General features: G+C 40.3%; 39 protein-coding genes and 1 pseudogene (1 of these 40 cut by a window edge). 18 read left to right on the top strand and 22 right to left on the bottom strand.

Features of this window, described 5'->3' with window-relative positions; all coding sequences use genetic code 11:
- Positions 1-137: 137 nt before the first annotated feature.
- The 5 genes from GARC_RS02730 to GARC_RS02710 all read right to left on the bottom strand — a co-directional run bounded on the left by GARC_RS02730 (position 138) and on the right by GARC_RS02710 (position 4,940).
- Positions 138-1,031 carry a prepilin peptidase gene (locus tag GARC_RS02730; RefSeq protein ID WP_007616424.1) on the bottom strand — a complete coding sequence of 298 codons (894 nt, stop codon included), beginning with the start codon at positions 1,029-1,031 and terminating at the stop codon, positions 138-140.
- A 180-nt stretch (positions 1,032-1,211) separates the two neighbouring features.
- Positions 1,212-2,420 (bottom strand): type II secretion system F family protein, encoded by a 1,209-nt coding sequence (locus GARC_RS02725; RefSeq protein ID WP_039988476.1) that lies wholly within the window; start codon positions 2,418-2,420, stop codon positions 1,212-1,214.
- A 96-nt stretch (positions 2,421-2,516) separates the two neighbouring features.
- Positions 2,517-2,960: a pilin gene (locus GARC_RS02720; RefSeq protein WP_007616422.1), complete on the bottom strand. Its 444-nt coding sequence runs from the start codon at positions 2,958-2,960 to the stop codon at positions 2,517-2,519.
- A 214-nt stretch (positions 2,961-3,174) separates the two neighbouring features.
- A complete protein-coding gene (gene nadC, locus GARC_RS02715; RefSeq protein ID WP_007616418.1) occupies positions 3,175-4,035 on the bottom strand; it encodes a carboxylating nicotinate-nucleotide diphosphorylase in 861 nt (286 codons plus the stop codon).
- A 401-nt stretch (positions 4,036-4,436) separates the two neighbouring features.
- Positions 4,437-4,940: a retropepsin-like aspartic protease family protein gene (locus GARC_RS02710; RefSeq protein ID WP_007616416.1), complete on the bottom strand. Its 504-nt coding sequence runs from the start codon at positions 4,938-4,940 to the stop codon at positions 4,437-4,439.
- Positions 4,941-5,028: 88 nt separating this feature from the next.
- Between GARC_RS02710 and ampD the strand changes: the two genes are divergently transcribed.
- The 9 genes and pseudogenes from ampD to GARC_RS02665 all read left to right on the top strand — a co-directional run bounded on the left by ampD (position 5,029) and on the right by GARC_RS02665 (position 17,359).
- The gene (gene ampD, locus GARC_RS02705) at positions 5,029-5,583 is read left to right on the top strand and encodes a 1,6-anhydro-N-acetylmuramyl-L-alanine amidase AmpD (protein WP_007616414.1); all 555 of its coding nucleotides are present in this window, start codon (positions 5,029-5,031) and stop codon (positions 5,581-5,583) included.
- Positions 5,580-6,405: pseudogene (ampE, locus tag GARC_RS27670) on the top strand (beta-lactamase regulator AmpE). Before ampD ends, ampE begins: the two are co-directional and overlap by 4 nt.
- A 601-nt stretch (positions 6,406-7,006) precedes the next feature.
- A complete protein-coding gene (gene pdhR, locus GARC_RS02695; protein ID WP_007616412.1) occupies positions 7,007-7,759 on the top strand; it encodes a pyruvate dehydrogenase complex transcriptional repressor PdhR in 753 nt (250 codons plus the stop codon).
- 156 nt (positions 7,760-7,915) lie between these two features.
- Positions 7,916-10,600, top strand: a complete 2,685-nt coding sequence (gene aceE / locus GARC_RS02690) for a pyruvate dehydrogenase (acetyl-transferring), homodimeric type (protein ID WP_007616410.1) — start codon at positions 7,916-7,918, stop codon at positions 10,598-10,600.
- Positions 10,601-10,626: 26 nt separating this feature from the next.
- A complete protein-coding gene (gene aceF, locus GARC_RS02685) occupies positions 10,627-12,297 on the top strand; it encodes a dihydrolipoyllysine-residue acetyltransferase (RefSeq protein ID WP_007616407.1) in 1,671 nt (556 codons plus the stop codon).
- Positions 12,298-12,417: 120 nt separating this feature from the next.
- Entirely contained in the window at positions 12,418-13,839 is a 1,422-nt protein-coding gene (lpdA, locus tag GARC_RS02680; protein ID WP_007616404.1) for a dihydrolipoyl dehydrogenase, read from the top strand.
- A 235-nt stretch (positions 13,840-14,074) separates the two neighbouring features.
- Positions 14,075-16,141 (top strand): M13 family metallopeptidase, encoded by a 2,067-nt coding sequence (locus GARC_RS02675; RefSeq protein WP_007616403.1) that lies wholly within the window; start codon positions 14,075-14,077, stop codon positions 16,139-16,141.
- Positions 16,142-16,283: 142 nt separating this feature from the next.
- On the top strand, positions 16,284-16,553 hold the full coding sequence (locus GARC_RS02670; RefSeq protein WP_039988471.1) for a DUF1289 domain-containing protein: 270 nt from the start codon (positions 16,284-16,286) through the stop codon (positions 16,551-16,553).
- A 23-nt stretch (positions 16,554-16,576) separates the two neighbouring features.
- Positions 16,577-17,359: an SDR family NAD(P)-dependent oxidoreductase gene (locus tag GARC_RS02665; RefSeq protein WP_007616401.1), complete on the top strand. Its 783-nt coding sequence runs from the start codon at positions 16,577-16,579 to the stop codon at positions 17,357-17,359.
- Between the two features lie 22 nt (positions 17,360-17,381).
- Here GARC_RS02665 and GARC_RS02660 read toward each other — a convergent pair whose 3' ends face one another.
- From GARC_RS02660 to GARC_RS02650, 3 genes are all read right to left on the bottom strand, one after another.
- Positions 17,382-18,287, bottom strand: a complete 906-nt coding sequence (locus GARC_RS02660) for an alpha/beta fold hydrolase (protein ID WP_039988530.1) — start codon at positions 18,285-18,287, stop codon at positions 17,382-17,384.
- A gap of 105 nt (positions 18,288-18,392) precedes the next feature.
- Positions 18,393-19,154 carry an esterase/lipase family protein gene (locus tag GARC_RS02655; protein ID WP_007616399.1) on the bottom strand — a complete coding sequence of 254 codons (762 nt, stop codon included), beginning with the start codon at positions 19,152-19,154 and terminating at the stop codon, positions 18,393-18,395.
- Positions 19,155-19,178: 24 nt separating this feature from the next.
- The gene (locus GARC_RS02650) at positions 19,179-20,627 is read right to left on the bottom strand and encodes a WS/DGAT/MGAT family O-acyltransferase (protein WP_007616398.1); all 1,449 of its coding nucleotides are present in this window, start codon (positions 20,625-20,627) and stop codon (positions 19,179-19,181) included.
- Between the two features lie 170 nt (positions 20,628-20,797).
- On the opposite strand from GARC_RS02650, the gene GARC_RS02645 reads away from it, so the two are divergent.
- The 3 genes from GARC_RS02645 to GARC_RS02635 all read left to right on the top strand — a co-directional run bounded on the left by GARC_RS02645 (position 20,798) and on the right by GARC_RS02635 (position 23,366).
- The gene (locus tag GARC_RS02645; protein ID WP_007616397.1) at positions 20,798-21,643 is read left to right on the top strand and encodes an HDOD domain-containing protein; all 846 of its coding nucleotides are present in this window, start codon (positions 20,798-20,800) and stop codon (positions 21,641-21,643) included.
- 169 nt (positions 21,644-21,812) lie between these two features.
- Positions 21,813-22,535, top strand: coding sequence for a DUF481 domain-containing protein (locus GARC_RS02640; RefSeq protein ID WP_007616395.1), 723 nt, complete (start codon positions 21,813-21,815; stop codon positions 22,533-22,535).
- A 102-nt stretch (positions 22,536-22,637) separates the two neighbouring features.
- Positions 22,638-23,366: a DUF481 domain-containing protein gene (locus GARC_RS02635; protein WP_007616394.1), complete on the top strand. Its 729-nt coding sequence runs from the start codon at positions 22,638-22,640 to the stop codon at positions 23,364-23,366.
- Between the two features lie 50 nt (positions 23,367-23,416).
- On the opposite strand, the gene GARC_RS02630 is transcribed toward GARC_RS02635, so the two are convergent.
- Positions 23,417-24,445 carry a GlxA family transcriptional regulator gene (locus tag GARC_RS02630; protein WP_052151451.1) on the bottom strand — a complete coding sequence of 343 codons (1,029 nt, stop codon included), beginning with the start codon at positions 24,443-24,445 and terminating at the stop codon, positions 23,417-23,419.
- A 41-nt stretch (positions 24,446-24,486) separates the two neighbouring features.
- Between GARC_RS02630 and GARC_RS02625 the strand changes: the two genes are divergently transcribed.
- From GARC_RS02625 to GARC_RS02620, 3 genes are read left to right on the top strand one after another with little or no spacing between them, the layout of a single operon-like run.
- The gene (locus tag GARC_RS02625) at positions 24,487-25,113 is read left to right on the top strand and encodes a DJ-1/PfpI family protein (protein WP_007616388.1); all 627 of its coding nucleotides are present in this window, start codon (positions 24,487-24,489) and stop codon (positions 25,111-25,113) included.
- Position 25,114: 1 nt separating this feature from the next.
- The gene (locus GARC_RS26190; RefSeq protein WP_081587480.1) at positions 25,115-25,336 is read left to right on the top strand and encodes a DUF1272 domain-containing protein; all 222 of its coding nucleotides are present in this window, start codon (positions 25,115-25,117) and stop codon (positions 25,334-25,336) included.
- Complete coding sequence (locus GARC_RS02620; RefSeq protein ID WP_007616386.1) at positions 25,337-25,648, top strand: cupin domain-containing protein; 312 nt, start codon at positions 25,337-25,339, stop codon at positions 25,646-25,648. It begins immediately after the preceding gene.
- A gap of 19 nt (positions 25,649-25,667) precedes the next feature.
- Here GARC_RS02620 and GARC_RS02615 read toward each other — a convergent pair whose 3' ends face one another.
- The 8 genes from GARC_RS02615 to GARC_RS02580 all read right to left on the bottom strand — a co-directional run bounded on the left by GARC_RS02615 (position 25,668) and on the right by GARC_RS02580 (position 36,208).
- Positions 25,668-26,915, bottom strand: coding sequence for a hypothetical protein (locus GARC_RS02615; protein ID WP_007616383.1), 1,248 nt, complete (start codon positions 26,913-26,915; stop codon positions 25,668-25,670).
- Positions 26,908-27,552, bottom strand: a complete 645-nt coding sequence (locus GARC_RS02610; protein ID WP_007616382.1) for a cupredoxin domain-containing protein — start codon at positions 27,550-27,552, stop codon at positions 26,908-26,910. Before GARC_RS02610 ends, GARC_RS02615 begins: the two co-directional genes overlap by 8 nt.
- 227 nt (positions 27,553-27,779) lie before the next feature.
- Entirely contained in the window at positions 27,780-31,355 is a 3,576-nt protein-coding gene (locus GARC_RS25800) for a FimV/HubP family polar landmark protein (RefSeq protein ID WP_007616381.1), read from the bottom strand.
- Between the two features lie 412 nt (positions 31,356-31,767).
- Positions 31,768-32,784, bottom strand: coding sequence for an aspartate-semialdehyde dehydrogenase (locus GARC_RS02600; RefSeq protein ID WP_007616380.1), 1,017 nt, complete (start codon positions 32,782-32,784; stop codon positions 31,768-31,770).
- Positions 32,785-32,843: 59 nt separating this feature from the next.
- Positions 32,844-33,968: a 4-phosphoerythronate dehydrogenase gene (locus GARC_RS02595; RefSeq protein ID WP_007616379.1), complete on the bottom strand. Its 1,125-nt coding sequence runs from the start codon at positions 33,966-33,968 to the stop codon at positions 32,844-32,846.
- A 74-nt stretch (positions 33,969-34,042) separates the two neighbouring features.
- A complete protein-coding gene (locus GARC_RS02590; protein WP_007616378.1) occupies positions 34,043-34,504 on the bottom strand; it encodes a DUF3291 domain-containing protein in 462 nt (153 codons plus the stop codon).
- A gap of 54 nt (positions 34,505-34,558) precedes the next feature.
- On the bottom strand, positions 34,559-35,449 hold the full coding sequence (locus GARC_RS02585) for an alpha/beta fold hydrolase (RefSeq protein WP_007616377.1): 891 nt from the start codon (positions 35,447-35,449) through the stop codon (positions 34,559-34,561).
- 3 nt (positions 35,450-35,452) lie between these two features.
- A complete protein-coding gene (locus tag GARC_RS02580) occupies positions 35,453-36,208 on the bottom strand; it encodes a class II aldolase/adducin family protein (RefSeq protein WP_007616376.1) in 756 nt (251 codons plus the stop codon).
- A gap of 89 nt (positions 36,209-36,297) precedes the next feature.
- Between GARC_RS02580 and GARC_RS02575 the strand changes: the two genes are divergently transcribed.
- Positions 36,298-36,987 carry a Crp/Fnr family transcriptional regulator gene (locus GARC_RS02575; RefSeq protein ID WP_007616375.1) on the top strand — a complete coding sequence of 230 codons (690 nt, stop codon included), beginning with the start codon at positions 36,298-36,300 and terminating at the stop codon, positions 36,985-36,987.
- A gap of 25 nt (positions 36,988-37,012) precedes the next feature.
- Here the strand turns inward: GARC_RS02575 and GARC_RS02570 are convergent, their stop codons facing one another.
- From GARC_RS02570 to GARC_RS02550, 5 genes are all read right to left on the bottom strand, one after another.
- Positions 37,013-37,567 carry a DUF6436 domain-containing protein gene (locus tag GARC_RS02570; protein ID WP_007616374.1) on the bottom strand — a complete coding sequence of 185 codons (555 nt, stop codon included), beginning with the start codon at positions 37,565-37,567 and terminating at the stop codon, positions 37,013-37,015.
- Positions 37,551-38,606 carry a methyl-accepting chemotaxis protein gene (locus GARC_RS02565; protein WP_039988467.1) on the bottom strand — a complete coding sequence of 352 codons (1,056 nt, stop codon included), beginning with the start codon at positions 38,604-38,606 and terminating at the stop codon, positions 37,551-37,553. The genes GARC_RS02570 and GARC_RS02565 overlap by 17 nt, the downstream gene beginning before the upstream one ends.
- Positions 38,603-38,911 carry a hypothetical protein gene (locus tag GARC_RS02560; RefSeq protein ID WP_039988465.1) on the bottom strand — a complete coding sequence of 103 codons (309 nt, stop codon included), beginning with the start codon at positions 38,909-38,911 and terminating at the stop codon, positions 38,603-38,605. Before GARC_RS02560 ends, GARC_RS02565 begins: the two co-directional genes overlap by 4 nt.
- A 208-nt stretch (positions 38,912-39,119) precedes the next feature.
- Positions 39,120-39,305, bottom strand: a complete 186-nt coding sequence (locus GARC_RS02555) for a DUF2970 domain-containing protein (RefSeq protein WP_007616372.1) — start codon at positions 39,303-39,305, stop codon at positions 39,120-39,122.
- 260 nt (positions 39,306-39,565) lie between these two features.
- The gene (locus GARC_RS02550; RefSeq protein WP_007616370.1) at positions 39,566-40,537 is read right to left on the bottom strand and encodes a helix-turn-helix domain-containing protein; all 972 of its coding nucleotides are present in this window, start codon (positions 40,535-40,537) and stop codon (positions 39,566-39,568) included.
- Between the two features lie 299 nt (positions 40,538-40,836).
- Between GARC_RS02550 and GARC_RS02545 the strand changes: the two genes are divergently transcribed.
- Positions 40,837-41,478, top strand: a complete 642-nt coding sequence (locus tag GARC_RS02545; RefSeq protein ID WP_226989048.1) for a response regulator transcription factor — start codon at positions 40,837-40,839, stop codon at positions 41,476-41,478.
- Positions 41,479-41,611: 133 nt separating this feature from the next.
- Positions 41,612-42,854, top strand: partial view of an ATP-binding response regulator gene (locus GARC_RS02540; RefSeq protein ID WP_007616366.1) — the 5' portion only. It continues 422 nt past the right edge of the window; only the first 1,243 of its 1,665 coding nucleotides appear in the window; it begins with the start codon at positions 41,612-41,614; its stop codon lies off the right edge, out of view.

Here is a 42,854-nt window from a genome sequence, read left to right as displayed (position 1 = left end):
GGAGAAAAGCAAAGGCGAATGGCGGCTTGGCCGAAAAAAACAAAGCCATAAATTCTTGCAATTAATTGTTCTTAACATTTTTTTCCTCTGTGCAGCCCAGCGCTCTGAGTTCTCTGTGGTAGCAAGCTTTTAAATGCTTAGGGCAACATCCACTGCCAATATTGGGTAACAATCCAATCACCATACAATAAGGTTAAAAAACCAGCTGCAGCTAGATAAGGACCAAAGGGGATGGGTTGGCTTTTGTCTTTGCCTTGTACTGTGAGTAAAGTCACGCCTACAATCGCACCAACAAATGAAGACAGCAATACTACCACGGGCAAATGTTGCCAACCTACCCAAGCACCTATGGCTGCAAGTAGTTTAAAGTCGCCATATCCCATGCCTTCCTTGCCAGTCAGTAATTTAAATGCCCAATACAAGCTCCATAAACTCAAATAACCAACCGCAGCGCCAATCAAGGCATCTTGGCTAGACACAAAAGGACCTTCGATACTCAGCAACAAGCCTAACCATAACAAGGATAAGGTTAATTGATCGGGTAATAACATGGTATCTAAGTCGATAAAAGTCATAGCAATCAACAACCAAGTGGCGACCACTGCAGCAAAGCCTGCTAAACCAAAACCAAAATGCCATGCCACTAAAGTCGATAACAGGCCCGTACCCAATTCAACCAAAGGATAACGAATAGCAATGGGGTTTTTACATTGGCTACATTTACCTCTTAACGCCAGCCAACTCAAGACAGGGATATTTTCCCATGCTCTAATTTTATGTTGGCATTTAGGGCAAGTAGAATCAGGTTTAACTAAGTTAAATGGAGGTTCACAAGGACTAGTTGCATTAGGAGCATCTGCATTTTGTGAAGCCGTATACTCAGCTATTTCAGCTTTCCACGAGCGTTCCATCATAACCGGTAAACGATAGATAACCACATTCAGAAAACTGCCTACCATCAAACTGACGATAAACACAAAACCCATAAAAAAAGCCGGTGAGTCAGCCATTAACTGAAAAGATGCTTGCATAAAGTCGCTTATAAAAGATTACTAAAAAATGTCTAATGACAGTAGCTTGCCAGAAAGCCTCGAATGAGTCACGAGCTTCGAGCTTCGAGCTTCGAGCTTATAAAAATTAAAAACAAAAATACTGCTAGGCTCAATCACTCTTTTTCGATTTTTGCTCGTCGCTAATAGCTCGATGCTGCACTACACCACATTACCCATATCAAATATCGGCAAGTACATGGCAACAATCAAACCACCAATAACTACGCCTAATACAGCCATGATCATCGGCTCTAACAAACTTGTTAGGCCATCTACCATATCGTCAACTTCTGCCTCGTAGATAGTGGCGACTTTACTGAGCATCTCATCAACCGCGCCAGCTTCTTCACCTATGGCAATCATCTGCACTACCATTTCAGGAAACACACCAGTACTTCGCATACCCACATTCATGGGAATACCACCTGAAACTTCTTTTTTAACAAATAAGATAGCATCACGAAATACTGAATTACCTGCAGCTCCCGCGGCAGAGTCTAAGGCGCCCATAAGAGGCACCCCAGCTGCAAAAGTAGTAGCCAAGGTACGAGTAAACCTAGCCACTGAAGCCTTTTTAAGAATTTCACCAATCACAGGAATCTTTAAGGTTTTTTTATCAACAGAATCTCTGAGTTTTAAAGACTTTTTATGGGCTCTGGCAAATAAAGTCCCAGCAGCAAATACTACTCCGGCAATAATTAATCCATAATCCTGCATACCTCGAGATATACCCAAAACAAACTGAGTAAAGGCAGGCAGTTCTGCACCAAAACTAGAAAATATTTCTTCAAACTGCGGCACCACAAAAATTAATAGAATTGTAGTCACAATAAAAGCTACTACTATTACCGCTATGGGATAAAACATGGCCTTTTTGATTTTGGATTTAAGGGCTTCGGATTTTTCTTTGTAGATAGCAATACGATCATAGATAGTTTCTAAGGCTCCCGACTGTTCGCCGGTTTCGACTAAATCACAATATAAATCGTCAAAATAATCAGGATGTTTACGCAACGTTTCTGAAAGTGGGTTACCTGCGCTAACACTGGCGCCTATTTCACCTAACAAGGTGCGCATTTTTTTATTGGCGTGACCAGAAGCAATCATTTCTATCGTTTGAATTAAGGTAACACCAGCACTGAGCATAGTGGCGATTTGCCTAGATAATATAGCAATATCAAGAGGCTTAATTTTATCGCCACTCCCAAATAAAGGTTTGGCAAGCTTTTTAACCTTTTTAGCAGAAATACCCTGTCTACGAAGTTGATTTTTAGCTTCGACAATAGACATGGCGGAAATTTCGCCCTTTACTATCTGGCCTCGCCTATTTGAGCCGTTGTAGACAAATATTGTGGGTGCAGTAGCCATAATTTACCTTACTTGATTAATTACAAAATCAAAAAAGCCCAGACTTAGCTGGGCTTTTGATCTTACTTTATTACATTTACTATTTAATAATACTAATTAACACATTTCAGTCGGGACACAAACGGCAGCCCAAGTAATACCACCATTTGCAGCAACAGTAGGAGTCAATTCATAAGAGGCTGCATTTGCACCATTGATAGTAGAGTCCAGAGGCTTAACAACTGTGATGACACCAGCAGCTACGCTTATGCCTGGGATACCATTCGCCGCAGCAACATCAGCAGGAATACTAGTTGGATCAGCTACTGTAGTTGCATTACAATCTGCAAGCGCAGTACCCATCTGTAAACAGATTTCTACGGCGGTTTTGGCAGGTGCAGAAGCGTTAGTTATTTCAGTGAATCTCGCTTTCTCAGTATATGTTTGATAAGCTGGCAAAGCAATCGCAGCCAAAATACCTATAATAGCCACAACAATCATCAATTCGATTAAAGTGAAGCCGCCTTGTTTTTTTACATTGTTCATTTGAGTCATGTTCATGGTTTTATCTCCAACACATATTGTGTAAATTTAAGTTTAAAATTTTGCTACTTGGTTGCCAGTTTAAGGCGTTGTTTTTGAATTCCTGTTCAGTATAGAACGAGTTAGCTATCTGACAAGTATTCAGATGCATACCTAAGTCTTAACCATCAAAATTGTCATTCAATATACACCTATCATTCTTTTCCCAAGCTCTCTATCACAAGCAATGCGATCAATGCTTCGAAGCACTAGTTTCTATTACTCTTAAAGACAAGTCTATCGCTTGAACATGCTTAGTAAGCGCGCCTGAGGAAATAAAGTCTACCCCTAAAGCAGATAAAGTCTTTAATCTTTCGATAGTAATATTACCCGACACTTCTAGTTTGCACTGTGCTTTGTTGACAATGACCGCCTGTTTAAGCATAGCCAAACTAAAATTGTCTAGCATTACAATATCGGCTTTAGCCGCAATTGCTTGATGTAATTCTGCAATATTTTCAACTTCAACTTCCACTGCTAATTCGGCGTGCTGCTCTCTTGCTTTAGTAACCGCTGCCTGTATCGAACCACAGGCAAGAATATGGTTTTCTTTTATAAGGTAAGCATCAAATAGGCCCATACGATGATTTGTACCACCACCACAGGTCACTGCATATTTTTGTGCGCGGCGCATTCCGGGCAATGTTTTACGGGTATCTAATAACTGAGTGTTGGTACCTGCTAACTCTTTCACACATTTGGCGACTATTGTGGCTGTGCCTGAAAGCGTTTGTAAGAAGTTTAACGCGGTGCGCTCTCCCGTTAAGATGTGCCTAGCGTTACCCGAGATCCTCACTATTGGCTGGTCGACTTGTAGTTGCTCACCGTCTTGGACATACCAGTGCAACTGAATGTCTTTGTTGAGCTGGGCAAAGGTTTCTGTGACCCAAGCCGCTCCCGCTAACACACAGTCTTCACGAGTAATAATATCGGCGACTATCTGTTGCGTGGTGGGGATCAAGTTTGCAGTAATGTCGCCAATGTCTGCATCTAGTCCGTTTAAATCTTCTGATAATGCGATTGCAACCGCTGCTTTAATATCAATATCTTGCATAATTTCTCTTGTCATTATGGGGAATAATACGATTCCATTTTAAAGCTTTCTACCACAGAGGCACAGAGCGCTGCGCTGCACAGAGGAAAAGAATGTTAAGATAAGCTAATTAGTATTTTTGACTTTGTCTTTTCGGCGAAGCCGCCACTTATTCTTTGCTTTTCTCTGTGCTCTCTGTGCTCTCTGTGGTTCAAAATCTTTTTCTTTGGCTTTTCAACATAAAAAGCTTTCCACCACAGAGGCACAGAGCGCTGCGCTACACAGAGGAAAAGAATGTTAAGATAAGCTAATTAAATTTTTGACTTTGTCTTTTCGGCGAAGCCGCTACTTACTTCTTTGCTTTTCTCTGTGCTCTCTGTGTCCCTGTGGTTCAAAATCTTTTTCTTTGGCTTTTCGGCTATTTATAAGTTTCGTAAAATCAACCATTCGCCTCTTTGGGTGAATTCTAATTGTTTTAATGCGCTCATACCCAGCAATATTTCATTATCTTTAAAACCAGGGTTTAAATTGGCTCTGACATTATCTAAGCGAATATCACCAATAGATAATTGTTGTATATTTGTCTGAGCCACCTGAACTCGTCCATTTGCGGTTTGCACCCATGACGAACTGCCTTTTTGCAAATTAAGTTGCTCTGCCAAATGCATAGGTACTGATACATGAGTCGCGCCAGTATCTAATAAAAACACCACAGGTTGGCCATTAATAAGGCCACTACTGACGTAATGCCCAGCGCGATTTTGTTTAAGCCGCACCTCTTGCACACCTTGACTAGATGACGATATAGGCTCGGCATTGGGGTTAAATTGCTTGGCAAGTTGATCATCAAACAACAGCGTTAATAAGCCCAAACCAATGATCCATGCAACAATTAACATGCCTTTACCCATTTTTTTCTGCTGCATTGCTTAATTTACTCTCTAAAATTTGTCAGCGTTCACTGATCCACTTTGATATGATAACAAAATAAAGCCATTTCAAGCTGCTAAAACCTTGATTAAGAACGCGATTTTAACACAAGCTGAATATTGTTCTACCTCTCACTGGGACGAACGCCCAGAGCAAACCCCAATATCACTTTTGGTGGTGCACAATATTTCGTTACCACCAAACGAATTTGGTGGCGATTATATTAAGTACTTTTTCAGCGGCTGTTTAGATCCTAAGTTACACCCCTACTTCGCCAGTATTTATCAAATGCGCGTGTCTGCCCATTGCTTAATTAAACGTGATGGGCATATTCTGCAATTTGTGCCTTTTGATAAAAGGGCGTGGCACGCCGGAGCATCCAGTTTTCAGGGGATGAATAAATGTAATGATTATTCTATTGGAATCGAGCTTGAAGGTGCAGATCACATTCCCTACACCCAAGATCAATATCAAAGTCTAAGTTTATTAACTAAACAATTGATACAAGAGTATCCTGCGATTACTCTAGGACGTATTGTTGGTCATAATGATATTGCACCAGGCAGAAAAACCGACCCAGGCATTGCCTTTGACTGGCCACTTTTTCGAAAAATGATAAAACAAGAGATAACATCATGACATTAATCAGCTTGTTGCTGGTACTGCTAGTTGAACGCGTCACCACTAAATCCCAATATTGGCAAGCAGGGTTTTATACTGATAAGTACCTACAATTTATAGAGCCTAGAGGTTGGTTTAATTCGTCGTCTAAATCTTGGATTTTGGCACTGGTTATCTTTGTACCTGTAATTATTGTGTATTTAGTTGTACAAAAATTTTCCGGTGGATTATTAGAGTTAGTCATTAGCACTACAATTTTGATGGTTTGTGTGGGTTGCCCAACAATCCGTGCTACCTATAAATGTTTTTTTACAAGCAGCTAACAGAGGTGATTTACAGGCCTGTAGCATGTATGAGGATCAAATAAGTGGCGATGATAAAGGCACTATTTCTTTTGGTCTAAACCTAGTTTGGCAAAACTACCGTCACTATACAGCCGTTATTTTATGGTTCGCTGCCTGCGGAGCTTCTGGAGCGATTTTATATGTTTTGGTTCGAGAATTGGACTCAAAATTATCCGCTGATAACGAGCAAATTGCCAAGCAGGTAAAACGTTTACTCAACATTATTGATTGGATACCTGTACGTATAACGGCCTTAGGCTTTTTATTGGTAGGGCATTTTTCTCGTGCTTTCCCTACTTGGTTAGGCTACTTACCCGACCCTGCCGTTGAAGCTAAAACACTTTTGTTAGATGTCTCTAAACGAGCCGAAGAAATAGAACCAGATGAAAATGATTGCACCGAAGAACCCTGCACTTTAGTACGTTTGGCTAAAAGAAATGTGATGTTTTTGTTAGTGATTATTGCACTTTTAACTTTATCTGGTTGGATCAACTAAAACCGTCCATCTTAATTTATCTCTACCTTTTAACAATTTCATAAATAAAGCACAGATAAAAGCAGAAGATGAGTATTACGCTTTTGCCGAAACGACAGTCTAATATTTAATCTTAACATTCCTTTCCTCTGTGTAGCGCAGCGCTCTGTGCCTCTGTGGTAGAAAGCTTTTAACTGCTGAAAAGCCAAAGAATAAAGAACCACACAGCACAGATAAAGGCAAAATGAGTGACTGCTTTGCCGAAAACAATACAGCTAAAAATCCTCGCTATTAATTCATCTCAACATTCCTTTCCTCTGTGTAACGCAGCGCTCTGTGCCTTCTGTGGTAGAAAGCTTTTTATGTTGAAAAGCCAAAGGATAGGATACTTTGAATCACATTTGGCACTTTTAAATGGAATAGCATAAAAGGTCTGACCAGAATTATCATCTTATATCTAATTGTTTTTTATTGTTTTTTTTATCACCTTATTCATTCTACTGGTCTTTTTTAAAATTAACATTTACCCCAAGACAAATGTCTACTAAGCTATTGCGGCTTAATGGTATAACCAATTTACCACTTTCAAATTTATTGTTGTTATCTACTATGGAATGATTGAATGCGCCAAGTGCAATCTAGAAAGTTATCTGACGATATTATGGAGCAATTAGAATCCATGATACTAGAAGGTAGATTGTTGGCCGGACAAAAACTTCCATCAGAACGTGCACTCGCGGAACAATTTGCAGTATCCAGACCCTCAGTTAGAGAAGCGATTCAAAAGCTCGAAGCCAAAAACATGTTGGAACGCAAACAAGGCGGAGGTACTTTTGTTAAACCCCGTCTAAACGAATTAATTACCGATCCTTTGTTATTACTGTTATCCGATAAACCAGAGATGCAATTCGACTTACTTGAATTTCGTCATGCTCTTGAAGGCATGGCTGCTTATTATGCAGCGCTTCGAGGTCAACCAGAAGATTATCAGGCGTTAGAAAGTGCATTAGACGCATTACCAGTAGGTTCAAATTCAGCGGATAAAAGCCAAGAAGCCATGGCTTTAGTTAACTTTTATCTGACTATGGCCAATGCGGCCCACAACATGGTTTTACAGCACGTGATGCGCAGTCTACAGTCTATGCTGCAAGACAATATCCAACGTAATTTAGAAGTTTTGGCCAAACATACTGATGTTGAACAAAATATAAACCGCCAAAGGCGCAATATAGTTCAAGCTATTTTAGCAGGTGATCCAGAACAAGCTCGTAAAGCGAGCAATGAACATTTGGCCTATATTGAAGACACTTTACTGAACATTAATCGACAAGACATGCGTATGCAGCGTGCGTTGCGCAGGATAGAAGTGAATTAAAGTAAATTAACTATTTCATTGGATATGTTAAGGCATCTCCAAGGATGAAATGAATAACAGCTTATTGAAATATCAAGCAACATCAGTGTTTACCACTAGATATATTTGAATAACGATAAGTCCCTACATTAACAAACTATAAAAAAGGAAAGCACCATGGCTGATATGATGCATCCGGATGTGGATCCACAAGAAACGCAAGAGTGGTTAGACTCTCTAGAAACTGTTTTTGAAGAAGAAGGCGCTGAACGCGCACATTTTCTTTTAGAGGCTCTAATTGACAAAGCTCGTCGCAGTGGAGCGCATTTACCTTATGATGCAACCACTGCGTACATCAATACCATTCCGGTAGTGCAAGAGCCAACTTTGCCTGGTGACCAAACAATTGAAGCACGCATTCGTGCTGCAATACGTTGGAATGCTTTGATGATAGTGTTGCGCGCTTCGAAGAAAGACTTAGATCTTGGTGGCCATATCGGTAGTTTTGCTTCATCTGCTATGTTGTACGATGTGGGTTTCAACCACTTTTTTAAGGCACCTAACGACAAAAATAATGGCGACTTTATTTTTTATCAGGGTCATATTTCTCCAGGTATCTATGCCCGTTCTTTCCTTGAAGGCAATTTATCAGAGACACAATTAAATAACTTTCGTCAAGAGTGTGATGGTCAAGGTATACCTTCCTACCCGCATCCTCATTTAATGAAAGATTATTGGCAGTTCCCAACAGTGTCTATGGGCTTAGGACCAGTGCAAGCTATCTACACTGCGCGCTTTTTAAAGTATTTAACTAACCGTGGCATTAAAGATTGTTCAGAGCAGCAAGTTTATTGTTATTTAGGTGACGGTGAGTGTGACGAGCCTGAATCATTAGGTGCTATTGGTTTAGCTTCACGTGAAGGTTTAGACAACTTAACTTTCGTGATCAACTGTAACTTACAACGTTTGGACGGACCGGTACGTGGTAACGGTAAAATCATCCAAGAGCTTGAAGGTACTTTCCGTGGCGCAGGCTGGGAAGTAGTCAAAGTTATCTGGGGTAGTTATTGGGATGCACTACTGGCCCGTGACAAGTCAGGTAAACTTTTACAACTGATGAATGAAACCGTAGACGGTGAATACCAAAACTGTAAAGCCAAGGGTGGCAAGTACACTCGTGAAAACTTTTTCAACAAATATCCCGAGACAGCTGCATTAGTGGCCAATATGTCTGATGAGGATATTTTTCGTCTAAACCGTGGTGGACATGATCCCGTTAAAGTATTCGCAGCTTATCAAAAAGCCATGGACACTAAAGATCGTCCAACCGTTATTTTAGCTAAAACCATTAAAGGTTTTGGTTTAGGTGCGTCTGGTGAAGCGTTAAACATTGCTCACAATGTGAAAAAAATGGACGTGGATTCCATTAAAAAATTCCGCGACCGTTTTAATATTCCTGTTGCTGATGAAGCGATTGCTGATTTACCTTATTATAAATTTGCTGAAGACAGTGAAGAATATAAGTATATGAAAGCCCGCCGCGAAGCATTGGGTGGTTCATTACCACAACGCCGCGTGCAAGCTGAAGAACAACTTGAGATGCCTGAATTAAAAGCCTTTGATGCTATTTTGAAAGGTTCTGGCGATCGCGAAGTGTCTTCTACTATGACCTTTGTACGGGTGCTGAATGTCTTATTGAAAGACAAAAAAATGGGCAAACGTGTAGTGCCTATTATTCCTGACGAAGCCCGTACTTTTGGTATGGAAGGTTTATTCCGTCAAGTGGGTATTTACGCTAACGAAGGTCAAAAATACATTCCTCAAGATGCTGACCAAGTGGCTTATTATCGTGAAGATAAAAAAGGTCAGGTATTACAAGAAGGTATCAACGAACTAGGGGCAATGGCTTCTTGGGTTGCTGCTGGTACCTCTTATTCGACTTGTAACGCCACTACTATTCCTTTTTATATCTACTACTCTATGTTTGGTTTCCAACGTGTAGGCGATTTAGCCTGGGCAGCGGGCGATAGCCAAGCTCGTGGTTTCTTATTAGGTGCAACTGCTGGTCGAACTACCCTTAACGGTGAAGGTTTACAACACCAAGATGGTCATTCACATGTGCAAGCTAACCTCATCCCTAATTGTGTCACTTACGATCCAACTTACGGATATGAAGTAGCGGTAATAGTACAAGACGGCTTACGCCGTATGTACACTGAAAACGAAAATGTTTTCTATTACCTAACCTTGATGAACGAAAATTATCAACATCCTGCTATGCCAGAAAGCAAAGACGTAGCCGAACAAATCATCAAAGGTATTTACAAGTTAGAACGCGTAGAAGCTAAAGGTAAGGCTAAAGCCAAGTCTAATGTTCAATTAATGGGCTCGGGTACTATCTTAAATGAAGTACGTAAAGCTGCGCAGATTTTAAGTGAAGACTACAAAATCTCTTCTGATGTGTATTCAGTGACTTCTTTCAATGAATTAGCACGCGAAGGTCAAGGAATAGCACGTTGGAACATGCTTAATCCTGAAGCTAAGGCAAAAACCGCTTATATTGGAACAGTTATCACTAAAGACGCTGGCCCTGCTATTGCAGCCACTGACTATGTGAAAGGTTATTCTGATCAAGTGCGTGCCTTTATCGATACTGACTATCGTTGCCTAGGCACAGACGGGTTTGGTCGCAGTGATAGCCGCGCCAACTTACGTACACACTTTGAAGTTAACGCTGCTTACGTGGTGGTAGCCTCTTTGTATGAACTAGCCAAACGTGGTGAAGTTGACAAAAAAGTGGTGACCGAAGCCATTAAGCGCTTCGACATCAACATCGATAAACTTAATCCACTTTACGCCTAATAGTGACTAGATAAGGAGTCTTACATATGTCTGATATTCAAAAAATTCTAGTCCCCGATGTAGGCGGCGAAGAAGTTGAAATCATTGAAATTTGTTTCGCTGTTGGCGACACACTAGAAGCCGATGAAGGAATTGTTACTGTTGAGACCGATAAAGCCTCAATGGACATTCCAGCCCCTTTCGCAGGTGAATTGACCAGTTTGTCGGTCAAAGTCGGTGACAAGATCAAAGAAGGTGATGTGATAGGTGAAATAAAAACAGCAGGCTCTGACGCTCCTGCTGAACAAACACCTGCAGAACCTGAAGAAAAAAGCGCGGCTCCTGAAGTTGCAGCAACAGACGAAGCTAGCAAAGCAGAATCGGCTCCCGAGGCTGAACCAGAAACAACGGGTGCAAGTGAGCTAGTTGATGTAGCAGTACCGGACATTGGCGAAGACGGCGAAGTGGATGTTATTGATGTATTGGTATCTGTTGGTGATGTGATTGAGCAAGAAGACGGTTTAATTACATTAGAAACAGATAAAGCCACTATGGATGTACCATCTACTCATGCTGGAACAGTCAAAGAAGTGTATATCTCTACTGGCGATAAAGTGAAGCAAGGCACTCTTGTGATTAAACTTGAAACTGCCGCTGGTAAAACCGCTGACAAATCGCCTGAAGCGGCACCAGCCGCTGCCGAAAAGCCGCCTGAGAAATCTGAAAAAGCGACTCCTGTAGCTGCAGAAAAACCGGCTCCCGTTGCAGATGCACCTGTCGCAACTTCTGGCGCAAAAGCTCATGCTTCGCCTTCAGTGCGCAGAATAGCTAGAGAATTTGGAGTAGACTTAAGCCAAGTAGCAGGCACAGGTCCTAAAAAACGTATTCTCAAAGAAGACGTACAAGCCTATGTGAAAGCAGAATTGGCTAAACCTCGCTCAGCCAGCGGCAACGCAACTGGCGGCGGCAATGTATTGCAAATTGCTACGGTTAAACCTGTAGATCACGCCAAATTTGGTGAGATTGAAATATTACCTTTAAGCCGTATTCAGAAAATATCTGGCCCCTTCTTACACCGTAATTGGGTCACTATTCCCCATATTACTCAGTTTGATGAGGCAGATATCACTGAGGTTGAGACTTTCCGTAAAGAGCAAAATGCTTATCATGGTAAAATTAAGTCTGGGCTAAAAATCACGCCATTGGTATTTGTGATGAAAGCAGTCGCTAAAGCATTGGAAAAATACCCAGCCTTTAACTCTTCCTTATCTGATGATGGCGAAAGTTTAATTATTAAGAAGTTTATTAATATCGGCATCGCGGTAGAAACACCGGGCGGTTTAGTGGTTCCGGTGATTAAAGATGTCAACAAAAAAGGCATCGAACAGCTTTCTAGAGAGTTGATCGAGATCTCTGGTAAAGCCCGTGAAGGCAAGTTAAAAGCGACCGATATGCAAGGTGGCACATTCACCATATCAAGTTTAGGCGGAATTGGTGGTACAGCATTTACACCTATTGTTAATGCCCCTGAAGTTGCTATATTGGGCGTCTCTAAATCAGAAATGAAACCTAAGTGGAATGGTTCAGAGTTTGAACCGCGCCTAATGGTGCCATTAAGTTTGTCTTACGACCACCGGGTTATCGACGGTGCAGTAGGTGCGCGCTTCTCAACTGAAGTTGCTGCAAACTTAACTGATTTGCGTAGAATAATACTTTAGTGAACAATGGGTGGCTGTTTACAGTTACCCATTTGTTAAAAGCCAAAAGGCAGAATTTATTCACCACATGTTAATTGCTACTTTAGCAAAACATGTTGTTCAAAAATATTTGAGGATCATATGAGCGAAATTAAGACTCAATTAGTTGTATTAGGTGCAGGCCCAGGAGGCTATGCAGCCGCTTTTCGTGCTGCTGATTTAGGTATAGAGACAGTTATAGTAGATGCTCGTGAAACCTTAGGCGGCGTGTGCTTAAACGTGGGTTGTATCCCTTCAAAGGCACTACTTCACGTAGCCAAAGTGATTGACGATGCCAAAGAAATGGCCGGTCATGGGGTAACTTTTGGTGAGCCGAAAATAGATTTAGACAAAATACGTGGTTGGAAAGACAGCGTTGTTAGCCAGTTAACCAAAGGTTTATCTGGTATGGCTAAAATGCGTAAAGTTAAACACGTGCAAGGTTATGGTAAATTTACCAGTAGCAATACCCTTGAAGTTGAAGGTAAAGATGGCAAAACCACTATTACCTTTGATAATGCTGTTATTGCAGCAGGCTCTGAGCCAGTTAGCTTACCCTTTATTCCAAAAGATGATCCCCGCGTAATCGATTCCACAGGCGCACTAGAAATGGCTGACATTCCTGAAAAAATGTTAGTCCTAGGCGGCGGGATCATAGGTTTAGAAATGGGCACAGTTTATCGTGCACTGGGTTCAAAAATTGACGTAGTTGAGTTCCTTGACCAGTTAGTACCTGCAGCTGACAAAGATGTAGTGAAAGTTTATCAAAAATACATTAAAGACAAATTTAACGTCATGCTTGAAACCAAAGTCACAGGCGTTGAAGCTAAAAAAGACGGTTTGTATGTCTCTTTTGAAGGTAAACAAGCACCAGCAGAAGCCGTTAAATACGATAAGGTTTTAGTCGCTGTTGGCCGTCGTCCAAATGGCAGCATGGTAGACGCAGAAAAAGCCGGTGTAAAAGTAGACGAGCGTGGATTTATCAATGTTGATAAACAACTTCGCACCAACGTGTCCAACATTTTTGCTCTAGGTGACGTAGTTGGTCAGCCTATGCTGGCTCACAAAGCAGCCCATGAAGGCCATGTAGCAGCTGAAGTTATTTCTGGTTTAAAACACTTCTTCGACCCTAAATGTATTCCTTCTGTTGCTTATACCGATCCAGAAATGGCATGGGTTGGCTTAACTGAGAAAGAAGCGAAAGAACAAGGCATCAAATACGAAGCCGCTACTTTCCCTTGGGCCGCGTCTGGTCGTGCTATCGCATCAGCACGCACTGAAGGTTTAACTAAGTTAATCTTCGACAAAGAATCACACCGTATTATTGGTGGCGCCATAGTAGGTATTAATGCCGGTGAAATGTTAGGTGAAATTGGTTTAGCTATTGAAATGGGTGCAGATGCAGAAGATATTGCATTAACCATTCACGCTCACCCAACTCTAAACGAATCAATCGGTCTAGCCGCGGAAATGTACGAAGGCAGCATTACTGACATGCCTAATCCTAAGGCAAAGAAAAAGTAAGCATTTTTATTTGTAACTAAAAAGGGCCGGTTGGCCCTTTTTTATTGTCCCCTCCCCCCTTTACGCCAACTCTTTTGAAACAAATCCTCACACTTAACTCTCTGCAGTTTTTGCAGTTGCCGCAAGCAATCAGTAAACTCATGCCTCACTATAAAAATAAAACGAGAGCTTAATATTAAATCAATCTGTGTGAAGATAGGTGATTGGTAATAAATGGCTCCATAAAGGTAGGCAGATGAAAAAAATTAATATGTTAGCGCTAAGTGTCAGTTTGGCATTAGGTTTGAGTGCATGTGAACCAACAAGCAAACCAGAAACATCTTCGGCTGTGGCAGCGGTAAACGCAACGCTAATGACCTCAGGTATCGATTTAACAGCCGTTGATCAGAACGTGCGCGTTCAAGATGACTTTTTTAGGCATGTGAACGGTGCTTGGTTAACAGAAACTGAGATCCCGGCAGACAAATCAAGCTACGGTTTGTTTAATGTTTTATATGACGACACCCAAGAAAACTTAAAAACCTTGATCCAAGGATCTGCGAACACTCAAGCTGAACAAGGTACCAACACCCAAAAACTGGGCGACATGTACAATAGCTATATGAATGTCGATTTGGCCAATGAAAAAGGTATAACACCGCTTCAATCTCTTTTAGATAACATCAACAGCGCTGAAAACATGCAGCAGCTTTCTAAAGTATTCGGTGAGTTGTATGTATTAGGTGTGGGCGGCGCATTTAATTTTTATACCTCGCCTGATGCTAAAGATCCTGAAGTGAACACTATGTATCTTTATCAAAGCGGTTTAACACTTCCCGACCGTGATTATTACAGTAAAGAAGAAGAAAAATTTGTAAACTTCCGTGCTGCCACCGAAAAATATATGGCCGAAATATTAACTAAAGCGGGACATGCGTCTGGCACTGCCGCTGCAAGTAAAATAATGGCTTTGGAAAAAGACATCGCTAGCAAACACCTGTCGCAGGTTGAAAGCCGAGATGCCGAGAAAAATTACAATAAACAAAGCGCAACACAAGTCAAGACCTTACTAGGTAACTTTGATTGGCAAGCCTATGCTGATGCCAGTGGTGTAGGTAAAGTTAATGATATGGTAGTGCGTAACATGCCTTACTTCGAGAAAATATCTGGGGTATTCGCAGCCCATGACTTACAAACTTGGAAGGATTATCTAACCTTTAACCTAGTCGACACTTATGCTGGGCGTCTAAGCCAAGATATGGTTGATTTACATTTCGCATTCCACTCAACAACATTAAGAGGTATCCCAGAACAACGTCCACGTTGGAAACGTGCAGTAGCCGCGACCAGTAGTGTGTTAGGTGAAGTATTAGGGCAACAATATGTAGAGCGCCACTTTACCCCAGAAGCTAAAGCTAAAATGGATACCTTAGTGCAAAACCTAACTAAAGCCTATGGCGATAGTATCAAGCAACTGGAATGGATGACCCCTGAAACCCAAAAAGCCGCATTAGAAAAACTAGCGGCGTTCACCCCTAAAATTGGTTACCCAGATAAATGGCGTGATTATTCTGATCTAGAAATCAAAGCTGATGATTTGGTTGGAAATTACATGCGATTCTCTAGCTTCGATCATTTTGAAGACACAAACAAAATTGGCAAAGCTGTCGACAAAGCCGACTGGGGTATGACACCACAAACCATCAACGCATATTATTCACCAGTTAGAAACGAAATCGTTTTTCCAGCAGGAATATTACAAGCACCGTTCTTTGATATGAATGCCGACGATGCAGTGAACTACGGTGCAATTGGTGCAGTAATTGGCCACGAAATTGGGCATGGTTTTGACGATCAAGGTTCAAAATATGATGGCCAAGGCAACCTCCGCAGCTGGTGGTCGGATGAAGACCGCGCCGCATTTGATGTATTAGGCAAAAAGTTAATTGCCCAATTCAATAAATTTGAACCCATTGAAGGTCAAAACGTCAACGGTGAATTGACCTTAGGCGAAAACATTGGTGATTTAGCAGGTGTCACTATAGGTTACAAAGCGTATCAAATGTCATTAGAAGGCAAAGTCGCTCCTGTGATTGATGGTTTAACGGGTAACCAACGTTTCTTTATGGGATATGCTCAAGTATGGCGCAGTAAGTCTCGTGAAGATGCGCTACGAGCTCAACTGCTTAGCGATCCACATTCACCCGGCGAATTCCGCGTTAACGGCATAGTCGGGAACGTTGATGCTTTCTATCAAGCATTTGATGTGAAAGAAGGCGATAAAATGTATCTTAAACCAGAAGACAGAGTGCAAATCTGGTAGTGCTCTATTAAAATCTAAGGTCGCTAGTTAGCGGCCTTTTTATTGTCTGAATATAATTCACCATAGTTTAAAGTGACTGCTCACATTTCGCGCAACATGTTATTATTAATATTTAACGTTATATGTAGCTTTGAGGCAATCATTGAAGCAGATTGAAATCTTTGAAATTACCAGTCCATGTATTGGCGTCTGTCAATCTGGACCAAAGGGTTTCTGCGTGGGTTGTTTTCGCTCCAGAGAAGAAAGAGTTCATTGGATAAACTTAGAACAAGATGTACAGAGTAAAATTATAAAAGCCTGTGCAGCACGTAAAAAACGTGCGAAAGCAGCACAAAATAGAAAGCCAAGAACAACTGACACATCACCACAGCTTGGTTTTTTAGATGACTCATTCAACCCAAAAAACCAATAAAATCCACTTTGACGAGGTTTCTAATGCCCAAACTAAACACAGTACTGATCACCGGATCATCAGAAGGTATAGGCCGCAGCTTTGCGGAGATATATGCTAAAAATGGACATGATTTAGTATTAGTTGCTCGCAATAAAGCTAAGCTTGAGGAATTTGCACAAGAACTCAAAGCCAAGTATGGGGTGAATGTGGAGGTTTTTGCTGCTGATTTGATCCCCGTCGATGCAGCACAAAAATTATTTACTGCTATTGCCCTTAAAGAAATTCAAATTGATATATTGGTGAATAACGCTGGCATGATGCAAGTCGAAAAATTAAGCCTAAGTGATCCGCAGCAGCTAAATAATTTATTGCAATTAAATATCCAAAGTTTGGTCAATATGACCCAACAATTTGTTAAACCCATGCTTGCCCGTGGCCAAGGAAAAATTGTCAATGTGGGCTCTATTGCTAGTTTTATGCCTACACCTAATTTTGCAGCATATGGTGCTAGTAAAGCGTTTGTATTGTCTTTTTCAGAAGGCATCGCAGAGGAATTTCGAGGCACAGGTGTTACCGTAACCTGCGTTTGCCCCGGTATGACAGAAACCAAAATGCTTAGTCATGCTGATGGCTTTGAAAAATTTATTCCTAAGTTTTTAAAAGCGGATCCGATGGAACTGGCTGCGCAAGCATACAAGGCCAGTATGAAAGGTGATGTGGTGTTTTTGGATAAAATAGCCAACAAACTGTTAGTGCAATGGGCCACGCACTACCCTCGATGGATGGTACGCGGCGTAAACGGATTATTTGCACGTTTTAAGTAACTCGTGCCCAGACTAGGTTAAGTTAGCTAGCTTTAATGTGTTCTAGGATCTGTGTGGTTATATCATCATATAGTTGGCTTGGAAGGGTGTGCCCCATTCCTGGGTAGATTTTTATTTTGGCATTGGGTATAGCTTTAGCTGTGGCAACCCCACATGCGACAGGTACCAAAGGGTCATCCTCGCCATGTATGATTAAACTGGGAACAGTTAAGGTATTGAGTGCTGTTGTTCTATCCGGCGAGTCCAAAATAGCGGCCAGTTGACGGGTGTTACCCGCAGGATTAAAACCTCTTTCTATTGCCCGTTTTATTAAGCCTAGTACTTTGTGTTCATCAAATGGGTAGTAGTTACCTTGTATCAATCTCCAAACATGCATGCCAAAGGCAATAGCTTTAGTGGCATCTTTAGGGGGTGGTTTAAGCATTTTAAAACTAAAGGTCGTAGACGGTTTAGGTAGTCTCTTGTTACCCGTAGTAGACATAATAGAGGTTAACGTTTTAACTCTTTTGGGATGATAAATTGCGAGTTCTTGGGCGATCATTCCGCCCATGGATGCACCTACTATGTGTGCACTTTCGAGCTCTAATGCATCTAATAGGCCCAGCGTATCTTTCATCATATCAGACAATAAATAGGCAGCACCTAATGGACGCTTAAATACAACATTTGCCAGTAAAGCAACACTAGAGGGTACTGGTAATGCATCCATCCAAGTACTTTTACCATTATCACGGTTATCAAATCTGATAACCCAATACCCTTGTGAGGCAAGTAATTTACAAAATTGTTCGTCCCAATAAATCATCTGAGTGGCTAACCCCATAATCAACACTATAGCAGGGTGACTTTTGTCACCAAAACTATCGTAATTAATATGAATATTGTTAGCTGTAATCAGCTGCTCAGGGTGATAAATGATAGTACTCAAAGGTGTTAACACTCGTAAGATATAAAACGAGTTCTAGCTTGCCTGAAAACTGAGTTTTTTCAAGCTCCTGTTTTATACCCCCCTTCAAAATATCTGCAACGCTCATTATGCGGTTTGGGTATATGGCTGCCAATTAGATTCTGCTTGTGCCAACCTATTGGCGATAATCCACACAGCCTGAGGATTATGCCCTAAACCTGTATGACTGCCTCTAACTTGAATATTCTCTGCTTGATGATGGTCCTCAATTTTATGATTGATACAAGCTTGCCAATGAACCACACCATCACTTTTAGAATATAATGCCGAATTAGGCACCGGGGGTGGCATAAACATTTGTTTCACCACATCTGGATTAGTTTGCGAAACATTGCCATTTATCAGTTCAAACAATCCTTTAACAGCGGGAGATGAACCTTGAGCCCCATTAAACGGACTACCCAAGGTAATCACTTGGCGCACACAATCAGGGATAATACGAGCAAGTTCTCTGGCCAAAATACCACCTAAACTCCAGCCTACCAAACTCACCTTGGCGTTATGGATAACTGATAATTCAATTACTCTATTTATCAATTTGTCACAGAGGACTTGTTCTCCACCCACTATATGTTTGCCGAAATTGCGTCCAAGTTCCCAGCCGTAAGTTTCATAGCCTTTACCTTTTAGGAATGACCGAATAGGTTTAGTAGAGATATCACTGGCTAAAAAACCGGGGATCACCATCACCGGATGGCCGTCTCCAGAAGGAGCCTTTTTTAAAAAGGGTAACGCAGCACCAAAGGCACTGAGTTCAAATAATGATCTGCCTTCACTGAACATATGCAATAAAGAAGGTCTGGGTATACTAGGTAATACATGTTTCATAACAAATCCTATAAAATGTTGTAACTATTCATCTTTCATAAGTGCATCAAGGGCTGCTCGGCCAGCTAACTTTTCCTGTACTGCCAGTTCTAACTCATTAGCACTCTCGCGAATGTATCGAGTAAACAAATCTAAATCGGGCATTAAATTTGCTGAGCTTGTGGGGCTAATAGTTAAAGTGCCGTTATAACTACAGATAGGCATAATCAACCCCATACCATCAAAAATGGGGGCTGTTCCCATATTAACAATGAGCTTATGCCCTGCAAGATAGATGGGTATTTGTGGTCCGGGTACATTGGTAATGACTACATTAAATAAAGGGCTATGATGCTTAGATATAGCCGCTCTGGAATAGAACCGAGCTGCCACGCCTGCTAACCCAAAAGGAATTAATTCCGCGTATCCCATTAAACTCTTTGCATCTATAGCATCTTGGTAAAGCTTACCAACCATTGTATTAATTTGAATTTTCTCAAGACGTTTAATGGGATCTTCAAGATCGGTAGCCAACTGCACAAACATTGCAGAAACTTGATTACCCATGGCATTTTTTTCTTCTGCCGTGCGAGTTGATACTGGCACCATGGCAACCAGTGGTTTATCGGGTAATTCACCTTTTTCTAATAAGTAACGCCTAAGTGCTCCAGCACATATCGCTAAAATCACATCATTTAAGGTTGCCCCGTCTACCACTTTTCTAAGGGCCTTTACACGATGGATATCTAAAATTGCTGAATTCCAAACACGTTCCATTTCAACAGTGTCGTTAAACCTAGTTTTGGGTGCGTTAAACGGCATGGTAGGCATTTTTATGCCTTGTGCTCGAGTCATGTAACCTGCTTTTAACGTAGCTTTGCCCGTATCCCACAACAGCCCAGGAAGCTTAGTAGGCCTCGAAATAAAGTTATAGGCACTTTTTGCCATCAGCCCAACAAGCCCCGGAATTTCTTGTTTTTCTTTTGCCACAGCGGGCTTTGGTGGCCTTGGTGTAGGCGACACATCAAACAGCATGGTCATCAAGTCGGCCCCAGACTTGCCATCAAATCCTGAATGATGCACTTTACTGATCAAAGCTACAGACCCTTTAGGCACTTGAGGGATATTGTCTACACCTTCAACGAAAATAAATTCCCATAATGGCCGATCTCGGTTTAGTTGTTGGGAAAATAATCTGGACGCCAAGTAACGCAATTCTTTCCAGCCACCTGGACGAGGTAAGGCGGTGCGGTGCAAGTGCATATTAATATCAAAATCAGGATCTTCTACCCAGTAGGGTCTATCTAGGCTAAGAGGCACTGTGACTAATTTTTGTGTAAGCCTCTCGACTGTATGTATACGCTCGTTTACATATTGACGAAAGTCATCAAACTTAAGCGACCCTTCTAAAATAGCAACTCCACCTATATGCATAGGTATTTTGGCTGTTTCGAGATATAAAAAAGACGCGTCTATTCCAGAAAGCTCTTCCATAGGTATGCCACTCAAGTTGTAAAGCAGATGTTAAAACACCCTATCTTTTTACGGACAAAAATCAACTTTTTTTCTGTATACGCTTGTATGCAATTCCAGACAAAAAGAATCTCACTTTTCAAATCATGAATGTTTATACTAGGACTACATAATTTAAAAAAATATTTACTATGCCATCAATTCATCTATTAGATATCGCTAGAGTCGCTGGTCAATCCTTTGCCTTACCAGACATTTGTGTGCGTATACGCTCAATGTTAGATGATGGCCAATCAAACTTAGAAGATATTGCTAGACTCATCGCTTTGGATCCCTCTTTATCATCAAAATTATTGAAACTGGCCAATAGTCCCTTATTCCGCTTTGAGTCCCAGATTGATTCTTTGGCTAAGGCTATCAACATTATTGGCGGCGAGGCCTTATATAATCTAATAATGGCGGAAACGGCTAGTTCAGCATTTGAACACTTCAGTAGCGACGTGATTGATTTAAAAAGGTTTTGGTTACAGAGCATTTATGCGGCTTTGGTTGCAAAACATCTGGCCAAGATGGTCAAAATAAGAGGCAGTGAACGTTTTTTCTTACTCGGTTTATTACATAACTTAGGCGAATTGTTAGTGGCAGTTCAAGCCCCAGATTTAGCAATTGAATGCAGCAAGTATGATGAAAAAATATCGCCCTGGAAATTGCAACGTCAAGTTTTAGGTTTTGATTACGCAAATTGCAGCGCAAAATTGATGGAGTTTTGGCACTTGCCCAGCCAATTATATATTCCTGTGATGGATCTACATAACGAAAATAAAGCACTGCAAAACAAAGATGTAGCGATTATTTACACTGCAGTTCGTGCTGGCGTAGCCATGTCTCATGATAATTTATATTCCACCAGCCAATTGGTCACACCATTAGTTTTAAAATATTTGAAGCTTGATCAAGAAGATTTAAAAGATGCAGTTAAATTTGCATCCATGGAAGCGGATGGCGTTTTGGGATTAATGAAACCTTCACAAGCCTGATATACCCATTTATTCCACATTTTGTGGTTTTATCTATGCACAAATGCAATGAATTTATATATAATTCCTCGCTAATTTTTAGGCTAATAGTATTTTTTACACCATGAAGTGGATCCAACTCCTTTTTATTTTACTAACGGCAAACTATTGTTTTGCTGGGCAAAATATCATGCACTCCCTTTATTTAGCTGATAGACCCAATTTCGATGTTGATGATGAGTTATCAATGATTGGTGAGTTTGGTTTTTTGGTGGCAAGTGGAAATACTAATGCGTCGACCACCACAGCTAAGATAAATACCAGCCAAGAGTTATCATCATGGAGTTATCAAATCATAGGTAGCGCCCTATACAAACAAAGCCAACAAGAAGTAAATGGCGAAAAAAGAAACTTGGCATCAGCACAAAGACTATTCATATCGGGGCAATTAGATCACAAACTAACAGAGCCAAACGACAGACTTTTTGTCTATGGCGAATATGAAAACAATAGATTTAGTGGTTTTCGTTACCAAGCGGCATTGGCTGCAGGCTGGACCTCAAGGCTCTGGCACGATAAGCAAAGTGAATTTAAATATAGTGTGGGTCCAGGTTACGCCATTTCAGAAGTTGAAGAAGACAGTAGTGATGAAGATGCCAAAGGTCTTATTGTTAGGGCAGCAATGGAATATAAACAAAAATTTGCCGATCATGCTACGTTTCGGCAATTTATTAGCACTGAAGCTGACCAAGAATTTTACAAAACCAAATCAGAAACATCTCTATCAACAAAACTGACGGGCGCTTTAGCTATGAAGCTAAGTTTTGTGATGAATCATGATACTAGTGTTGGGCCCGATATTGAAGAATTGGACACTGAAGCAGCAGTTACTTTGGTTTATCAGTTTTTTTAACATAGTGGTACGACTAAAGTAGGATTCTTCTAGCATTAAGCTTCTGTCAAAATATCCATATCTACACAAATTGAATTAAATATACACACAAAGGATATACGAATGAAAAAATCTCTAATTTTACTTGGGCTATGCGCCGCTGGAAACGTATTTGCAGCTGACGAAGTAAAGCCATTCACAATGGACGGTGAATTTGGATATATAGCCACAACAGGTAATACTGAAACCACTTCCATTAAAGGTAAGTTATCAGCTCATCAAGAATTAACTGAGTGGAGTAATGACTACACCCTTGAGGCCCTCTACAAGAGAGACGAAGTTGGCGAGAGTCCGATTGATGAAACAACAGCACAAAAATACTTTTTGTCAGGTCAAGGAAATTACAAATTAGAAAACCCAGATCATCGCTTATTTGGCTTTGCATCCTACGAAGACGACAGATTTAGCAGCTATAATTATCAAGCAACACTAGCCGCAGGTTGGTCACAAAAGGTGTGGGAAGACGATACAAGTAAATTTAATTACAGTATTGGTCCTGGTTATTCTTTTTCCGAAACCACTGAAGGTGTTGAACAAAACGGAATGATTGTTAGGGCCGCATTGGACTACCACTGGAAAATTTCTGATACTGCAACCTTCAAACAATTAATTAGTACTGAAGTAGGCTCTGATAATACCAAGTCTAAATCAGAAACCTCTGTTTCTGCCCAGATCAGTGGCGGTTTATCACTTAAAGTATCTTTTCTCATGGATCACAACTCTGATGTTGCGGAAGATATTGACAAGTTAGATACACAAACAGCCGTTACTTTGGTATACAGCTTCTTTTAAAAATATTTATATTTTTTATCAGGTCTGCAACTGCAGGCCTGATATATATTCTATTCATTTTTACCATGCATACGTTTATACAAAGCCGGTGATAATCCGTACTTAGCTTCAAAAGCATTACGAAAACCCAATACAGATTTATAGCCTACATCAGTGCAAACTGACTTAACCACACTACCCGTTTCTAATAATTGTTTTGCACGAAATAAACGCCTATTTTCTAAAAATTTTGAAGGTGTACATCCCACTTCATCAGTAAATTTTCGATAAAAGGTGCGCTCTGTCATAGCAGATTTTTCGGCCATATCTCTTACTTTTAATGGCTTATGTAGATTTCTATCTAACCAAACAACAATATCAGCAAACACATGATGATCCTGTGCCGCCAACAATTCACTAAACTGCGATTGATGTCCGGGACGATGAGCATAAACCACTAACCAACCTGCAATTTCTTGCATCACTTTGCTGTTATGATCCTTGCCCACTATGGCCAGTGCCATGTCGATACCTGTTGTAACACCTGCAGATGTCCAAATATTACCATCGACACAATACAAAGCATCTGGCTCTACATTGACACTGGGATAGTCTCGAGCTAACTGCTCAAGATCAGCCCAATGAGTTGTAGCCTTTTTGTCATCCAATAAGCTATTTGCCGCAAGTATCAGTGCACCAGAACAAATCGAACCTACCCTCTCAGCCTTAGGCGTGTTTATCATTAACCAAGTTTGCAAGTTTAGATCTAAAGAGACTTTACTTATTGCTTGCTTAGCCCCACCAACTACCAAAATGGTGTCTGATGAACAAACACTAAATCCTTCAAAAGTTTGGCTATTGACCTCAATACCTGAGCGTGAACAAACAAGTCCACCAGCAGCAGATAAAGTATGTATGGAATAAACAGGGTGGTTCATTAATGTTTGCGCAGCATTAAAAACCGAGGACGGCCCAGAGAGATCCAATAATTCAAACTGGTCAAATATGATAAATAAAATACGGCGAGTCGTAAGCATGGCAGAAAAATATACTTTTATGTCATTTCGGTCAAATACATTTTCTATTAGTATTTTGTTCATTCAGTTAACAACAAAAATTAAACGTGAAGATAGGCTTAGTGATGCATAAAAACAAACAGCTAAATATTGGCATATACATATACAAAAACGCTGAAGTATTGGACTTTTCAGGCCCGTTTGAAGTGTTTTCTACGGCTAATCGTTTAAACGATACAAACCTTCACATGAATGTATTTTTGATTGGAGAAACTGATGTGTCTATTGAGGCTAGAGGCGGGTTTTGTGTCACCCCAAAATATCATATTCACAATCATCCAGCACTTGACCTATTGATTGTTGTAGGTGGTGTACACACCGAAGAAATTCAAAAAACTCACATTATGCAATGGTTACAAGAACAAGGGCATAAGGTACCTATAATGGCGTCGGTTTGTACCGGAGCATTTTTATTAGCTCGCGCTGGTGTGTTGAATAATTGTCAGGCTACAACCCACTGGAGTGATATAGAGGAATTTAAACAAACCTATCCTGATATTCCAATAATCGAAAATGTTCGATGGGTAGACAACCAAAACGTTATCACCTCTGGTGGGATTTCTGCCGGCGTCGACATGAGCCTACATTTGGTCGGCAAATTGTGCGGCCAACAACTTGCTTTATCTACCGCTAAACAAATGGAGTTCCAGTGGACCAATACAGGGTTCCATTGCCTAACTGAGGAAAACTAATATGCTGCAACTTAGACCCAGCTGTGAAAGTTGTAATAACAACTTAGCAGCTGATTCAACAGCCTACATCTGTACTTTTGAGTGTACTTTCTGCGAAGACTGCGCCGTCAAAGTCCATAATTACCTTTGTCCAAATTGCCGAGGTAACTTGGAGAGAAGACCTATTAGTCCTAAAGAATTCTTAGATCAATACCCCGCATCAACCAAAAGGGTTGTTAAATAAGTGGTAATTATTAGGGCCAAAGACTTTACCCCTGAAAATCCATGGGGCGCCATGAATATTGCTTGTATGCAAGGAATAACAATTCGACTGCATTGGACCAACAAACCCTATCATTGGCATACCAATGATGGAGAGGAAGTCTTTGTGGTATTGGATGGTAAGGTCAACATGCACTATGAACAAGACACTAAGCAGTTATCAAAGCTACTTGAAATAGGAGATATATTTTACGCATCTATTGGCACCAAACATTATGCCGAACCTATAGGTGAAGCAAGAGTGTTAGTGATTGAAAAACAAGGCAGTATCTGAATGCTTTAAAGTGCCACTATTACCAGCGGTATTGCAGCACAGCGAGGCTTTGATTTTGGTCTACTTGGATATTTTCACCTAGAGTTGCTCTAATGTCGGCACTATTTTTATTGATATGTTGTTCTACACCGACCTGCCAATTTTTGTTTAAATCGTAACGCCAAGCCAAAGTCACACCATGGCCATCACTATTATTTTGATCCCACGGAAAAACATCATCTTCTCGCACTTTAAACTTATCAAAACGCAGACTGATCCTATGGGCTTTATGTTTGTGACTCAACATCAGATACCAAGCGTCGAAATTGATATAAACAAAGCGATTACCCATAACTGAGCTGCCCGACAACCATTGACCTAAGACACGGGTATTACCATCGAATTTATGTTGCAAAGCTAGGGAATGAAATTTAGTTCGCCACGCGTACAACCTTTCGTGACTCACCTCTAATGGATCGGCTTGATTGTCATAATAGTAATAACGCAAAGTTGATTGTTTATAATATTCAACATGAGCCCCAAGATAAAAACCAAGGTTGCCATCTAACTCGTGATATGGCTCAACGTAATTAGGGTGGAAAATCCGGTCTTCGCCAATAACACTGGGATAAGGCGCAAAAGGAACACGATCATTATTTAGGCTTTGCCTGTCATGCATTGCAAAACCACGCCAGCTGATGACAGTACCTAAAGGGTCATTGGCTTTAAACACAGAGCCATGAAACTCCCAAGAAATCGGGCTATTTCGAGTGCGACCTGGGCTAAATAAAGTGACTTCCAATCCAGCCGTACGCAGCTCCTCCCCTACCCAACTATTGACTGCTGATTGGGTATAGGTGAAAGGTGATAACCAACCTGTATCAACATTTTCCAAAGATAATTTGGGATAAAAAAAGCCAACTCTTGCACGCCATCTTAGTTTTGCACTACTTAATGGTTTGTAACTTATCTGAGCTTGGGATATTCCTAAGTTTTGCTCGCCAAGCTGATAATAATTCGCTACAACGTCATAACTCAGCCCATTTGAAAAAGTATCTGACAGCTGTAGCAAAGCTTGTTGGACGTTTGCGCCATCTTTAGAGTACGCGAGGATCCCAGTGCCTTCTTCAAACCATGAGGATTGTTCACTCGCTTTGACAAAGTTAAGTTGTACTAGCCCTTTAACTTCAACTGCTAAGCCCTTAGTACTTATTAGCAAAAGGCTCAAAAATAACAATTGTAGTGTTTTAGATTGAGGCGCCAAGCTAGATGTTAACGTTTTATTCATAATCAGAAAATTCGCCCGATATTTCTTCATATTGATTTACGTCAGGTAAAAGAGCAGATCTCAATTTAATATTAATCTCAGACTCTGCTGGCACAATCAACTGTCTGGATAAAGAAGTTACCTTGTCTTGTATTCTTGGATGCCAAACATTTAATTGATATTCACCATTAGGCAAGTCAAATATTAGGTTTCCCTTAATATCAGTTTTACCAAAATAAGGGGTATCAACCACAAAAATATAACCTAACATCCAATCATGAATGTTACAGCCTAGCTCAACCACTCCGAGGTTTGAAAAAAGTAAAGGGTCGGCCTGAAGTTCTTTGTATAGCTGTAACTCAAAGGTTTTAACCTGAGAAAAAGAATATACGTGATGTTTGATTGAATCTGAATTGGGAAAACGCACCTGGGTGTCTTTTTGTATCGCCAAAATATGTGGCAAAAATTGTGTATCAACCTGATCCATTATCTCGATTTTGTTAGGAAGAGTGCATTGCAGTGGAATTTTTGGCGTTAGGTAAACAACCACATTGCCAACGGGCATGTTTAACTTATTGATCACACTGACAGATATTTGTTTGGACTGAGCAAAAAAGGTGGCGAATAATATGGGTAAAACTAATATAAATTTTGACATGGATGCCTATATTGAATTCAATCTACTGCTTAAATAAACACCCAAGCTTTATATGCTCAGTCATAGCGGCAGGCTAGACTACAACATGGAAACCAAAGCAGTGTACAGAAAAGTACAGAAAATTTTAATTCGATTTAAATTGTTGTTCATAAAAGAATGAGACAGAGCATTTAATCAAAATCATTCATGAATTAGGTATTATATCAGCAAGTAATAAATACAGATCTCTAATCTAACTTATCTAATACTTTTTTTGCTGCAGCAATCTGTTCTACACTGCCTTTTTGCAAAATTTCATCTAATAACTCTTTTGCAGATCCCTCTTCACCAATCTCTATGTAAGCATGGGCCAAGTCTAACTTAGCACCCAAACCGTCATCGGCGTCAACATCAATCATCTGGAGATTATCTTGTTCATTTACAAAAGGCTCTAAGGGAACATCTAAATCTAATGCTTTGTCAATTTCATCATCAGACTCAGCGCCTTCGCTTTCATTTAGCAATGCTTCAACATCCAGAAAGTCTTCTAAATCGTCTAAATCATCTTCATTACCATCGTTCTCTTCATTTTGAAGAGATTCATCCAATAAAGCCTCAATATCAAACCCAAGGTCGTCCTCTTCAGGTACAGATAACTCATCGTCTAAATCAAGTGATTCGAGCATTTCATCAAAGCTTGAGCCTTCAAGCTCATCTATTAAATCCTTGTCTTCACTAGACGCAGACTGCTGAGCTTTAGGTTTGACTGCATCGTCGTCTAACCAATCACCCAAGCCCGGAAAGTCGTCTAATTCATCACTACTATTTTGTGACGACTCAGAAGATGCTCCTTCAGTTGTTTCATCAAATGCATTATCAAGTTCACTATCATCAAAATCATCAATGGACTCGATGTCATCTAAAGTTGGCAGAGGATTAGAAACTGGCGCTGTTGCTTGATCTTTAGAAACAAAGTCGTCTGCTGAAAACTCTAGGTCATCGAGTGAACTTATAGAGGCGGATTCGTTCGAGGTGAGATCTTCTAACACCTCATCCAGCTCTTCATTCTCAAAATCTTCTAAGGCTTTTTCTAGTTGATCTTCGTCTAATGTCGAGTCATTACTGCTCGGTGTATCGAACTCCGCCTCGAGTAAATCTTCATCGTCATCTGCTTGCTCTGGTTCAACTAACTCTTCAGGCTGTTCAGGCTGTTCAGTTTCTTCAGCCTCAGCAACTGGCTCTGGTTCAACTAACTCTTCAGGCTCTTCAGTTTCTTCTGCCTTAGCAACTGGCTCTGGATCAACTAACTGTTCAGTCTCTTCGGGTTCTTCAGCCTTAGCAACTGGCTCTGGTTCAACTAACTCTTCAGTCACTTCGGGTTCTTCAGCCTTAGTAACTGGCTCTGGCTCAACTGACTCTTCAGTCTCTTCTGCCTTAGCAACTGGCTCTGGATCAACTAACTGTTCAGTCTCTTCGGGTTCTTCAGCTTTAACAGCTGGCTCTGGCTCAACTAACTCTTCAGTCTCTTCGGGTTCTTCAGCTTTAGCAGCTGGCTCTGGATCAACTGACTCTTCAATCTCTTCGGGTTCTTCTGCCTTAGCAACTGGCTCTGGATCAACTAACTGTTCAGTCTCTTCGGGTTCTTCAGCCTTAGCAGCTGGCTCTGGATCAACTAACTCTTCAGGCTGTTCAATTTCTTCAGCCTCAGCAACTAGCTCTGGTTCAACTAACTCTTCAGGCTGTTCAGTTTCTTCAGCCTCAGCAACTGGCTCTGGTTCAACTAACTCTTCGGGTTCTTCAGCCTTAGCAGTTACCTCTGGCTCAACTAATTCTTCAGCTTCAGCTATTTTATCAGGCTCAAGAAGCTCTTCAGCTTTTACGTCTTGTTTTGTCGAAGCTGACTCTTCGGCGTCATTTGATGTATCTGGGTCAACTAGCTCGTCAACTTTTTCTGTTTGTTTCGGTTCAACTAACTCTTCAGTTTCTTCTGCCCGCTCTGGCGCAATTAAGGGTTCAGCTTCAATTTCAACTTTAGGCTCTGGTTCAAGAACTTCTTCTGCCTCAGGTGGCGATACTGTTTCATTTAAAACTTCAGATATATCAATCTCGGTCGCATCTTCTGAATCTTCATCGCCCAATAAATCGTCATCAATTTCTTCTGCTAAATCATCAAGTTTCTGAATATCAAGTTGAGGCTCTTCTGACTCAGACAATTCTTCCTCATCATCATCAGGTAACATAGAACGCATTTGTTCTACTTGTTCTAATTCGTCAATTAGGCTGCCCGTAACACTATCCAGCTCCTCATTCTGAGAAACTATTTCTTTATCAAGGTTCTGTAATACTTCTTCATTAATATTGTCTGAATCATCTATTAAAGGCGTTGCAACAGTTTCAGTTGCTGATTCGTTCAGTAACTCATCGATACTGATCTCAGGCTGCTCTTCATCATCCACCCCAGATCCAATATCATCGACCTCAGTGTCAACTGGTTGTTGGTCTTCATCGATCAAGATGTTATCAATATCAGAACTATCATCGCTGTCTTGCACTTCAGCTGACAAATCGTCACCGAGATCATCGCCAATGTCGGTAGATATTTCTTCATCTGCTTCAGTCAACAGATCATCGTCTTCATCAAATAAACTGTCTAAATCATCTTGTTCAACTACTTCAGCGCCGACTTCAAACTCTTCTTCGAGTAAATCATCACCTAACTCATCAAACATTTCAGAGTCATCAACAAGCGGCTTTTCTGTACTATCTTCCAGTGCATCATCTAAGGATTCTTCTAGCTCCTCGGCTAACACATCATCGAGTAAGTCGTCATCACCAAACAAGTTATCGTCGTCTAATGCATCAGATCCATCTTCCGACAACTCAGCACTGAGTGCATCTGACAAATCATCCATTTCGGCGGTAAGGGGGTCTAAAGAAAGATCGTCTTCATCATCATCTTCAAGTTGAACAATTGCAGATTCTTTGCGCTTAATCATCCAATAGGCAAAAGCAGCAAGTACTAATAAAACAGGTAGTGTGAACAACAATATGAGTGTAATAGGGCTTTCTAACCAAGACGCTTCGTTTTCCAACATTTGCGCAGCTTTTTTAGCATCTTCTTGACGAGACTTTTCTAACAACTCTTCAATGCTTTCGCCCATTTGATTCATTTGCAGAGATTTTTGTTGCTCCTGAACGCGCATCTCATCAATGTCAGTATTAACTTTGTCTAGTCGTTCAAATAACTTTTTATTCTCATCCAGGATGTTTTGCACACTGCTGATAGACTCGGCAAACTGCTTCCGAATTGCCATAAACTGGCGATTTTGTGCCTCGTCAATGGCACCTAATTTTTCCTCAATTAATTCATTGGTTTGCTCAAGTGTCGCTGCATTGGCATCTACATTTTTTGAATTAGTGTCTGATGGCGAAGTAGATGCGCTGGTTTGCAGGTTTTGTGAATCTTGTTCGGCTTTTTGTATCGCTTGTTGCGTGCTGACTCTGGCGATATAACGCTCGGACGGTAATTTTAATATTGAGCCGTCTTTTAATAAATTGATGTTTTGTTGTTCAAAGGCGTCAGGGTTTAGCTCATAGATAGCTTGCATAACCTGATAAATAGAAAGGGCATTATTTTGTCTATAACGCTGGGATATTTGCCATAAAGTATCAGAGGACTCTATTGGACCGTAAGTTGTGCCAGAAAATTGATCACTTGCGTTCTTAGGGCCTTTTAGCTGAACTTGTTGAAAATCAGCAGCATAAACAGCAGTAACGAAATTCAGCATAATAACAAGCTGTAATGCTATCTTTCGCAAATTCATATGTTTCCTTTTTCCCAAAACATCAACTTTTATCCGAATTAATGTGGCCGTACGCTGCGGTGCTGATCTGCAATGATCTCGTTTTATAATATCTTTTTTTCGTTATAAATAACTGTCTAAGTAGTTGCTATTGCTGTCATTTTATTGACTGATACCGACTTAGATTAATATGCTGTAGCAATTCGTATTCCAAGTTTGAAAGCTGCCACTAAATATTTACACAACTATAAACCAGAAGGTCAGTTTGATCTAGAATCACAAGCTAGATTGGCAAGATACTTATAGCCATACCACCATTTCCCTATGTTACCTCAAAATGCCGGATTTAATGAATTACCTGTAGATATTATCGGCAATTGGAGGGAATTAATGAGAGTCACATTTGAGCTGTGACTCTCGGCGGGTTTTTTACCTACATATAATCTCTAATCAGCACTTCAGCGATTTGTACGCTGTTAGTTGCCGCACCTTTTCGTACGTTATCAGAGACAACCCACAAATTAATGCCATTTGGATGGGATATATCGTTTCTGACTCGACCAACATGAGTATCATCGTTACCACTGGCACTGCTTACTTGAGTAGGAAAATCTTCTCTCTCTCTATGTAGCACTACACCTGGAGCGTTAGCTAATAAATCTTTAACTTCTTCCGCATCAATTGGCGCTCGGGTTTCAAGGTGAATAGCTTCGCCGTGACCATAAAACACAGGTACACGTACAGCCGTTGCATTCACTAAGATAGTGTCATCGCCCATGATTTTTTTGGTTTCCCACACCATTTTCATTTCTTCTTTGGTGTAATCATTATCCATAAACACATCGATTTGAGGGATAACGTTAAAAGCGATTTGGCGACTAAAAACTTCAGTCTTCACTTCTTTGCCACTTAACAGTGCCGCAGTTTGATGGGCTAATTCATCTATTGCTTCCTTACCGCCACCCGATACTGATTGGTAGGTACAGACGTTAATTCGCTCAATACCAACTGCATCATGGATAGGCTTTAAAGCCACCATCATTTGAATAGTCGAACAGTTAGGATTAGCAATAATATTACGATTACGGAAATCGGCTAATGCTTGAGGATTCACTTCTGGCACAACCAAAGGAATATCTGCATCGTAGCGATAGTGAGAGGTATTATCGATCACCACACAACCAGCTTCGGCTGCAATAGGAGCAAATTTTTCAGAGACACTGCCACCAGCAGAGAAAAAGCCAAGTTGCACCTGACTCCAATCAAATTCATCTGCATCTAAAACGGTAATCTCTTTTCCCTTGAAGGTCACCTTTCCGCCTGCAGAACGTGCGCTGGCTAATGGATAAAGTTTGTTAATCGGAAAATCTCTCTGTTCAAGAATTTCGATCATATGTTGTCCTACTAATCCAGTAGCGCCCAACACGGCAACATCAAAGGCCCGAGACATGGTTTTATTACTCCTAAAAATTTAAATTATTGGTTTAAAGTACAAATTTTAAAACGCTATTATAGCGGCAAAAATCCAAGGGCGTAGATTGCCTTTGAATCGACAAAATTTCCAGCATTTACGACAATTGCAGAAAATTCTCTTCTTATAGGATAGTGTTTTCGGATATATCTAAACTGATCTGGCCCATCAGCTTGTTTTTTAAAAGCTTGGTCATCTTCAGATATATCATACACTTTAAGTATCAACTGGCTTGCAGCCTTTAGCAAATCTTGGGTATCTTTGACTATCAAAGGTCCAATAGTAGCTTTGGGCAAATAATCGCTGAGTTTTTTATCGGCTTGTTTACCCCACAACTCACACAAAGCCAAATACAACATTTCGGTACCTCTGGCCTTACCTTCAATAGTGTGACCGGCAATATGTGCCGTAGCTAAGGCAATATGCGGGATCAATTCCAACTTAATATCAGGTTCGTTGTCCCATACATCTAAAACTAAATTTAGCTTTTTGCCTTGTTCAAACAATTCTAGTGCCGCTTGATTATCTAAGACTTCACCTCGACAGGCGTTGATCAATAATTGTTGTTCAGACAATTGTTTTAACCTGTGTTTATCAAACATACCTTGAGTTTGATATTTGCCTTCTTTAACCCATGGCACATGCAAGGTGATCACATCACATTGCATAATTTCGTCCATTGTCACAAAAGCTCGAGTGTCACCGCCATCAGCCAAAGGTGGATCACATAACTTATGTTTGATACCAAGCACAGTTAAAAGACTAGATAGTGCAGTGCCCACATGCCCTGCCCCAACAATGCCCACTGTTTTGTCGGCTAACTGCCAGCTATGTTTATTGGCTGTCACTATCATGGCACTCAATACATATTCAGCTACAGCTACAGCATTACAACCACCCGCTGAAACAAATGGAATGCCACGTGTTGCTAAATATTCTTGGTCTACATGATCAGTTCCCGCAGTGGCCGTAGCCACAAATTGCAGACGGGTATTTTGCGAAAGTAAGTTAGCGTTTACTTTAGTGGTAGAGCGCACTAATAAAACATCAGCATCGGCCAACATAGCAGCGTTAACCGTTTTATGAGAGAACACCTGACACTCTCCAAGTTCGTTAAAAAACTCAGCGGCATAAGGCATGCTGTCTTCGTAATATATTTTCATAGATAAAAAATAACAAATTTTATGAGAGGGATATTATGCCATGCCCTGACGTGTTTTATAAAACCAACTGGTGCTTAGTTATTCATTAAGCCGTCGTTAGGCGCAGCAAACACCTTTTTAAAACTAAAAGCCTCAGCTGTTTCACCGTGTTTCCTAATCAAGCTTAATTTATGTTTAGCTTCTTCAATAGTGGGAATATGTCCGCTTCGGATCCACCAAAGCACGTAGGTGGCTTCGGATGGTGTTTCAAACCATTCCTTTTTGCGCTTCAGGAAATCAATATGATGTGTCTTAAACATAAAATGCTTAAGGCCGTCCACCGACTCCCACACTGACATATTCACCAGTTCGTTAGGATTGTCTGAAAACGCAATATCAGTAGCGTTGCCACCCTCATCTTTGAGTCGCCAGACAAAACCTTCTGACGCTTCCGCGATAGCGTTGATAGGATCTAGGTTATCGCTAAATACCTTCATCACTGCACTATCCATAGCGCCTTTAGTGATGCCTATATTTACCTGGGCCAAATGAAACATATAGATTCTTTAGTTAGGGAGTAGACAAAAGAAATAAGGTTGAGTGTAGAAAATTCAACCTATGACGTCGTTCAAAAAGGTTTGGTACAAAGCCAAAACTTCTTTTGGCGCCTCTAGCTGTGGATAATGCCCCACATCTAACGCAGTTGTTCTTGCGTTCGGAATAATGTCGATATAATGGTCAAGCATATGTTGCCCAGATATGGGATCGTGCACACCATTGATAAAATACAAAGGAACAGCGGTGCTGCTCATGCTGTCAATCCAACGTTTTGTGTGTTGGCTGCGTTCGTCAATGTAGCTTAATAACTTAGGTAACACCCTTTTACCGTCATTGTGTTCGATTAGTTGCCACAAGGTCTCAATTTCATAATCGCTCGGCTGACTTTTAGGGGCGAATATTTTATTAAAACCTCTTCTCAGACTCGCCTTATTCATAAAGTGACTGGCCAAACCGCCGAGTCGACTCTTCAATAATTTTTGGGCGAATAGCGGCCTATGATGTGACGCAAATAAGCCGCCATTTAGAAAACAAAGAGACAAAATATTAGCGGCTTTATCTTTAGCTTCTTGGCGACTTAATAACTCCTGCGCAACTGAATCACCGTAGTCGTGTGCAAGAATATGATAATTTTTAACGCCTAACTTATTCAATAACGCCTGCACAATATCCGCTTGCTCCAACAAACTATATTGATGATCTTTGGGTTTGTCGGATAAACCAAAACCTAATAAATCTAAACAAAGTAAGCGGTATTGCCCAGCTAAATGTTTCCATTGAAAGTGCCAATCCCAAGCAGCACTTGGAAAACCATGGATAAATAAAACAGTGTCTTTGTTATGACTTTTTTGAAAATCCACAGATTGCCAGTGAGCGATACGATGGCCGCACAACTCACTAAATTCAGCATGTTTTATGTATTTTTCTAAATTAAGCGTTGTCAAAAATCACAGCTCATATCCAGGATTTTTACGGTCTAATTTACGTAATATTCCCGGCCATGCTAAGCCCCCACCAGCTGAACGTGTCACCTGTTTAGCTTGTGCCTGAATACCTGCCAAAATCTGCGACGGAATAAGGATCAATTCTTGGCCACTGGCTTGCGCTTTAAGCTGAATTTGGCAAGCACATTCCAGAAAATACATATACACAAACGCATCCTCAATAGTATCTGCACAAGTTAACAGCCCATGATTACGCAAAATCATAAAATTGGTTTCACCTAAATCAGCCACAAGACGTGATTTTTCATCTGGATTAAGAGCCACACCTTCATAATCATGGTAAGACAATGACGAAAGTGGAAACAATGATTGTTGACTAAGAGGTAACAAACCTTGTTTACTCGCAGACACGGCTATACCCGCAGCAGTATGCAAGTGAAGCACACATTTGGCATCATCACGGGCTTCATGCACAGCACTATGAATGGTAAATCCAGCTGGATTAATATCGTAATCCGAGTCCATCACCTTATTACCTTGCAAGTCGATTTTAACCAAACTAGAAGCGGTAATTTCTTCAAACATAAAACCGTAAGGATTAATTAAAAAATGATGTTCAGGCCCAGGCACACGGGCTGATATATGGGTAAACACTAGATCATCCCAGCCGAACATAGCCACTGCGCGATAACAGGCAGCTAAATCAACTCGGGTTTGCCATTCTTGCTCACTAACTTGTTGTTTTACTGATGAGGTCATATCAATTTCTCGACTAAATTTTAGTTGCACTAGCTTAATCTACTGAGCAGAATACAAACTGTCGTCAATGTGACAATTGGAAAATTTTTATGCAAAGCGCTGAAGTAAATTACATACTCAAACAAAATCCTTGGTTTGCCTCTTTGCCTGAAAATTTAGCCAAGCAATTACAACAAAAATGCAAAATAAAACACCTAAATGACAAACAGATATTACATCAAAAAAACGACATGGCAGATGGATTTTATTGTGTGTTAACAGGGCTAATTCGCGCCAGTAATTTTACTCTAGAAGGCAAGGAACTTGTGCTTACTTGGATCCAGCCTGGAAATTGGTTTGGTGAAATATCTTTGATAGACGGTCAACCGCGCACCCACGATGCACATGCAGAAGGCGCCACCACCTTACTTATGTGCCCTAAAGCCGTTTTTGATTTTTTATTAAGCGAAGATAACCAATGGCAAATTCACATTATGCGATTGTTGTGTCAGCGGGTACGGGCTACATTCAGCCTAATAGACGAAACCGGCTGTTTATCCTTAAAAGGGCAATTGTGCAAAAGGTTAAGTTTGTTACACAAGGGCTTGGAAGAGCAACAACACACTATGACAAACGAGCTGTCGATTTCGCAAGATGCACTAGCGCAGCTTATTCACAGTTCAAGACAAACAGTGAACAAGATTTTGCAAAGCCTACAAACAGAACAAGTCATTAAGCTACGTTATGGGAAAATAGTGATACTAAATCGGTTAGCTCTGGAAAAATTGAGTCAAATATAAACATCTTAAACATTATTGAAGCACATTATCCAAGGTGGCAATAACAACCTTTTGCTTCCCTAATGATAATATTTGCTGAAAAACCTTTTACAAAATTGTTAAGCATAGTTTGTGCAAAACCAGAAGTCTGAGAACAACCTAGACCTTGTCCATAAGGGCCATAATAAATAACATCGCCATTGCCATCTAATATGGCAACCGAAGGTGTGGCGGGGATAAGATCATCTTGCTCAACCACCACATTAACAACATTAAACTGATTAGCTTCGGCCATTTTGTTAAGAGCTGAAATATGCTCCTGGCTAAATTGTTGACAAGCACAATTAGGTTTAGAAAAATGTATCACTCGATTTCCTAAACCACTATCTAATCCATTCCCTAAACCTATAGTTTCGCTAGAGGTATAATTTTGTAAATAATTTGCCAGTTGAAGATGATCAACTCCTTGCAACTTATTATCAATATCAAAGTTTACTAACCTTTGTTTTGTAAAGTAGGCAAAGGCTAAAACAGTAAAAAGTATCCAAACAACAACAATAGTAAGGTGACGTTTTTTGAGTTTGCTATTTAAAGCGAGCAATTTTTTGTTCCATCTCAGCTGCAGTTTGACTAACTTTTGAGGCTTCAATCCCTAAATTATTAACTTTTTCAATATCCGTTTGTACAGTACCTCTTAAGGTTTCTGCACTTTTTGCAATCCCGTCAGTTGTGACTGATTGTTGCTCTACAGCTGCCGCCACATTGATAGATATGGAACTAGCTTGATCAACTAAACTCGTGGCCTGAGCTATTTGTTGCTGAGCTTTATGGGCGCTTTCAATAACTGATTGCACAATTTCTATGCTATCAGCCATAGATTCTGTCGCTGATTGTGAATACCCTTGCAATAACGAAAGTGTGCCACCAATTTTATTGGTACTGTCTTTAGTACGAGTGGCCAATGCACGGACCTCATCAGCTACCACAGCAAACCCTCTTCCGTGCTCTCCGGCCCTTGCAGCTTCAATAGCTGCGTTAAGCGCCAATAAATTTGTTTGTTCAGCGATACTGGCAATTTCTGACAATACATTTGAAATCGCCTCAGTGGAGCTAACCAACTCAGTCACTTGCACATTGGTTTTTTCTAAGGCCGTAGTTAAGGCTTCATTTTGAACATTGATACAAAGAATATCTTCATTTGCAGCTTGAGTATAATCATTAGCTTCTTTCATTTGATCACTTAAGTTGCTGGTATCTTTAGCTATTGAGGCTACTGTCACAGCCATTTCTTCGGCAGATGTGGCAATTACATCGGTTTCAAGTTGACGTTGTGAAGAAGACTTTTCCAGTTCTAATTTTGTGTTTATTAAGGTATTTGAGTTAGCGTTTAACTCAACCACTTGTTCCTTAACATTGCTAATAACCTTAAATAAAAGCCCCAACAACTCGTTAAATGAAATTAAGGTGCTATTGTCCCCTGCATTAGTTTTTATACTTAAATCTATTGCACTTTGATCTGCCATCAACTCTTTTGCTACTAGTGCTAATTCTTCTCCGGCTTTACACTCATCTGCCATGGATTTTGCCATATAGCCTGCTACAACACCTTCTGTAATAGCGTACACCGCATGAATGATCACTGTGGTAAACGCCAATCTTGATAAATAATTAAAAAAGCCAACAAAATGAAAATTTCAAAATGTACTTCAATGAGCCCATTGGTTTGATGTATATGTAAGGCGGCAAATATCATAGTCGCCATTGCAGACACATGCCTAGTAATGGCGGCCAACGGAGCAGTTCTATTAAAATATAAGGGCACTAGTAAAGCCGGAAATCCAATCACTAAAGCCGAAATATATGAATCAAAAAAGAATGCAAGCAACAAACTTTCTAAAAATAGAGCACAAAAAAGATAGGTAAATATTTTGTTGGTTTTATTCATAAAATTGACTCTTTTGAAAGATTAAATATGATGCCTAGGCTCGATACCTATGTATCGGCAGACTTGTATGAAATACCAACAATTACATTTGATTCTATAAAAATAGAATGAAAGAACATTCTGTCGCACGTCACAGCCAATTAGACAGGTGTTTTAGGCAAAGATGAGTTCTTTTGAAATTGGCCAATACGTCCAGCAACGCTATACATCACAGCACCAGATTCACAATCAAAATCAAGATGCCAATCAAACCCAAAACAAACACAACCCCAACTATGGCAAAAGGTACAAAAGAAGATTGCTGAAAATCACTTTTATAATTGGCGTCACTTTGCACACCCAATACACTGGCTGCGACACTTTTAAATACATTCCATAAATTGGTTTTTGGCATTTTAAATATGTTCTCCACGTTAATACAATCAAGCAAATGTTAACAACAGGTTATACCCTTGTTTGATATTCACCAAATATTTTGTACTGCCTAAAAGAAAATTTTCTCAATCCCCCGCTATACCTATATGCCTAGGGAACAAAATAAGCATATTGTTATAAGTTTGAAAGAATGACTTGGTTTATTATCACTGAAGGGCATCTGCTATTTTAAAATAACTAGCTTACTAATTTGTTTAGATAAAAATTCTTGGCATGAGTTTAAGTGAGTACTCTGGATAAAGTAACAGAAGGTAATTCACCAAATAACCTTAGATAGTCATTAGAAAATCGCCCTAAATGCCAAAACTGCCAATACATTGCAACCTGAGTCACCGTGATATTATTGTTATCAGCTTTTATCAGTTGGGCACGAGCACGATTTAGTCGAAGATGATAGAGATAAACATTAGGCGTGAAGCCTAATATCTTTTTAAAACTGTACTGTAGATTGCGCTGACTTATGTTCATTTCAACACATATATCCACAATACTGGGGCAACCTTCATTTTCAAGCACTCCATGGATATAGTCTAATGCTTGATTAACTCGTTCTTTAGCGCGGTACCGCGCTATCAAATCTTGACGGACATCATGATTAACAGATGACTCATCTAATGCTAATAACAATCTGTCCATAATAAATGAACACAGCCCTTGATTATCATTGGTCACCTCAGCATCAGATTGAAATAAAGGATGTGAATAAAGGTGATGTGAAAAGACCTCCAATGATTTTCTAAGAGGTGATTCAAAAATCAAGGCACTGTCTGGCACTGTCGCCCAGTATTGCGGTGAGATAGCTCTTGCTCGCTCAAGAAACTTTGCTTGATTAAACCGAAAATACACAGTTTCAACATCACCAGCAACTTGAACATCCACCTCACTTTCACTGGGAATAAAAAACAAAGAGTTATCTTGTGAATCATATTCAGAGAGACGTACTTGTGCGTTAGTCGAGCGAGCAAAAGAAACGGTACAAAATGGGTCAACCATTATGCCTCGTTTATGAACCATGCAGTTTTGCTGTTCAAAAAACACACTGACATCATGATGTTGAATTTCACGTAATTGACCTTGATATGGGCCAGCCGAAAGTTGAGTTATCTCTAATGGTAACCAATTTTGTGCCGACTGCTGTTCACATGCATCAAATAAAGGTAGTTTGCGAAAAAGAGTACTTTGCTTAAGCATAATCACCACTGATACAACATAAATTCATAATGACTTCCCAATGCAGGAATTGACAACCTACAATAATGTAAAGACTACCCCCTCTCCCTTTTACGCAAGAGTTAACCCCTCCAAAATTTAAATTCCTTTTTTGCGAAAATCGGATAGCCCTTAGATTTAAGGTCTTATATTCTTAAAACTAAAGTATCCTCCCATTTAATTAATTAAGAGGACTGACTATGTTGAGCGACTCATAATTTACAGATAATTCATCTAAAGCAACATCAATCAAAAGGTTGATTTTATTCTGGATTTTATTAATGCCATACTCAGGCTCCATGAAAGTATTACTTGCAGATGACCATCACCTATTTCTTGAAGGGATACGGTCAGTTTTGAAAAACATATTCTCGGATGTCGAATTCGAGTGTGTGAGTAATGGGCATCAGGCACTGGAGAAACTGTCGAATAATGCCTATGACGTGGCATTGATTGATCTGCGGTTACCCGGAATTGATGGGTTTAGCCTACTTGAAGAATTGTCCAAATCACTGTGTTTAACGCCCATCATTATGGTGACTGCATCTGAAGATCCATGGGATGTGGATAAAACCCTTGAATTAGGGGCAATGGGGTTTGTTTCTAAGTCATCTAATGGCAAACAAATACAACATGCCATTGAATCGGTGCTACGAGGCGAAATTGTGAAACCGAGCAATAATAACCAGTCAAATACTCTCAATTCAACATCTACTGATTGGGCTAGCCAACATAATCTGACTATTAGACAATTAGAAGTGTTGCGCTTGATACGTCACGGCTTGTCAAATAAGGCGATTGCCGAGCAGCTATTTCTGAGTCTGGCCACAGTCAAAACGCATATAGTAGCCATTTTTCAAGCTCTGGGCACCCAAAGCAGAACAGAAGCCATTAAAAAAGCACAACAACTGGGGTTAGACTAATTTATTTTTGTTTTAGTACCGCTCTAACACGCTTACATAACATTGGTTTTATGGAGTATTTACCATCATAACAACAGAAAACTCTCATACAGATAGGATCATTGCCGATAAAATTTTAATTGTTCACGATAATATGCCAGTTACTTTAATTGGCAACGCAATAGGCTGTATTCCACTTGCGAGTGTACTTTGGGACAGTGAGTCCCCCTTCAAAATATTATCTTGGGTTGGCAGCATCTATTTACTGACGTTTGCGCGATGGATACACCAACGCTCATTCGATAGTAAAAACGCATCTATCGAGCAAATTTATCGTCAAGGCAAAGCGTATACAATAACCGCATTAATTGCAGGACTGCTCTGGGGCAGCGTCGCATTGTTATTTTTTCGACCTGAATTATTAGAAACCTTTACCGCCATTCTACTCACACTGATAGTGGTGATTGGGGCTAGCATGATTGCACTATCATCTAGGCCTTTAACCCATGCCGCCTTTGCTTTCCCGGCTAGTGCGCCCATTGTTATCATGATGTTTTTGCAAGATAGTCTACTTTATATGTGGTCTTGTTTTGGCATTCTCATTTATATGGCTATAAGTTTTGTGTTTAGCCGCAATATGCATCGTGTTATTAATAACTCTCTCGAATTGAAGTACCAAAATATCGACCTCGTCACAGACTTAAAAAAACAAACCGAAACGGCCAACAAGGCCAACATTGATAAATCGAGGTTTCTCGCTGCAGCCAGTCACGATCTTCGCCAGCCATTACATGCGGTTAATTTATTTGTAGAAACCTTAGAGCAAAAAATAACAACCAACGATCAAAAAAGCGATCTCATGCATATTCGACACGGACTGGATTCTTTAGATGAACTTTTCAATGCGTTACTCGATATCACCCAAATTGACTCAAATACGTTACGCATAAGCAACAGCAATTTTTCACTTGCGCTACTCATGTCTAAATGGATTGAGCAGTATTCAATCCAAGCGGCAAATAAACAGCTAAAACTAGTGATAAAAGATTGCGAGCATTTTGTTTATACCGACCCCGTTCTTCTTGAACAAGTCATACGTAACCTCTTATCGAATGCGATTCGTTATACTAAACAGGGTGAAATTAACATTCATTGCACCCAGAATAATAACAATTTACAGCTGCATATCCGCGATACGGGCATCGGCATACCACAAGCAGATAAAGAACAAATATTTAACGAGTTTTATCAATTAAACAACCCAGAACGCGATAGAAATAAAGGGCTTGGCCTTGGGTTGGCGATTGTAAAAAGAATATCTCAAAGGCTTAATTACCAACTCAGCTTTACAACAAAATTAGGCAAAGGAACGGAGTTTATTGTTGTACTTCCCAAAG

Origin of the sequence: Paraglaciecola arctica BSs20135 (genome assembly GCF_000314995.1) — a bacterium.
GTDB classification, from domain to species: Bacteria; Pseudomonadota; Gammaproteobacteria; order Enterobacterales; family Alteromonadaceae; genus Paraglaciecola; species Paraglaciecola arctica.
This window is presented reverse-complemented; position numbering and strand designations above follow the sequence as displayed.

What these genes read in the sequence shown, in the direction of transcription:
- GARC_RS02635 (WP_007616394.1), top strand. Translation starts at nt 22,638, where the DNA reads ATGAAAAAATCTCTAATTTTACTTGGGCTATGCGCCGCTGGAAACGTA.
- GARC_RS02640 (WP_007616395.1), top strand. Translation starts at nt 21,813, where the DNA reads ATGCACTCCCTTTATTTAGCTGATAGACCCAATTTCGATGTTGATGAT.
- GARC_RS02595 (WP_007616379.1), bottom strand. Translation starts at nt 33,968, where the DNA reads ATGAAAATATATTACGAAGACAGCATGCCTTATGCCGCTGAGTTTTTT.
- GARC_RS02665 (WP_007616401.1), top strand. Translation starts at nt 16,577, where the DNA reads ATGCCCAAACTAAACACAGTACTGATCACCGGATCATCAGAAGGTATA.
- lpdA (WP_007616404.1), top strand. Translation starts at nt 12,418, where the DNA reads ATGAGCGAAATTAAGACTCAATTAGTTGTATTAGGTGCAGGCCCAGGA.
- pdhR (WP_007616412.1), top strand. Translation starts at nt 7,007, where the DNA reads ATGCGCCAAGTGCAATCTAGAAAGTTATCTGACGATATTATGGAGCAA.
- GARC_RS02645 (WP_007616397.1), top strand. Translation starts at nt 20,798, where the DNA reads ATGCCATCAATTCATCTATTAGATATCGCTAGAGTCGCTGGTCAATCC.
- GARC_RS02575 (WP_007616375.1), top strand. Translation starts at nt 36,298, where the DNA reads ATGCAAAGCGCTGAAGTAAATTACATACTCAAACAAAATCCTTGGTTT.
- aceE (WP_007616410.1), top strand. Translation starts at nt 7,916, where the DNA reads ATGGCTGATATGATGCATCCGGATGTGGATCCACAAGAAACGCAAGAG.
- GARC_RS02590 (WP_007616378.1), bottom strand. Translation starts at nt 34,504, where the DNA reads ATGTTTCATTTGGCCCAGGTAAATATAGGCATCACTAAAGGCGCTATG.
- GARC_RS02650 (WP_007616398.1), bottom strand. Translation starts at nt 20,627, where the DNA reads ATGGAAGAGCTTTCTGGAATAGACGCGTCTTTTTTATATCTCGAAACA.
- GARC_RS02630 (WP_052151451.1), bottom strand. Translation starts at nt 24,445, where the DNA reads ATGAACAAAATACTAATAGAAAATGTATTTGACCGAAATGACATAAAA.
- nadC (WP_007616418.1), bottom strand. Translation starts at nt 4,035, where the DNA reads ATGCAAGATATTGATATTAAAGCAGCGGTTGCAATCGCATTATCAGAA.
- GARC_RS02625 (WP_007616388.1), top strand. Translation starts at nt 24,487, where the DNA reads ATGCATAAAAACAAACAGCTAAATATTGGCATATACATATACAAAAAC.
- GARC_RS25800 (WP_007616381.1), bottom strand. Translation starts at nt 31,355, where the DNA reads ATGAATTTGCGAAAGATAGCATTACAGCTTGTTATTATGCTGAATTTC.
- GARC_RS02730 (WP_007616424.1), bottom strand. Translation starts at nt 1,031, where the DNA reads ATGCAAGCATCTTTTCAGTTAATGGCTGACTCACCGGCTTTTTTTATG.
- GARC_RS02550 (WP_007616370.1), bottom strand. Translation starts at nt 40,537, where the DNA reads ATGCTTAAGCAAAGTACTCTTTTTCGCAAACTACCTTTATTTGATGCA.
- aceF (WP_007616407.1), top strand. Translation starts at nt 10,627, where the DNA reads ATGTCTGATATTCAAAAAATTCTAGTCCCCGATGTAGGCGGCGAAGAA.
- GARC_RS02655 (WP_007616399.1), bottom strand. Translation starts at nt 19,154, where the DNA reads ATGAAACATGTATTACCTAGTATACCCAGACCTTCTTTATTGCATATG.
- GARC_RS02555 (WP_007616372.1), bottom strand. Translation starts at nt 39,305, where the DNA reads ATGCCAAAAACCAATTTATGGAATGTATTTAAAAGTGTCGCAGCCAGT.
- GARC_RS02600 (WP_007616380.1), bottom strand. Translation starts at nt 32,784, where the DNA reads ATGTCTCGGGCCTTTGATGTTGCCGTGTTGGGCGCTACTGGATTAGTA.
- GARC_RS02675 (WP_007616403.1), top strand. Translation starts at nt 14,075, where the DNA reads ATGAAAAAAATTAATATGTTAGCGCTAAGTGTCAGTTTGGCATTAGGT.
- GARC_RS02580 (WP_007616376.1), bottom strand. Translation starts at nt 36,208, where the DNA reads ATGACCTCATCAGTAAAACAACAAGTTAGTGAGCAAGAATGGCAAACC.
- GARC_RS02545 (WP_226989048.1), top strand. Translation starts at nt 40,837, where the DNA reads ATGCCATACTCAGGCTCCATGAAAGTATTACTTGCAGATGACCATCAC.
- GARC_RS02610 (WP_007616382.1), bottom strand. Translation starts at nt 27,552, where the DNA reads ATGTCAAAATTTATATTAGTTTTACCCATATTATTCGCCACCTTTTTT.
- GARC_RS26190 (WP_081587480.1), top strand. Translation starts at nt 25,115, where the DNA reads ATGCTGCAACTTAGACCCAGCTGTGAAAGTTGTAATAACAACTTAGCA.
- GARC_RS02615 (WP_007616383.1), bottom strand. Translation starts at nt 26,915, where the DNA reads ATGAATAAAACGTTAACATCTAGCTTGGCGCCTCAATCTAAAACACTA.
- GARC_RS02710 (WP_007616416.1), bottom strand. Translation starts at nt 4,940, where the DNA reads ATGCAGCAGAAAAAAATGGGTAAAGGCATGTTAATTGTTGCATGGATC.
- GARC_RS02720 (WP_007616422.1), bottom strand. Translation starts at nt 2,960, where the DNA reads ATGAACATGACTCAAATGAACAATGTAAAAAAACAAGGCGGCTTCACT.
- GARC_RS02560 (WP_039988465.1), bottom strand. Translation starts at nt 38,911, where the DNA reads ATGAATAAAACCAACAAAATATTTACCTATCTTTTTTGTGCTCTATTT.
- GARC_RS02725 (WP_039988476.1), bottom strand. Translation starts at nt 2,420, where the DNA reads ATGGCTACTGCACCCACAATATTTGTCTACAACGGCTCAAATAGGCGA.